Here is a 57,671-nt window from a genome sequence, read left to right on the forward strand (position 1 = left end):
TGTTCCTTGTAACTTGTCCACCATATCAGTTCATTATAAAAATCTTAGATTTTTGTCTTGACAACTGAGCCACTATAGTTGAACCGGGTATATGAAATCACACATAATGCAGAGCTATCCCATTTTCTTACAACTTATACAGATGCTTTAATAACGGATCTGTATGAGGGAAGAGCGGATCATGAAGATATGGAAAATATCATAAATCTAATCCCGAGGATGTGTGAAAATGGGTATCGTATTGATTGTAAAAAGTTTCTGGAGGCTTATTATAAAAATATATGGTGGTCAACGGAATTTGGTTGGTTGAAATTTTTGAAATCCTGTTGTTTAGACTGTTATGATGCATTTATGGAAGATCATGTGCAAGAGATCAGGCAGAAACTGCCATGGTTGGTTTTTCAGGATATAGAATATTTGTTTGATGAGCTTGACTATGATGCAAAAATAGAAAATTTAATAATGCAGGTGCCCGACCTGTTCGAAACATTTGGAATTGACTACACAAGGAAGTATGAGAGGGAGTTATATGAAGCTGCAGAGCTTCCGCTGCCTAAGAAAATGAAAAAAGCAGATATAGGTCGGAAAGATGACGAACCGTCAGAATATCAGATAGATCAGGCAAATTACGAAGAAGTGACTACCCGCGCAGAAAGCTGGCTGGTGCCGGAGACAAAGTATTTGTCGCCGAAAGAGATTAAGGCCGCGGAACGCATGGTTGGGAAAGACTATCGCAAAGGGTATCTGACCAATGATAAATTCACGAAAGATGATTTTATGATTGTAATGGAATATCTGGAACATCTATCGAAACTGCCGCCCGATAAAAAGGAATTTTATAATGGCCTGTTGGATTATATGCTTGGGGAATTGACAGTTGAAAAAAGAAGCGTGCTATGGAAGGCTGCCAGGAAACTATCTGAAAATGCAGTTATTTATTTCACAGAGCGTGAATTAGAAAGGTACTGCGGCTGTGAAGATGGTAATGAGATGCTCCGGGCACTACTGGAGTCCGGGTTAATACATAAAAGCGGTAAATGGTATCATTTCTGGAATCATGATATGCTGTGGTATTTATCTTTAAAAAGCATTCAGGAGATGAGTGAGGAGAGGAAACAATTATATTATCAGGAAGACTTGCCGGTGCTTTGGGATGAGGAAGGTACAGAAGACTGGATTTCTTTTTTGAAAGAAAATGACTGGGAGAACTTTAAGGATTATTTAGTAGTTCCAGGCTTCTCTGAATTTCTCAATACAGCAGAACTTGAAGGTCAGAAGGCTCCGGAAAAATGGCTGATAGAGGAATTAAAGTTCGAATGGCTTGTTTTTGAAGTAAATAAAAGTGAAGAGGTACATATGATATTTTATTGTCCTTTTCCCATCATGATTTTGGAGAAAGTAAATGATTCGATAATATCTGATGTATACGATTTGTTTGAAGAAATGATAGATGAACAGATCGAACATGTAAAAGAGTTTAAAATACCTGACGGAGGACATAGTAAGATTACAATTCAAAGTTTACTTCATTCCAAAAAGGGGCAAAAACTTCTGAAAGAATACGGATGTTTTGAAGCAATGGAAAAGATACTGGATACGATGAAAGCATATTTGGACTAAACATGCCACCTGGAGATAGGGACGCGTGCTTTAAAAAAGGTACATTTATCTTTGGCAAATAGTTATAATTAGAATATCCCGCGGAGAACTCTGTGATGAAAAGCATCGAGTTCCACGGGATATTTTTTTGTAAAGGACTTAAAATCAGTATTAAGTGCCCCCGGACTTTTCCGTCTAATGCTTATTGAGCGAAAGATACTCGTTTACATTGTCGATCAGCGGCTGCAGGCTGCTCTTTTTTTTCATCAGAACGGATAGATACAGCGTATCCAGCAGACACAGCGCAGGCACACGCTTGGCCAGCACTTCGTCCATTACATCGTAAGAAAAAGAAGCGGTCAATAAAAGAATATCCGAGTGCTTTGCCAGCGGCGCTCCGGGAAAATTGGTGATGGTGATGACTTTAATGCCGTGCTCCCTTGCCACCTTAGCCAGGCTGCAGATATTGCGGGTCTTACCGGAATGCGAGATACAGATGAGAGCATCTTCAGGCGTCATCTGTGACAAAGCGATCAGCTGTGAATCGAAGTCTGAGGATGCCGTGGTCTGATAGCCGATGCGCATGAACTTTTGGGCGGCCGAGGCAGCTATAAAAGCGTCCCCCCCCTCACCAAGCGCTCTTAGATAAATTGCACAAAATCTCCCCCTCTGATTTGTGAATTTGTGAGAGTTGACAAACCGCTCATGCATTGTTAATATAATGTTAAATAATATTTATAAACACTATTTAGAAATATTATTTAGGAATAAAACCAATCAATGCTGAGAAAGAAAAGGAGAGAACTATTATGGCAAAGAATTTATTTACAACAATTTACGGAAGAAACCTGGTAGGAGAGCTTAAGAATATTGTGCAGAGGCCTTATCTGGTTGTTACGATGGAAGACCTGTGGGATACATTCAAAGATGAGTTTGACGATGACTGCATTGTACATTTTGTAAAGACGCTGGAGTACGATGAGATTATGGCGAATGTCGACAGCCTTCCCAAGTTTGAATCTGTGATCGGCCTTGGCGGCGGCCAGGCTGTGGATTATGCCAAGATGGTAGCCTGGAAGAGCCACATGCCTCTGTATCAGGTACCGACATCTATCGCAACAAATGCGGTATTCGGACACCGTGCAGGCGTTCGCTTCAACAGTGTAGTAAGATATGTCGGATATGTGGAGCCGATTGCAGTTTATGTGGATTATGACGTTATCCAGAACGGCCCCAAGGCGTTGAACAGAAGTGGTGTATGCGACGTCCTCTGCTATAACAATTCCATGTTTGACTGGAAGTATGCAAACGACCAGGGCAAATGCGAAGAAAAATGGCCATATGACCAGGAGATGGTGGATGAGGTAAGGGAAGTATATCAGTCGGTTGTCGACGGACTTGATGATATCTACGCTTTAAATGAAAAGGGAATCCGCATCCTGACAGAAGGACTGAGATGGGGCGGCGGAGCTTTCCATAACAACGGCTGGAATCCAAGACCAATCGAGGGAAGCGATCACTTCTTATTCTATACATTAGAGTACATGACAAAGAAGAAATTTATTCACGGACAGCCGGTGTGCCTTGGTATTTTCGTTGGTTCGGCTATGGGCGGCAACGATCCGGACAATATTCTGGATATTATACATAGAGCAGGCGTAGAGATCCGTCCGGAGGGTATGGGAATCACATGGGACGACGTATTCGCGGCAATCAAATACGAAAAAGAATTTTTGGAGAGCCACGGATACTGGTATACCGTAGTAAATGATTTCGAAGTGACAGACGAGTTCTGCCAGATGATTAAAGACAAGGTAACCGCAAAATATGGTGAATGGAAATAACCAATTTCCGGATCGGGGGATTTTATGAGGAAGAGATTAATGAGAGCGGCCGCACTTATGCTTGCGGCAATGATGATATGTACAACAGGATGTGGTTCATCGAAGAAAGAAACGTCAGAGGGCAAAGGAGAAGGCGCCCGTAAGTTTGAAGGAACGACACTTTATATGATTGCTGAGCAGCAGACCCCGACAATTGCACTTCAGTCTCAGCTGGATGATTTTGAGGAACTGACCGGGATAAAGGTAGAACTGCAGATGGCGCCTTATGATGATGTGGTACAGAAAGAGACGCTGGCTTTTGAAAGCAAATCCGGCGCCTATGACATCGTGGCGTCAGCGTACCAGTTCCTTGGTAATATGGTAGAAAATAATTATATTCAGTCCATTGAACCTTTTATGGAAGACGAATCTCTGGCGATTATACCGGATTATAACGCGGACGATATTATCGACGCGATGTGGGATGCTTCCGGCAACTGGAAGGGAACGATGTATGGTGTTCCCGCCAACTCCTGTATCGGATTCTTTGCATACCGCAAGGATTTGTTTGAAAATGAAGAGGAACAGGCGTCCTTTAAAGAGAAATACGGCTATGACCTGGAGGTTCCGAAAGACTGGGATACGTACCGTGATACAGCAGAGTTTTTCACCCGCGCAAAAGGCGAAAAGCTGGCCGGTGAGACTCTGGACCGGGATTTCTACGGAGTATCTATGGAAGGTAAGCGCCATGGCGCCACAACCTGTGAATGGATGAATTATATGTGGTCATTTGGCGGCGGCATCTTTGATGAAGAAGGAAATATCGCTGTCAACAGTGACAAATGCGTGGAATCTCTGGAATATTTTACAGATCTGACTCAATATGCACCTCCGGGTGTCACATCCAAGACATGGGATGAGCAGACCACAGAGCTGCAGCAGAGCATTGCGGCCATGGCTATTATATTCAATGACAATGCACCGGCTCTGGAAGATCCGTCGGCATCCGCAGTTGCGGGCAAGATGGGATACGGCGCAGTTCCGGTAGGCGAGGCACAGGCTGCCCATTATGGCGGCTGGGGCTACTATATTCCGACGGATTCCAAGAATCCGGAGGCAGCCTGGGTATTTATGCAGTGGTTTAATACACCAAAGGTACAAAAAGCCATTGCTTTAGAGGGTGGTTTTATTAATCTGCAGTCAGTATATGACGACGAAGAACTCAATGAGCTTCCGTACTGGCAGGCAAGCAAGGATGCATACGAGATCAGCAGCACGCGTCCTCGTATTGCTGAGTGGAATAATATGGACAATGTCCTGATGCTGGAATTATCGAATACACTGGCGGGCAAGACAACTCCAAAAGAGGCGCTGGATCATGCGGCATCGGAATTTGAAAAAATCCTGGACGGCAAGTTACCCGTCACTTACCAGTAAGAGCAGAATAAAAGTAAGAGTGTCAGGGAGAAGGTTACTGTCCACAGCCTTCGGGCGTGTACAGTAACAGTATCTCCCGCACAGGAAGGGACGCCTATGAAACACAGGAAACAGAAAAAATTAACGAATTATACAACGCTGGCTGTCAGGTTCCATCTGCCTACGTTCATTACGCTTACTTTGATTACCCTGGTACCGCTGCTTTATACCTTGAAAATAAGTTTTTTTGACTATCAGCTGTCCAATCCGGGCAGTGAGCACACCTTTGTCGGTCTGAAGAATTATATCGCTTTGTTTCAGGATCCGGAACTGATGAATTCCATGGGCAAGACCTTTATTTTTATGTTCTTTGCCGTCGTATTGGAGGTTATCATCGGAGTGGCTCTGGCCATGGCGCTGAACAGCATTCCGGCCTGTCGTAAGCTGTTTACCTCTCTGACCCTGATTCCCATGATGGTGGCTCCGCTGGTAATCGGCCTGATGTTCAGTTTTTTTACAAATCCGCAGTTCGGGCTTTATGTATGGCTGGTAGAGAAGCTGCATCTTCCGCTTCCCACGGTGCTGACGGACAATTCATTTACCGCTATGGTGATTGTCATCATCATGGATGTCTGGGAATGGGCTCCTTACCTTGGTCTGACCTTCCTGGCAGGACTTCAGGCGATATCCGGTGAATTTTATGAGGCGGCAGATGTGGACGGGGCCGGTAAATGGCAGACATTCAGATACGTGACACTGCCCCTTATGAAGCCGGTGCTGGCTGTCAGCATTCTTCTGAGGGCTATGGAGACATTTAAGGAATTTGATAAGCCATATATCCTGACCGGAGGCGGCCCTGGCAATGCGACCGAGGTGATTGACATCTATACTTACCGTCAGGCGTTTACGGCATTCAAATTCAGCTATGCGGCGGCAATCTGCGTTGTACTGTTCATCATACTGGTTGTATGCGGGATGGTGTACCAGAGAATCGCCATGGGAGGGGAGGATTAAATGAAACAAAAAAGAGGAAGAAGAGCAGTAATTATTTATATCATTTTGATCATTTTTATTCTTATCACCCTGCTTCCTTACCTGTGGCTGGTGCTGACATCGTTTAAGACAAAGCTGGATGCATTTTCAATACCCCCGAAGATCTTTTTCACGGCCACTTTGGATAATTATTACCAGGCATTTATAGAAAGAGGGATGCTTTCAAGCCTGAAAAACAGTCTGATCGTAATGATAGCTACGGTCGTGATCGGTATGGTGATCGGACTTCCGTCCGCATTTGCATTTTCCAGATTTAAGACCAGGGGAGATAAGCTGATGCTGAACTATCTGCTGGGCACCAGATTCACACCGTTCGTAGTCCTTGCGCTGCCGCTTTATCTGATTATGAGTAAATTCGGTATGCTTGACAGTTATGTGGGAATCATTATTGCACATATATCTTTTAATCTGCCGTTTATTGTATGGATGATGAAAGGCTTCTTTGATGCGGTGCCGAAGGAGATTGACGAGGCGGCCCGGGTAGAAGGGTACTCCTGGTTCCGGGTGTTTGTCTCTATTGACATACCGCTGGCGAAAAGCGGCCTGGCGGCAACCTCGGTGTTCTGTGCCATCAACTCATGGAATGAATTCCTGATGGCCCTGATTCTGACCGGAAGAGGGACGGCGACCATGCCGGTTGCAATTCCTGGTATGATGACTCCCCAGGGAACCCTGTGGGGGCAGATCGCGGCAGTCGGCACAGTGATCACAATTCCTGTCCTCATATTTGCCATCATGGTGCAGAAACACATGGTTGCGGGGATGACAATGGGAGCGGTGAAATAAAGGAAGGAAGAAAGAGGGTGGTCTTTTGGGAAAATCAATTATCGGTATCGATTTGGGCGGAACAAATTTAAGAATCGGTGCAGTAGAAGAGAATAACGAAGTGGTATCCTTCTGCAAAATTAAAAGTGACAGAATCGCCCGTTCTGCAGATCCTATGAAAGAACTGACTGCAATTATCAAGGAATATATAGAAGAAAACCATATTACCGAAGTACAGGCCGTGTCTATAGGAGTTCCATCTTCCGTGGCAAACGATAAAAAAACGGTTATCTGTACTACTAATATACAGAATACGAAAGGGGAACCTGTTTTTATAAATAGAAATATGGCAGAAGAAATTGAATCGTTTTTACACGTGCCTGTCTATGTAAATAACGATACAAATAATATCCTTTTATATGATGTGATGACAAATCGTCTGAATCAAGATTCCGTGATTATAGGGATATATATAGGCACCGGCGTGGGAGCGGCTGTTCTGATGAACGGGCAGATGCTCGACGGAAAAGACGGTGCAGCCCTGGATCTGGGTCATATTCCTTTCTATAACGGTGATATTCCCTGCAGCTGCGGAAAGAGGGGCTGCTGTGAATGCTATGCATCCGGCTGGAGGCTTCAGGAAATCCGCAGGGAATATTTCCCGGATACAAAGATAAAGGAACTGTTTCTGAAACATGGTGAAGAGAAGCCTTTGAGAGAATTTATCCGCTCCTGTGCCCATGTGTTCGCCGTGATGGCAACGATTTTCAATCCCGAAGTTATGGTGGGCGGAGGCGGAGTCATGGAGATGCCGGGTTTCCCAAGGGCGGAATTCGAGCGTGAGGTCAACGAAGCCACAGGAAAGGATGTTATGCAGTACGGCTTCCGGTATGTTTACTCGGAGGACGTGGAGAGTAAGGGGGTAGTCGGCGCAGCTCTTTTTGCAAGGAGAAAGATGAAGATTACGATTCCCGGGGCCGTGCACCACGCTGCAGGGCATCCGCGCCAATAAAGTGATGGGGGTGTGCCGCACCCCCTCATTTATTCAAAGCACTCATTAACACGCAGCTCATGAAGGAGAACTGGAATGAAGATTTACAGAACAGACAATTATGAAGAGATGAGCAAAAAGGCGGCCAATATTCTGGCAGCCCAGATTACATGGAAGCCGGACAGCGTACTGGGGCTGGCTACGGGGTCATCACCGGTGGGAATGTATCAGTATCTGGCAGAAAAATATGAGATGGGAGATCTGGATTTCTCAGAGGTCAGAACAGCGAACCTGGATGATTATAAGGGCTTGAAAAAGATGGATCCGCTGGGCTACCGTTATTATATGGAAGAACATCTCTTCTCCAGAGTAAATATCCGTAAGGAAAATACATATATCCCTGACAGCTCAGAGGAGGACAGTGCCAGGGCCTGTGCAGATTATGATGACGTCCTGTCAGAACTGGGCCCGGCAGATATTCAGGTGCTCGGACTGGGACATGACGGGCATATCGGATTCAACGAACCGTTCGCCAGTTTTTCGGAGCATACGCAGTGCGTGGATCTGAACGAGGCTACGATACAGGCAAACAAACGGTTTTTCGAGAAAGAGGAGGAGGTTCCGCGCCAGGCATATACGATGGGTATTGGTACAATTATGAAGGCTAAGATGATTCTTCTGCTGGTCAGCGGGGCTGATAAGGCGGAGATTCTTCAAAAGGTACTAAGCGCGGAAGTTACCCCGCAGATTCCGGGAACCATCCTGAGATTCCATCCCAATGTGATTCTCATAGCAGACAAGGACGCGCTGCCTTAGAAGTCCGCAGATAAAAGAGGGATCGGACAGGGGAGGCTAAGATGAAACAGATATTATGCTATGGGGATTCCAATACCTGGGGGTATATGGGAAGCGACCTGAAACGGTATCCGTGGGACATCCGGTGGACCGGAAGAGTGCAGGAGAGACTGGGGGATAAGTGGAGGGTTATTGAGGAAGGGCTGTGCAGCCGCACCGCGGCGGTGGAAGACCGGGTACAGCCGTACCGGAGCGGACTGGAATATATTGTTCCGTGCCTTATGTCACATCATCCTCTGGAGATGATTATTGTGATGCTGGGAACCAATGATACAAAGCGCAGATATCACCTGTCTCCTGAGGAGATCGGAATGGAAATGGAAGAATTGTTAAGGCGCATCAAAGAAACGCTTTACTGGCTGGAATCCCGGCACACAAAGATCCTTCTGGCAGCGCCCGCAAGACTTAGGGAACCTGTACTGGCAAATGGAGAGATCGACGGGACATCCGCGGAAAAGTTAAAAAAGCTGCCCGCAGTATATAAAGAAATTGCAGGACAGTATGGCGCAGCGTTCATGGATGCTGGCAGATATGTACAGGATTTTCAGCCGGATGGAATTCATTTTTCTGAGGCTGGGCATCAGCAGTTTGCAGAAGCGGTTTTAAAAAGAATGAAAGCGATATGAAAGATAGAGGATTAAAAGATGATACCGCTTAAACGATGTTTAAAAATACAGGTGAACCAGCGCTGTGTTATTCATTTTACACATACTTTGCGTTATAATAGAGCTATGGCAGATTCATCGCGGAATGCGGAGCATACCGGGAATAGAGGGAGGTGCGGTTTTGAGCGGAAAACGTGACCCATATGATATTGACTTTACGTCAACGACAGCCAGGGTTCCCTGGTACGATAAAATAATCCACAGCATGTATGGGGCGTACAGCTTCCAGATATCCTGGGTGATCTTCGGATATTATCTCGTATATTTCTATACAGACGTTGTAGGTTTAAGTGCAACCGTTGCCGGCACGATCATGCTTGCAGCAAGGTTCGCGGACTGCTTTACGGACCTGTGGGTAGGCTATATGCTGGATAATGTCTGTTACCGGTGGGGCCGTTACCGTTCCTGGGCAATCTTCGGAATTGCCCCGCTGTTTCTTCTGTTTGTCGGAATTTTCACCGCACTTCCTGCAGAGAGTACCGGTCTGAAAATTGCATGGGCGGCTATATGCTATGGATGTTTCGGATCCATCGGCGCAACATTTTCCTTTATGCCTCAGATCGCACAGTTCTGTAATATGACAAGGAATCCGCGGGAGAGGGAGACGATCGCAGTGATAAAAAGCGTCTGCACCAATCTGGCACAGGTTGTTGCTGCATCGCTGTTCCTACCGCTTGTAGACCTTTTTGGCGGAAACAGCGGGGATCCGGCGCGCGGGTACTTTTGGGCTGCAGTGACCATCGGACTGTCCGTCATGCTGTTCCAGATACTGAACGTATGTATGAGCAGAAAATACGAATTGAACAAGGACGGATCCTGCCGGGAACATCTCCGCCAGGTAGAGCATGAAAATCTGTCCGCACAGCTGAAAAGCTTCGGCAGGAACCGCCCGGCGATCATTCTGCAGTGTGGGGAGATTCTTAAGCAGGTGATGCAGGCGATCAAGAACGGCATGGTCATCTACGTGTTTACATATTATCTGGGAATCAAAAGATTCTATTCCGTAGCAATGTTTGCCTTTACTGTCGCTTTGATGGCAGGCGTATTCTTTATGAAGCCGCTGATCCGGATGTTCCGGGATACGGGAAGGGCTTATCAGTTCTGCATGGCGGCCAGCGCCGGGTGCAGCATCCTGCTCTTTGTCATGTGCCGGTGATACGGGCCGGGCGTTGCAGGGAATTCTATGCAGTTCGGGCCGCTGTTCGCGGTGTTTGTCCTGAACGGTATATTCAGCGGTGCATATTATTCATTTTCCAATGTTATGATACCTGCTACAGTTGATTATGGAGAATGGAAAAACGGAAAAGGACAGGCCGGAATCATTTCCGCGATCAATGGTTTCTGCATTACAGTCGGCGCAGCGCTGGGAGCACAGATCATGGGAATCCTCCTGGACAGTTCCGGATATGTGGCAAATAAAGCGCAGACAGATTCCACATTGAACTGGCTTTTGATCCTGGCGTTTGTGATTCCGGCAGTAGTGACGGTGATTCATTTTTTACTGCAGATGTTTTACGGGCTGAATGACAAAAAACTGGATGCCTGCATGCGGGAAGTCAGGGCAAGAAATAAGAATAATGTGATTTGAAGAAAGGAGAGTTTCGATGACAACTCTTGAAAAAGATAAACAATATTTAATACAGTGTTATACAACTGACGATATCGTATTTACCAATGGAAAAGGAATGTATATGTATGATGAGGCCGGCAAAAAGTATCTGGATTTTTCCGGACAGTTTTCGGCCTGTACATTGGGCCACGGCAATGAAGAGCTAATAGAGGCTTTGAAGGAGCAGCTGGAAAAGCTGGTGTCAGTAACATCCTGTTTTGCCACCGAAGAGAGGGCGGCGCTGGCGGAAAAGATGGCAGAGATATCGCCGGAAGGCCTGGACAAAGTCATGTTCGGATGCACAGGCTCCGATGCCAATGAATTTGCCCTGAAACTGGCAAAATACTACAGGGGCGGAGGCAGAGTGATTTCCTTCAGAAGAGGGTTCCACGGTTCAACGGCGGGAGCGGCGGCAGCTACCGGCAAGTCAGAGATGATCCAGGAAAACTCCGGTATATCAGAACTGCTTCCCAGAGGCTTTGTCCATTCTGCACCGCCCTACTGCTATCACTGTGATTTTGGAAAAGAGCCGGGTACCTGCGGCCTGCAGTGCCTCAAATACCTGGAGCAGACCATGCTGCACGAGGGCGGGGACAGGATAGCCGCTGTAATCTCAGAACCGATCTTTGCTGCCGGTGGAGTGATTGTTCCCCCACCGGGATTCTGGAAGGGTGTGCGGGAACTGTGTGACAAATTTGGTGCGCTTTTGATCTTTGACGAGGTTGTTACAGGAATCGGACAGACGGGAACAATGTTTGCATGTCAGTATGAAGATGTGACCCCGGATATCCTGGTGACGGGAAAAGGGCTGACCAGCGGGTACGTGCCAGGCTCTGCAGTCCTCTGCCGCAGTGAGATCGGTGAGGCGATGAGCCAGATCAGCCTTCATGGGCACACACATTCCTGCTATCCATTGACCTGCCGCAGTGCACTGAAGAACATTGAGATTATCGAGAGGGACAATCTGGTAGAGAACAGCCGTGTAACCGGAGAATATCTCCATAAAAAGCTGCTCGGTCTCAAAGAAAAATATGATGTCATCAAAGATGTGCGCGGACGAGGGCTTCTGCAGGGCATAGAAATAGAAGGCAGCAGCCATGCGGATAAATATGTTCTGGGACAGGAGCTGTATGAGACGATGCTGCAAAGCGGCCTGATTACTGAACTGGAGAGCCGTAAGAACCTGGAGAACGTAGTAATCGTTATGCACCCCGCGTTGATTACATCCAGGGAAAATGTGGACGAAGCAGTTGAAATCATTGACAAATCTCTGCAAAGCTGTATAAAATGATTTTTAATAGCATCTTATGAATTAAAAAAGTAACGATGATTCTTAAAAAAATAGAAGCAGAGGGAGTCACACATAAAATGGCGGCAGAAAAAAAACAGGTTCTGACAGTAAAGAATATCAGAAATGTAAACACAGAAAATATATTGCAAAGTATCATACGAAACAATAATACGACAAGGAGCATCCTTGCCAAAGAGAATAATATCAGTCTGATGACTGTAAAACATGTTGTGGACGATTTAATTGCCGCCGGATTTCTTGTGGAAAAAAACTCTTCGAACGCAGATGTGGGAAGAAATCCCAAAGTGCTTGAAATGACAGAGGAATACGGGAATATTGTATGCGTGAATCTTACCTCTGAGGATGAGATCAGCTTTCTGATCTATGACATCTATCAGAATCTGCTGACAGAAAGGTGTCTGGCCTTTAGCGGACAGGACTATAAAGCAGAACTGCTGGCGGTGATAAAGAAAATAAAAGAAGAATTAGCAGGGATAGCTGCAAGAACCGTCGGCATAGCAGTGTTTGTGCCGGGTGCCTATGACAGTGAGGCGGATCAGGTGAACTATGACCTGATACCGGCATTTAAACAACTGCATATCAGGGAACTCTTCGAAAACGAGTTTGCAATCAAGAATATACAAATTCTTCACGACGTTTTTGCAGCGGCCAGATCCGAATATGACAGCCTGAACCCGGAAATGGAAAGCCAGTTTTATTTCTACTGCGGCTATGGTGTGGGCGGATTCTTTATCCACAAAAACGAGGCTGTTGAAGGAGCGGGGAATATGGCGGGAGAAGTGGGGAAAATGCTTGTATCCATGGATGGATATGGGGATAACTATGTTACTCTGGAAGAGATTGTCTCGATTTCAGCCGTGAAAAAAAGGATGAAGGAATATGGACTCGATATTTCTTTTACGGAACTGCTCGTGCTGCATCAGGAACAGGATGCGCTGGCAGTTGAGATTATGACGCCGGTACTAAAGACAATTTCCAAGGTGCTTTACAATCTGCTGTGGGTATATAATCCGACCAGGATCGTGGTAGACAGCAGCCGGGATGGATACAGCAAACTGATAACAGAACATTTTCAGACGTTTCTGGAAGATATGAAAAATGACGCAATTCCGATACATGCAGAGATCAGGGCGGCAAAGTATGACGAATATCATATGATGCGCGGATGTTTCTACATGACAAGAAATGCATGGATAGAAGAGACGGCAGATTCCATACAATAAAGAACAAAGTGGGCAAGCCCGCAGGGGCTTCCCAACCCCTCACTCATGAGGGGCTTGCACACTTTGGCGCCGCCGCGATGCCGCTTTGCGGCTATATACCTTATCGCGGCGTGTGCATCCCGCCCGGAGGGCTTTTTATATAATAGGAAAGGGCAGAGCACTTTCCTATTATATAAAAACAGACAGGGCACATATGTTTCATAGGAATATGTGCCCTGTCTGTTTTCATCAATGGATGTGTTGTTTAATCGCATCAAAGCTTTCTTTACTTATCACATGCTCGATCTTGCATGCATCGTCGGCCGCTGTATCCTGGTCTACTCCCAGGCGTACAAGCCATGCGGTCAGAAGTTCGTGTCTTTCATAGATCATTTCGGCAATTTCCCTGCCAGTTTCCGTCAGAGTAATAAACCCCTCTTTTGACACCGTGATATGCTCATTTTCCCGAAGATGCTTCATTGCAACGCTGACACTGGACTTCTTAAACCCCAGTTTTTCTGCAATATCTATAGAACGCACCGCTGGTTGTGCTTTGCTCAGGATCAGGATGGTTTCCAGATAGTTTTCAGCGGATTCATTTGTTTTCATAGGCATTTAATTTACCTCCGTATTTTTGTAAATAATCGTAACAGTTCAGGTCTGCCTAAAGTGTTACAAATAATCTTTGGATATTGGATATATGTTAACATATTTTACTGTACAGGGCAATCAGATTATAAAAACCATATATTTATTATGTGTTACTGTTCCCAGGCAGGCCTGTAAACAGTAACTTTTTTATGTTACAAATACACTAGTTAAATGAAATACCTTATGCTAAAATTAATATACAGCATTATATTTCTAATTATTCTAAGTGGCATCCGTCACATCTGAAGCAAATCTTCCTAATATTAGGAAATCAACCATGGAAATCTCAATGCTTGCAAACCCACAAGAACAGCAGCGAGGTTTCATAAGACTGGATAAGGTTTTTAAACCTCCTGCGCCAAAAACAAAGGAGGTACTATGAGTATTACCGAACAAACAAAACCAAACCGTAATTATAAGTCCAGATTATTTGGACTGGTATTCAGTGACAGGAATGAGCTGCTGAAGTTGTATAATGCGATGAACACAACAGACTATGAAGACCCGGAATTATTAGAGATCAATACCTTGGAGAATGCAATTTATTTGTCCATGCATAACGATGTATCTTTTATCATTGACTCAAGGCTTGCACTATAGTAAGAACAGAGCGGAGGCGAAAAGCGTGAGTATTTATGAATACGATGAAGAAAAACATATGCGCCAGGAAAGAGAAGCCAGCAGAGAAGAGGGAAGAATCGAAGGTAAAATAGAAGGTGCTGAAAGTGTACTTGAACTGACAAGGCTGCTTATAGAGGCTGGGAGATTTGAGGATTTAAAACGTGCGACTGCAGACAAAGAATTTTGTGAAAGTTTATTTAAAGAATTTCAAATATTCGGGGTTTAGCGACGAGCTTTAGCCTCGGCGCGGATGGGGGACGTGAATGACGAGGTGAGCCCAAAACCGTAGCAGCGGATGGAACAGAATTAGTGGTTCGTTAGATCCCATACATAAAATCTTTAAAATCAATGTAAGCAGAATGCATGATACGCATACCCAACTTCATCCGCCTCCCCCGTCTCGGGCTCCCAACCTGGGAACGTGTTTTTTACTGCCGGTCGGATGAACCAGCCAAGCGAGCTGTAAGCCGCAAGTCCTCCGGCCTGTATGGTCGGTTTAAAACGCCTTATAGCGGACGATTAGAAGCTCTTAGAGCTTCTTCGTTAAGCGGTCAGGATTTTAAACCGACCATACAGGCCGGAGGAGTTGCGGCTTACAGTTTGCTTGGCGTCCCCCATCCGCGTCTAAAGCTAGTCGCTGAATCCCGATTCATAAAAGTGCTTGACAAATACTGGAAGTTAGATTATACTAACCTTGTAAATGAAAAGTATTATCAACTATTCCAAAGAAAGAAGATGAAAAGTGATGCCATTGACAATGATGAGAGAAGGCGAGCCCAATGTTATCCGCAAAGTCGGAGGTAAGGAAGAGACCAGGAGATTTCTGGAGAACCTTGGTTTTGTTGCCGGTGGGACAGTTACGGTTGTCTCAGTAATCGGAGGAAATATGATTGTTAACGTAAAAGAATCCAGGGTTGCCATTGGCAGGGATATGGCGAATAAAATCATGGTTGGCTAAAGGGAAGGAGAAACAAGATAATGAAGACATTAAAGGAGATACCGTGCGGTGAGACGGCCAGGGTGACGAAACTGACTGGTGAAGGCCCGGTAAAGAGACGTATTATGGATATGGGAATCACAAAAGGTGTGGATGTTTTCGTGAGAAAGGTAGCGCCCCTGGGCGATCCTCTGGAGATCACAGTCAGAGGGTATGAGCTGTCTGTGCGCAAAGCAGATGCGGAGATGATTCTGGTTGAATAGATCATAGCGGACATTTCTGCATCTAATTTTTCACCTGCTGGTTAGCGGTGACTAATTCAAGGGCAGACTTGAAAGAATATAGAACACAATAAGTTGATTAGCTTGAATTGTTGTCAGGAGGAAAGGGTAAAATGGCTATTAAAATTGCTTTGGCAGGAAATCCGAACTGCGGAAAAACGACATTGTTTAACGCTCTGACCGGTTCCAATCAGTTTGTAGGGAACTGGCCGGGGGTTACGGTTGAGAAAAAAGAAGGAAAACTGAAAGGGAATAAGGATGTTATCATCATGGACCTTCCGGGTATCTACTCCCTCTCACCGTACACACTGGAGGAAGTAGTTGCAAGAAATTATCTTATCAATGAAAAGCCGGATGCGATACTGAATATTGTAGACGGAACGAATATTGAAAGAAATCTCTATCTGTCCACACAGCTCATGGAACTGGGAATACCGGTTGTTATGGCAGTAAATATGATGGATGTGGTCGAGAAGAGCGGAGACAAGATACATATTGATAAGCTGAGCAAAAAACTGGGCTGCGAAGTCGTTGAAATATCAGCGCTGAAGGGAAATGGAGTTACAAAGGCTGCAGAGAGGGCTGTGAAGATTGCAAAGAGCAGAAATGCAGCGCCTCCGGTTCACAAATTTGCACCGGAGGTAGAAGATATACTGAATCTGGTGGAGAACAAAATCGGCAGCGGCGTACCGGAGGACCAGAAGAGGTTTTTCGCGATCAAGCTTCTCGAGAAGGATGACAAGATTTCTTCCCAGATGAAGTTTGTACCCGATGTTAAGGAAGAGATCAATGCCATAGAAAAAGAGATGGATGATGATACCGAGAGCATTATTACAAATGAAAGGTATGTTTATATTTCTTCTATTATAGATGAGTGCTATACTAAGAGCAGCCGAGGAAAGATGACGGTTTCCGACAAGATCGACAGAATTGTTACAAACCGGTTTTTGGCGCTTCCGATTTTTGCGGTTGTCATGTTTATTGTCTACTATGTGTCGGTCACAACGGTGGGCACCTGGGCTACGGACTGGGCAAATGACGGATTGTTCGGCGACGGCTGGAGCCTGTTCGGGCTGGAGGTCCCCGGCATCCCGGTTCTGATTGAATCCGGACTGAATGCGATCGGCTGTGCGGCATGGCTGCAGGGACTGATCCTGAATGGTATTGTAGCCGGTGTCGGTGCGGTGCTCGGGTTTGTACCGCAGATGCTTGTACTGTTTATCTTCCTTGCTTTCCTGGAGGCATGCGGATATATGGCCAGAGTTGCATTTATCATGGATAGAATCTTCCGTAAATTTGGACTTTCCGGAAAATCTTTTATCCCAATGCTTATTGGCAGCGGTTGCGGCGTACCGGGAATTATGGCATCCCGTACGATTGAGAATGACAGAGACCGCAAGATGACGATCATGACGACAACCTTCATTCCGTGCGGTGCGAAACTGCCGATCGTGGCACTGATCGCAGGCGCTTTGTTCGGCGGAGCCTGGTGGGTGGCGCCAAGCGCTTACTTCGTAGGAATTGCTGCGATCATCTGCTCCGGGATTATTTTAAAGAAAACAAAAATGTTTGCAGGCGATCCGGCTCCGTTTGTTATGGAACTTCCGGCATATCACCTTCCAACTGTGGGAAATGTACTTCGCAGCATGTGGGAACGCGGTTGGTCCTTTATCAAAAAAGCCGGAACCATCATCCTGCTCTCCACGATCCTGGTATGGTTTACTTCCTACTTCGGATGGATCGACGGTCAGTTCAGAATGCTTGAAGATATGGAATTAGATCACAGCATCCTGGCGGCAGTTGGCAACGGAATCGCTTGGATATTCACTCCGCTTGGATGGGGAGACTGGAGATCAGCGGTTGCGGCAATCACTGGCCTGGTAGCAAAGGAAAATGTAGTCGGTACATTCGGTATCCTCTATGGCTTCGCGGAAGTGGCAGAGGAAGGAAACGAAATCTGGGGATCACTTGCAGGAAGCATGACCGCAGTTGCAGCATATTCCTTCCTTGTATTCAACCTCCTGTGTGCACCATGCTTTGCAGCAATGGGCGCGATTAAGAGAGAGATGAACAACGCAAAATGGTTCTGGTTTGCAGTAGGATATCAGACACTGCTCGCATATGTAGTTGCACTCTGTGTATATCAGATCGGAACATTTATTACGGCGGGAACCTTTGGCGTTGGAGTTGTTGCGGCAATTATTCTTGTGATTGGATTTGTTTATCTGTTAGTAAGGCCATATAAAGAGAGTAAAACGTTAAAAGTTAACACAAAGAATCTGGCAAGAGTCAAGTAACAAAGAATTCAGGAACCGATATTCAGCCGGTTCCTGTATGAAAGGAGGCAGCTTCTATGGGAACACTTCTGGCGGGAGCTATCGTAGTGGGTGCGGTTGCACTTGTAATCCGCGGCATGATACGGGATAAAAAGAACGGTAAATCAATTCAGTGCGGCGGGGACTGTAAACATTGCGGAGGTCATTGTGGAAAGTAAAGAGTTGATCATTGAGAAACTAAAAGAGAACGGATGCAGGATTACGAAGCAGCGTCTCGTGTTAATCGATATCATTCTGGAAGATGAATGTCAGAGCTGCAAGGAAATTTATTATAAAGCAGCCCAGATCGACCATAAGATCGGCATGGCAACGGTATACAGAATGGTGAACACCCTGGAAGAAATCGGGGCAATGAACCGGAAGCTGGTACTCATTCTCTGAGACAGGAGAAAAGGTACGGCTGCCTGTATGAACAGGACGCTTCTGCCTCTGCGGCATTATAAAACAATTATAGCGCTTAATGAGAGACACTCCCACTAAGCGCTTTTAAATTGGGATAAAAAGGAAATGTATGATCAAAAAGAGGTGAATATGAAAAAGATTATCAATGGTATATTTATTGCGCTGGGATTTTTTTTTGTCGGACTGGGGGTCGTGGGGATTATCCTTCCGCTTCTTCCGGCAACTCCGTTTCTGATACTGGCGGCGGTCTGCTTTGCCAGGGGTTCAGAAAAGTTTCACACATGGTTTTTGTCAACCATAATGTACCAGAAATATGTAGAGCCAGCCGTGAACAAGAAAGAGATGGAGAAGGCTGCAAAGAAAAAAGCGCTCGGTACACTGTGCCTGATCTTTACAATCAGTTTTCTGATCGTGCCTGTATGGCAGGCAAAAGCGGTGATTCTTGCGGTTGCTCTGTTCCACATCTATTATTTTACTTTTAAAATCAAGACGGCAAAGAGCGAGAACAGGGAGATCGCAGTAAATGAATAATAAGACAGATGCCGGGAAAAAGCGCAGGCAGGAGATGGAGATGCTGGATGCCATGATCTCCATTTACTGCAGGGGAAATCATCATACAAAAGAAGAACTGTGCCCCTCATGCGAAAGCCTGAGGGAATACGCACTGAAACGGACAGAAAAATGCCCGTTTATGGAGACTAAAACGTTCTGCAGCGCTTGCACAGTACACTGTTATGCACCAAAGATGCAGGAGCAGATCAGGCTGGTTATGCGGTATGCGGGACCCAGAATGCTGCTGGTACACCCGGTACTGGCGGTCCGCCATGTGATGGTTACACTGAAAGAAAAGCGAAAGGGAGCGGCACATCAATGAAAAAGTATGGTGAGGTTTTGTTTTATATTGTAACAGTGATTATGGTTCTTTCCGGATTTTTAATCCACCCCCTGGGAGGCGTGATGGCGGTGAAAATCCTACATAAGATGTCAGGACTCGTATTCTGTATCTTCCTGATCGGTCATATCACGCGTTATGGGAGAAGAATCAGAAAGGGGAAAAAAGCACATGTTTCATAAACGGTTATTAAAAGAGTTTCGGGATAATCAAAAATATGTCGCCGGCATGGTAGCCGCACAGTGGGGCATCCTGCTTGCGAATGTAATTCTTATGCTGGCAGCAGCTGATTTTATAGGTGATATGAGGACGGGCAGCCTGGAGACAGCCGGCATCTGGCGGATGCTATTGATTCTGGCAGCAGTGCTTCTGGTCAGGGGGATCATGAATTCTCTGAACAGCAGGTTCTCATTTCGGGCGTCCACGGAAGTCAAACGCCGCCTTCGGGAGAAAGTCTATGCAAAGCTGATGGAACTGGGCGGCAGGTACAGAGATACGATTGCAACCTCCGAGGCAGTCCAGATCAGTACGGAAGGCGTGGATCAGCTGGAGATCTATTTCGGGAAGTATGTACCGCAGTTCTTTTACAGCCTGCTGGCCCCGCTGACCCTGTTTGTGATCGTGGGAACCATGAACATGAAGGCAGCAGTTGTCCTGCTTCTGTGTGTGCCGCTGATTCCACTTTCCATCGTGGCAGTACAGAAATTTGCAAAGAAAATGCTGAACCGCTACTGGGGGACGTACACGGAACTGGGGGATTCTTTTTTAGAGAACCTCCAGGGGCTGACCACTCTGAAAATCTATCAGGCGGATGACAGATATGCCAGGAAAATGGATGAGGAAGCAGAAAAGTTCAGGAAGATCACTATGCGTGTGCTGATTATGCAGCTGAATTCGATCAGTGTCATGGATCTGGTCGCATACGGGGGCGCCGCAGCGGGAATCATTCTGGGTATCCTGGAATTTGGAAAAGGAAGGATCAGCCTGGAGGAGTGTTTCTTCATGATCATGATATCGGCCGAGTTTTTCCTGCCCCTGCGCCTGCTTGGATCTTTCTTTCACATAGCCATGAACGGTAACGCAGCGGCGGATAAGATCTTCCTGCTTCTGGATGCACCTGTGCCGCAGAAGGGGACGGTCTGTCGGACGGAAGGCAATGAGGTCCGCTTTCAGGATGTATCCTTTGGCTACGATGAGGAAAAGCAGGTGCTAAAGGGCGTCAGTTTTGAAGTGCCCCAGAAGGGATTCACAGCGCTGGTAGGCGAATCCGGATGCGGAAAGAGCACCATCGCATCTCTTCTGATGCAGGATCACGTGTCATATAAGGGAGACGTCACCGTCGGCGGCGTCAGCATCCGTGATCTGGCTGAGGAGACGCTTTACAGCAAGATTACCAGGATCCGTCATGACAGTTACCTGTTCAAGGGCACGGTCATGGAGAACCTGCGGATGGGCAGGGAAGACGCATCGGAGGCAGAGATGCTGGATGTGCTCAGACAGGTCAGCCTGTATGAAACTGTGATGGAAAAAGGAGGACTTTCTATGCAGCTGGATGAGAAGGCATCGAACCTGTCCGGCGGCCAGAAACAGCGCCTCGCCCTGGCACGCGCCATACTGCACGACAGCGATATCTATATCTTTGACGAAGCGACGTCCAACATTGATGCAGAAAGCGAGAACCAGATCATGAAGGTCATTCACGGGCTTGCGGGCACGAAAACAGTATTTTTGATTTCCCACAGGCTGGCAAATGTGACTGGCGCAGACCAGATTCTGATGATCAGGGAGGGCCGGATTGCGGAGCAGGGCACCCATGCGGAGCTGATGAAGATGCAGGGAGACTACGCAAGGCTTTATACAGGCCAGAAAGAACTGGAAAAATATACAGGAGAGGGGGCGGCATAATGGGACATAAAGAAGAAAAAACAAGGAGTTCATTCCAGGTGATGGCCGGGCTGATTGGTATGGTTAAACCGCTTTTGGGTCTTATGGCGCTGGCGGTCCTTATGGGATGTATAGGGAATCTTGCCGCCACATTCCTGACCGTTTTTGGGGGATATGGCCTGCTGTCCGCGGCGGGGCTTTACGATGGAAAACCATTTTATATGATCGCAGCCGTTTTGATTATATTCGCTGTATTCAGAGGGATTCTGCGCTATGCGGAGCAGTCATGCAATCATTACATCGCATTTAAACTGCTGGCTAGAATCCGCCATAAAGTTTTTGCATCCCTTAGAAAGCTGGCGCCGGCGAAACTGGACGGCAGCGGGAAGGGAAACTTGATATCGATTATTACCAGTGATATTGAACTGCTGGAGGTGTTTTATGCCCATACCATTTCACCGGCTGCCATTGCGGTGATTACATCGGTCTTTATGACCATATTCATCGGGCTTCAGCATCCTGGGGCAGGCGCGCTTGCTCTTGTGTCCTATGCGGCAGTGGGTGTGGTAATCCCCCTGTTAAACGGGAAAAAAGGAAAAGACAGCGGACAGAAGTACCGGGATTCTTTTGGTGAGCTGAACACTGCCGTGCTGGATAATCTTTACGGGCTGGAAGAGCTGCTGCAGTATGGACAGACCAAGAAGCGCATGGAGAAGATGGCGGAGCAGACAGAAGAACTGGAAAAGACCAGTAAAGGGCTGAAAAAAGATGAAAACGTGCAGCGGATTTCCACAGACACGGTGATTCTTGCCGCCGGGATTCTCATGCTGGTTCTCTGCGGTCTTCTTATCCGCGGGGGCAAAATGGAGTTTTACCAGGGTGTAACAGCGGTCATTGCTATGATGAGTTCCTTTGGCCCTACGGCGGCATTATCTGCACTGTCAAACAACCTGAATCATACACTTGCAAGCGGAAACCGCGTTCTTAATATCCTGGAGGAGAAGCCTGCTGTAGAAGATGTGATAGCCGGCGCAGCGCTGGGCGAAGGCGCCGCCTGCTGCCGTGATATCAGTTTCCGGTATCAGGAGGAGCAGGATGGCGTTCTGGAGAACTTTAACGCTGATTTTGAACCTGGTAAAATCCATGGGATATTCGGAAAAAGCGGCTGCGGGAAGTCTACCCTGCTGAAGCTGATGATGCGCTTTTACGAGACGGATCAGGGGAAGATTACCTATGGAACTGAAAACGTGAACAACATCCGGACGAATTCCCTGCGCCGCGGCATGTCCTATGTGACACAAGAAACATTTCTGTTCCATGATACGATCGAAAATAATATCAAGATTGCGGATGAGAATGCCACCAGGCAGGAAGTGGAGGAGGCGGCAAAGAAAGCGTCCATCCATGAATTTATCATGTCGCTGCCCAAAGGGTATGAAAGCAGGCTGACAGAGCTTGGAGACTGTATATCCGGCGGGGAGAAGCAGCGGATCGGGATTGCCAGGGCCTTTCTGCACAAAAGCCGGATGATACTGCTGGATGAACCTACCAGCAACATTGACAGCCTGAACGAAGGCATCATACTGAAGAGCCTGAAAAAAGAGAAAGAAGGGAAATTGATTCTGCTTGTCTCTCACAGAAAATCTACAATGGGGATTGCTGACAAAGTAGTGCAGATGTAGGAAACGATAAAATTTCCCGACAACGAAAGTCAGCCTTGCATTTCAATGAAGAGAATGACATCTAATTGAGAAAAAGTTTCCGTATATGTTATTGATTTTTTGGATAAAACCGGTTATGATATATATAAGTTAGTTTAAACTAACTAAAAATACAAAGCGTTAGAATATGAATCATAACATGGAAGAATTATGCAGAAAGTCAATAAGGAGGATTTTATGAGTATAGTAATAATTGGAGGACATGACCGTATGGTAGGTCAGTATAAAAAAATCTGTAAACAGTTCCACTGTAAAGCAAAGGTATTTACCCAGATGTCTGCGGCGCTGGGAAAACAGATTGGCAGTCCGGATCTGATCGTGCTCTTCACGAATACTGTATCCCATAAAATGGTGAAATGCGCTGTGGATGAGGCAGGAAGATGCAATGCAGATGTAATCAGATGCCACACAAGCAGTAAGAATGCACTCGAAGAAATATTAGGGGGCGTCTGTGGCAACGCATAATCACCAAGAATAGTTTATATGAAGATGGCGTTCGGATTATTGAAGTCCGGACGCTTTTACGTTGCAGTGATATTCGGCGGCCAAAGGGAGATAAGATTGTGTTTTCCATTTAGGTCTGATATAATAAATCCTGTTAATATGAACAATGTATAGAGAAAAGAGCTGAGAGAAACGCAGAAGAAGGAGGGATTACATTGCCATTTCCGATCTACCTTGGCTGGGGGCTTCTGGTGCCCGTCGTTTTATCCCTTCTTTTTGCCTGTTTATCAGAACACGCTATGAGTACTTTGGGATACAAGCAAAAGAATACGGTACTGAAGCGGATTTTGAACTATCTCCCCGCTTTTCTTTTGTTTTTCTTTTGGGGAATGGTCAATATTCCTCTGCCCTTGTTTTATATTTTGGCATATGGAGGGAAACTCTCCCGGCTGCTCCGCAACAGCCGGTATCGCTCCCAAGAACTTTTTCTGATTAATCTTACCCATTTGACAACTATGGCGCTGCATATGATTCTGGTTGGTACCATTTCACTGGCGACAGGGATACAGATGAACGAGCTTTTGCAGCAGCCCTCCTGGCGGATTGCCACAGCCGGCGTTGTATTGGCTGCGAATAGTTTGACTGCCTGGCTGATCCCGCGCTGGGGTATGATACTGGAGGTACTCCGCACGCAGTCGGAGAGCGAGGAAGTCCGGCCATTTATGATATTTCTCTGGTTCTGTAATATTTTCCTGCTGCTGGACAGCGTGCTGTGCATTGCAGATATCAGCTGGGGGCTGCTGCCGCTTTTTTTAGTCGGAAGCACGCTGCTGCTGGAGTTTTATCTGATCAGGTTCCTCAGTCATTTCTACCGGATTCTGAAGGTACATTATCTGGAGGAGGAGCACCATCATCTGATGGAAAGACTGGAAGAGCAGAATCGGACGGCTGCTGAACTCCGCAGTAAGATCGTTCTGGACTCAATGACCGGAATCTTTACACGGCGCTACGCCACGGAACGAATAGGATTTCTTCTGCAGGAGAAGGAACCGTTTTCTCTTGTATTTATAGATCTGGACCTCCTCAAACAGATTAATGACCGGGAGGGCCATCATGCAGGGGATCTCTACCTTATACGCTTTGCAAAAGAGCTTAGTTCCTGCCTGAGAAAGGCGGATGTATTTGCACGGGTAGGCGGGGATGAGTTTATTGTCATGCTGCCCGGATGTTCTCTGGAAGCAGCGGAAAAACGGATGAAATCCATACGTATACATATGGAGGAGCAATGCAGGCCCTCATTTTCTTTCAGTTACGGAATCGCTTTTGTTACAGACAATTATAACGGCAGCGTAGAACAAATCTTACACCGGGCTGATCAGGCGATGTATCTGGATAAACAAAAGAGGAACGGATCAGAGAGGAGAGAATGAGATGCTTTTGCTGATCACGGCTGCGGCTTATTACTATTTTAACTGGCAGTATTTTTCGATGGCCGGAAAGCTTCGTCAAATGCAGGAAAGACGCGTCCGGTTCGTCCTGCTCAGTTTTATCCTCAATTACCTGTTCTTCGTTGCCTGCAGTGTGTTAGAATTCCCATTAATTGTAAACTGGTTTCTGTTCGCGTTTCTTTTGTTTTTTGAAACGCTTATCTTCGGTAAAGGAGATGGAAAATGTGCGCTGTTCAGTACACTTACGGGGATTATCTATGGACTTTCGGCCAATATTTTCTGCCGAAGTATCATTGCGGTTATGTTGAATCTGCCTCTGCAGCGCTTTGATAACCATATAACGAATGCTGATAATCTGAAGGGGTTACCCGTGCTGTTGGGATTTCTATTGGCGGGCGCCATCATGCATGTATTCAGCACAGTATTTATTGAGCGGCTTCGCCTAATATTAAGCCATCCCCAGCATCATGCATTTCTGCTGGAAATGATGGCAGGACTCTTTTTTTATCTGTTCCTGAATCTGCTCCTGTACTCTACACCACTAAACGATCTGCTATTGAAGGTATGGAGCATCAAATCCTGTCTATTCAGCGTGATTGGGTTTTATATTGCCGTACGCTATACGGTCCGGATCTGTGAGCTGGACGACTATCGGGAGAAAAACTTGCATATAGAACAGGAACTGAGGGAGCAGGAGTGGGAAGCACAGTACCTGCGGCGGCAGGCGGCTATTGATTCTCTGACCGGGCTTTATAACAGGCAGTATGCGGAGGAAACCGTCAATGCAATGCTGGCAGAGGGCACCCGCTTTGCCTTATGCTTTCTGGACCTGGACGGCCTCAAAACTGTCAATGACCGACATGGACATGAGGAGGGGGACCGCTATATTCTGACAGCAGTCAGGGAGATCCGCAGTGTCTGTCGTAACAGCGACTCCCTGTTTCGCTATGGAGGCGATGAGCTTCTGCTTCTTCTTGCCGGCATGAGGGCAGAAGAGGCTGAGAAGAAGGCGGAAGCGATCAATGACAGGCTGCGAAATCTTGCAGAAGAAAGTGGATTTCCCTACCCGCTTTCTTTTAGTTATGGTATTGTTGAGAGTACGGAGATCTCCGATTGCGAGTTGCTGATCCGGGAGGCGGACCAAAAGATGTATGCGCAAAAAAGGAAAAAACGTATGGCGCGGGAGTAAAGATATTTAGATATAAAAGCAGCTTAGATATAAGACCCAAGTCTCTGTAAATGAAGTAAAATCAGGGCTGAGATCTACTATGGTGGATTTCAGCCCTGGCTTTTTTAAATACCTTGTGCTGCAGTTTTACTTCAGCCGCTTCTGTGATGGTAAAACAGGACAGTAAATAAAGAAAAATAAAAAAACAAGACAAGATAATTCAAATATTTAATATAAAAATTAAAATAATTAATATTTGTATTGAATAATCTAAACATAAGTGCTATATTATTAACAGAAAGGAAGTGGATATATGAAAAAAGTCATTAGCCAGTGCCCGGTCTGTGACGGGGAACTCAGTGTTGTGCGTTTGAAGTGTGCCAAGTGCGGGACAGTGATAGAAAATGATTTTACACTCAGCAAGTTTGACTACCTGTCGGCCGAGGAGCTGCATTTTACCGAGACATTTATCAAGTGCCGGGGAAACATCAAAGAAGTGGAAAAGGAACTGGGAATCTCTTATCCCACTGTGAGGGCGAAACTGGACGGCGTCATTCAAAGGCTTGGGTATGAGAAGGATGCGGCACAGGACGAAGAGATGCTCCTGCGGGAGGCTGTCCTTAAAGCATTGGAGCAGGGCGAGATCACCGCGGAGGAGGCGATCCGCAAGCTGAAGTAAGTAATAATAAGCAGGCAGGGGGAGCGGTAATACAAACTCTGCAGAAAGAATTCATGATAATAGACGAAAAATCGGAGGTCATTATGGACGAGAGATTAAGAATTTTAAAAATGGTGGAAGATCGTACGATAACCGCGGAGCAGGCGGCAGAGCTTATGAAAGCGATGGGAGTAGAGGCGGAGCAGACGACAGCTGTTGCGCACAGAAGCTATGACAAGAAGATGTTCCGCATCATTGTGGACAGTACTGCGGGAGATAAAGTAAACATCCAGTTCCCGGTTGGCGCAGTGAAAAAGGTGCTCAAGGCAACCGGAAAGCTTCCGCTGCCGGAACAGGAACTGCAGGGGATGGATTTATCTTCCATTATGGATGCCGTATCCGAGTGCCTGGATGAAGAGGTTGAAGGCGATTTTGTGAATGTCAGTGCGGCAGACGGTACTACAGTCAGAATCTATGTGGACAAATAGCAGGTAAGCGAGGATATGTATCATGATGGTAGTAGTCAGATCAAAAGATGTAAATCTTAGAATTCCGGTTCCCATGGGGATGGCGTCACTTGCGGTAAAAGTTATACCGGAAGCTGCTTTCCGGCAGATGCGCAGGGATGTGCCCCCGCCCTATGATGTGTTGATTACCAGACAGGTCCTTGTGATGCTGCTGGACGAATGCATGGATATACTGAAGGAAAATAAGGGACTCGAAGTAGTACATGTGGAGGCAGCAGACGGAACCTTTGTTTCTATTAAGCTGTAGGATTTTGTAGATATGAAGTGAAACAGAGACGTTTTACCGTTACTATGCATAGCCCATAGGCCGTGCATCGTAACGTTTTACCGCCCGAAGTATATGATCCTGCGGGGATTGTACACTCCGGGCGGTATTTTTCGATTGAAGATTATTATAAAAATGTCCCTGGTTAAACCACACCTTTAATATGGAAGATTTTCCAGAATTCTTAAAAATTTATTAGGATTTATGAAAGAAACGGATAGAAGAGGTGCAACTTTCCAAAAGTCTGTTATAATAGCAATAGACTGAAGAGAAAGGGAGACTGTTATGGGGAAAATATCCGGAAAAAGAAAACCGGTTGTACCACAATATGCGGTGTTCCCGCTGCTATCCTGTGTGATCCTGAACTTTATAGTTTATACCGGCACGGATTTGCTGGCGGGATCATGGAAACATTATGACTTAACGCTTCCCATAGACCGGGCGGTTCCTGTTATTCCGGGATTTGTTGCCGTCTATCTGGGGTGCTATGTGTTCTGGATTGTGAACTATATATTAATTGCACGGCAGGGGGAAGATCACTGCATCCGGTTTGTGACAGCGGATATGCTGTCCAGGCTGGTATGCGCATTTTTCTATCTCGTGCTTCCCACCACCAATGTCAGGCCGGTGCTGTCCGGCGGCGGGATCTGGGAGACGCTTCTGGGAATGGTGTACGGGGTGGATGACCCGACCAGGCTGTTCCCCTCCATCCACTGCCTTGTGAGCTGGTTCTGCTATATCGGTATCCGGGGGCAGAAGAATGTGCCGAAGGCATACCGAGCCTTTTCCTGCCTGTTTGCGCTGCTGGTCTGTGCATCCACGCAGTTTACAAAACAGCATTACATAGTAGATGTGATCGGAGGGATCCTGCTGGCTGAAGGTATGTACCGGGTGGCATTCCACACACAGCTGTACCGTTTTCCAAAACGGGTATTTGACATGCTGGACAGAAAATGTTTTCGCAGGCGGGTGACGTCTGCGGGAAAGCAGGTGGGCTGTGACGAGTAAAAAGAAAAAGATTGTAAATATCGTCTTTCTCCTGGTCGTATTTGCATTGACGATCTATAGTGTATTTAAAGGGGAGGACCTCCGGGCCGTGATTAAGGCCATCCTGCAGGTAAATCCATGGTATCTTCTTCCGGGAATACTGGGAGTGGTTGTATTTATCTGGGGAGAGTCCATCATCATCCATTATATGTTCGGAACGCTGGGGATCCGGGAGAAGAAGCGGACCTGCTTTTTGTATTCCTGCGTTGGGTTCTTTTTCAGTGCCATTACCCCGTCGGCCAGCGGCGGGCAGCCGATGCAGATATATTACATGCGGAAGAATAAAATTCCGGTTCCTGTCTCGACATTGGTGCTGATGATTGTTACAATTACATATAAGTCAGTATTAGTAGCTGTTGGATTGTTTGTCGCCTTTTTCCAAAGGGGATTTGTACATAAATACCTGGAAGGAATTCTGCCGGTATTCTACCTGGGGGTAGGGTTGAATGTGGCGTGCTGCATAGCTATGTCAATTCTGGCATTCCATCCGGCTCTGGCGAAGGGAATTATGATGCGGTGCCTGAGAATACTGGAGCGTATCCATATCATGAAGCACAAGCCGGAGAGAACTCAGAAGCTGGAGAATTCCATGGATCAGTATAACGCGACGGCAGCCTATCTGCGCAGCCATGCCAGAGTCATGGTCAATGTCCTTCTGATTACATTTTTTCAGCGATTCGCCCTGTTTTTTGTAACATGGTTTGTGTACAGGTCTTTTGGACTTCACGGGGCTCATATATATGATGTCGTTATGCTCCAGGCAGTGGTATCAGTATCGGTCGATATGCTGCCGCTTCCGGGAGGCATGGGAATCAGTGAGAATCTATTTTTGATTATCTTCAAAGGGGTATTTGCAGCGGGTCTTCTTCTGCCCGGGATGGTACTAAGCCGCGGAATTGCGTACTATGTACAACTGTTGCTCAGCGCGGGAATGACGCTGTTCGCGCATTTGACGATTGGCCAGAAGGCAGCAGATAAAATATAAACAAAGGAAAAGAGAGAAAACATGATTGGATTTTATAATTATACGGTGGTATTAACCTATACAAGCCTTGGCATATCCGTATTCGGGATGACGCAGGCGATTCACGGAAGATTTAAAACGGCTATTATCTGCCTGGCTTTATCCGGACTCTGCGATATGTTTGACGGGAAGATTGCCCGGGCAAAAAAGGACAGGACCGAGGACGAGAAAGCATTTGGGATTCAGATCGATTCCCTGTGTGATGTTGTCTGTTTTGGGGCATTTCCGGCATTGATCTGTTATCTGCTGGGCGTACGGGGGCCGATCGGTCTGGCAATTATTATCTTATATTGTATCAATTCCGTGGTCCGGCTTGCGTTTTTTAATGTAATGGAGGCTAAGAATGCCCTGGTATCGGAGGACGGGGAAAAGTTTTACCGGGGGCTTCCGATTACATCCATGGCCATTGTTCTGCCGCTGGTATTTATGATTCAGTTTTTCGTACCGGACTTTGTGTTTCGGATCTGCCTGCATCTGGCGCTTTTGGTCGTGGGCATCCTGTTTATCGTGAATTTTAAACTGAAAAAGCCGAAAAACATGACATTGGCGGTTATCGTGGGCGTTGTTGCCGCAGCGGTTGTGATTATGCTGTTCTTTACACGTTACAGAATCAGTTTTCACCCGGGCTGGCCCTGGATTGTAAGGCGGTAATGGAGAAACAAAACGCGTAGCTTAAACGAGAAGCTTACAGGAATACGGCAGAAAGGAAATCCCCGGGAAGCTGATATGGATATAACAGGCGGGGATGCAGTGATTACATATGAAATATATCGACAGAGACGGCAATATGACCGAAGAAAAGAACGGGCAGGACAGTCTGCTTGAGTGGCTTTATACCCACAGGAGCGGAAGGATGCTCGTCGGCCTGCTGGTGAGGCCGGGGATTTCAAGAGCAGGAGGATGGCTGCTGGACAGAAGATGGTCCACATGCCTGATTGATCCTTTTGTGAAAAAAAACGGTATCGATCTGTCCTGTTATGTGGATCAGAGATATAAGTCCTACAATGAATTTTTTACGCGGGAGATCAAACCGGGAGCACGTCCGCTGGAAGGCGGGGAAGGGACGCTGATCAGTCCCTGTGACGGGAAGCTGAGTGTATATCCGATTACTGTAGAAGAAGGGAAGAAGAGCAGATTCTGCATCAAAGATACCGAGTATACGGTGGAATCGCTGCTGCGCTGTGCGAGTCTGGCTAAGCGCTATGAGGGCGGCTGGGCCTGCGTGTTCCGTCTGACGGTGGATGATTATCACAGATACTGCTATGTGGATGACGGGGAGAAGTCAAAAAATTACCGCATCAGCGGCATTTATCATACAGTAAATCCAGCGGCAGGGGATGTGTATCCAATTTATAAAGAAAATACGAGGGAATATTCACTTCTAAAGAGCAGGCATTTTAAGACTGTGCTGATGATGGAGGTCGGCGCGCTGATGGTGGGACGTATTACGAACTACCATGAGGCATGTCGGGTCAAGAGAGGTGAACCTAAGGGGCGGTTCGAGTTCGGAGGGTCCACCGTGGTTCTGCTTTTTCAGAAAGATGCGGTAGAACTGGAGGAACGGCTGATTCTCAATACCCGGGCAGGATGCGAAACAATCGTAAAAATGGGTGAACGGATTGGAATGGGGGGACGCTCCGCCAAAGGAGAGACAGGATGCGTCTGTAAAAGAAGACAGGGGGGCTGGAAACGGAATACGGCAGCAAGCTGGAGTAGAGCAAAAAGGAAGGAAAACCAGGGCAGACCTGGGCACAGTACCTGAAGCCTTGATGGCTTCAGGCCCTGGGGCCAGGGAGATATGTGATTTGTGATCACATATCTCACCCTGGTTTTTCTTCCTTTTTACTCAACTCCAGCTAACTGCCGTAAAGACGCTTCCAGCCCCCCTGTCTTCTTTTACAGATGCATCCTGCCTCTCCTTTGGCGGAGCTGGGCGCTTCCGGGCGGTAGAGCAGGAAGGGCTGGAGGGGATATGGGGAGTTTTCGTAATCGTTTAGATTTGCCTGAGTTTTTACGAGTTTTCTTTGTATAAGGAAGAGAAGGGAATTTATGATAGAAAAATATTTGGTTCAGGCGTATAATGAATAGCGTTTAGCAATATTTTTTGTTTATGAGGTGGTGGGAATGGTTAAGGATCGAGCGTTTTATGTGAATTTTTTTAAGATATATAGTGCGCTGGTGCTGCAGAATGTGATTACTTTGAGCGTGAATCTGGCAGATAATCTGATGCTGGGGGCTTATAGTGAGACTTCGTTGGCCGGGGTTGCGGCGGTGAATCAGATTCAGTTTATTTATCAGCAGCTGTTGATGGCGCTGGGGGACGGGCTTGTTATTTTCTGCAGCCAGTACTGGGGAAAGAAGCAGGTGGGGCCGATGAAGAAGATTGCGGCTTCTGCCATGCATGCGGCGCTTGCTGTCGGGGTGCTGCTTTTTGTTTTGGTCAGTCTGTTTCCTTACCGGGCATTGGGGATGTTTACGACGGATCAGGCGATTATTGGTGAAGGCGTGAAGTATCTGGGGATTATTCGGTTTACATACTTGCTTTTTGCTGTTACTCAGCTGCTTTTGGCGGCTCTGCGCAGTGTGGAGGTGGTGCGGATCGCTATGTGCCTTTCTGCAGTGACATTTTTTGTGAACTGCGGGATTAATTATGTTCTTATCTACGGACGCTTCGGAGCGCCGGAGCTGGGAGCCAGAGGGGCGGCAATTGGGACTTTGATTGCCAGAATCATAGAATGTGCGGTTTTGATCGTCTTTGTAGTGAAAAAGGAGAAGAGGCTGAACCTGAAATTGCAAGATTACCTGCAGTTTGACCGGGTTCTCTGCAGGGATTACTTCAGGATTACAGCGCCCATGCTGGTGGTGCAGGGGCTTTGGGGCCTGAATACGGCTCTGCAGACCGTAATACTGGGACATATGACTGCTGCAGCGATTGCCGCTAACAGTGTGGCATCGACCCTCTTTATGATGGTCAAATCCATGGCAGTGGGCGCGGCATCCACCGCTTCTATTATTATTGGCAAGACCATCGGGATGGGAGATATCAAAGTGGTGAAACAATATTCCATCCGGCTGCAGAAATTGTTTCTGGGAATTGGGATTGTTTCCGGGATTATTCTGTTCTTTATTAGAATCCCCATCCTGAATCTGTATGAACTTTCCGCTTCCACGAAGGAGATGGCGAATACATTCCTGCTTATCCTGAGCGTGGTGATCGTGGGCATGTCTTATCAGATGCCCACGAATAACGGAATTATCCGGGGCGGCGGCAATGCAATGTTTGTTGTGAAAATGGATCTGGTCAGTATCTGGATGATTGTAATTCCGCTTTCCTTTATTATGGCATTCGTCGTAAAAGCATCCCCGGCTGTGGTTGTATGCTGTCTGAATGCCGACCAGATTTTCAAATGTGTGCCGGCTTTTCTGGAATCACATTATGGAAATTGGATACGCAAGCTTACTCGGGACGCTTAAAGAGCGTATTTTCCTGCTGCAGTGTGATCCGGATTTTTAATACATTTTGTTCCAGAACTGCATCGGCCGTTCCGCCCATCTTCTCCGTCATTTCCCTGACGATTGCAAGCCCCAGTCCGGAGGAACCCTTGCGGCGTGCCCCGTCTGCCTTATAGAACCGGTCAAATATCTGTTCCACATCCATCTGAGTATCTTCGGCGACAGGATTTTCAAAAGACAGCACGCTGCCGGCCTGCTTCACTGTAATCCCGCCGGTCCCGTGCAGAAGAGCATTTTGAATCAGATTGCGGAAAATGCGCGTCAGGCATTCTTCATCCGCCATACCCCGGACTCCTTCATCTTCGAATTCCACGACTGGTTCAACTCCCTTTTCTTCAAACTGCCGGTACATACCCACCAGGCACTCACCCAGCAGAGGAAGTATCTGTACTGGCTGGATAGAAAGTTCAAACTCACTGCTGGATAGCTTCGTGTACAGGAACAATTCCTCCAGCATATCTTTCAGCTCTTCCAGCCGGTCCTGGCTGACGGTCAGATACCGGTCTCTTTTTTCACCATCCGTGCACTCCATTCCCATCTGAAGATACCCCGCTGCACTTGTCAGCGGGGTGCGGATATCATGTGCCAGGGCGGAAATGTTCTGCTTCAGCCGTTTTTGAGCCTTGTCGTACTGCATCTCTTTCTGGCGGCTCAGTTTCATCACCAGATTCAGTCTGCGGCACAGTTCCACGAAAGCTTTATCCTTACGATTTACAAACAGTTCCATGTGGCTGCCCTGGGCCAGTTCATCCAGCTGCCGGCAGACGGACCGGATTTCCAGGCGGTAACGGATGCAGCGTATCAGCAGAATCACTGCGGCGGCACCAAAGGCCAATGTGAAGATTATCATATGAACATACCTCCTGTTACTTATCTCACAATCTGGGCAGACTTACTCCGGACGCCGGTCAAATATCTTTCTTACTTAAGGCGGTTCCTGCAATTACCATATACACAATCAGGAACACAACTCCCACGGCAAATCCCGCCAGGTCTGCAGGACTTTGGTACACCTCCGGCGCGTCCCGCAGGCTGAAGTATAACGTATATTTCAGCCAGCCATTCGCGTGAAAGAGCCCAAGGAGCGCATTCAGCAGGGTGGCGATTACTCCGCTTGCCACCAATACGGCTGCAAGAATTCCGGCTGCAATACTGCGGGTGAGCATACATACCAGGAGAACCAGCGCCAGCATTGCCATAGTCAGAACCCATGCCTGAGCCAGGAAAAACAGCACAGAACTGAATCTGGTAACAGGAATATTCCCGCCCATTAACAGATTTACTAAAAAGGTAAACAAATAAGCCGCAGCAAGATAGATAATATCTAAGATTGCGAAGGAAAGTAACTTACTCCCAACATATTTCCAGCGGTTTACATGCACGGACATAATGTTTTTAATAAATCCATTTTTATAATCAGCACACACAAATATAGTAAAATATATCGTGAGTACAAGGGCGAAAAATCCGCCGTCCATGTTGGACTGTCTGAATACCAGAAGAAGATTAATCTCCCTGAACAGGGCTTTTGCTTCCTCCACCTCTACAAAATCCATCATGCCAAGTCTGCTTGCGGCCGCCTGTCCTGTGGGTGTGAGCATCAGAAAGAGAAGAAAATAAACAAGTGCGATTGTCGCCAAAATTATGCCCAGGCAGATATAAGCAGCCTTGCCTTTTCTCATCCGGTATAGATCCATACGCAGTAAATTAAGCATTGCGGGCACCCCCTTCCATCTTATCCAGAAAGTATTCTTCCAGATTCATGTGGTGGAAGCCCGAGGAATACACCTGGACCTGATTGGTGACCAGCAGCTGGATCAGCCATGCGCTGTCCGTGAAACCGTAGATGCGCAGGGTCTGGTTATCATAAACTTCCACACCGGCATCGCTTAGATTCTCGGAAATAACGGGAAGCGCACGGTCCACATTATCCACTTCAAGCTGGAAATAATCGCGGCACTTTTCCTCCAGTTTTTCCCGGCTGATCTGTTCAATCATCCTTCCTTCACGAATGATCCCATAGTGGGATGCGATTTTACTCAGTTCGCCGAGAATATGGGAGCTTAAAAGTATCGTTTTGCCTTCCTCATTCAAGGTATTCATCAGTTCCCGCAGTTCCCGGATTCCTTCCGGGTCCAGTCCGTTGATCGGCTCGTCCAGAATCAAAAGATCGGGATTCCCAAGGAGCGCAAGGGCGACTCCCAGTCTCTGCTTCATTCCCATGGAAAAATGTTTTACCTTCTTCTTACCTGCATTGGCAAGTCCGGTTATTTCCAGTACTGAATCGATATTCTTTGGGTCGGCCAGCCCCATGCATTCCGCCTTCATCCGCACATTATCCCGTGCCGTCAGGTCGTGGTGCAGTCCGGCTTCCTCAATCAGCACGCCCATTCTTCTGCGGACCATTGGTTCATTTACATTCCTGCCGAATAGTCTGGCCTCCCCATGTGTTGGGCGCACCAGTCCGCAGAGCATTTTCAATGTGGTGGACTTACCGGAACCGTTCGGTCCTATCAGCCCATATACTGCCCCTGTCTTTACCCGCATATCCAGCTGGCTGACCGCGTCTGTGTTTCCGTATGTCTTGCAGAGCCCTTTTGTCTCTACAGCGTATTCTTCCTTCATAAGCTTAACTCCCTTTACATGTTTTTGATTATGGCATCATTATAAAACGCAAAGTTTTATAAAGTGCTCAAAAATGTTTAAGAAAGTTTAAAGCCTAATCCCCAGACCGTCTGGATATAAGAATCCGTTCCGCTGTCTTTCAGCTTGGAGCGGATATTGCTGATATGGACATTAATCGTCTTATCCTCTGCAAGATACTCCTCACCCCAGGCATATTCATAGATCATTTGCTTAGAAAACACCCGTTTCGGATTCCGCAGGAACAATTCCATGATCAAAAACTCATGGCTCGTAAGCTCGATGGGAACTCCGCCCGCCGTCATCTCATGATTCGCGGGATTCATCGTCCATTCCCGATAAGACAGAATCGTCTCATCCGTTCCTGTCTCAGGCTGCCGTCCGCGTTTGCGGAGCTGAACCTGGATCCGGACCAGCAGCTCCGGCAGTTCAAAAGGCTTGCACATATAATCATCCGCCCCCGCCTTTAGCAGCTCAATCTTACTATCCAGCCCATTTTTAGCCGAAAGCACAATCACCGGAACCCGGTCTGCAAAAACTTCGATCAGCTCCTCCCCCGGGATCCCCGGCAGCATCAGATCCAGAATAACCAGATCAAACTCCGACATAGAAAAAAGCAGCTTCCCTTCGCTCCCCGAGAAGGCCTGGGAGCAGCAAAATCCCTCTCCGTTTAGATATTCACAAATCATCTGATTAATATCAGAATCATCCTCAACAATAAGAATACGATACATACTGTTACACTCCTTAACCTGCCGGTATATTTTGAATCTGCCGGCAATATACATACACGATAATCATACCATAAAATCCCGAAGAACACCAAAAAACCTGCAGGAAAAGGATGGATGCCTCAACCAACATGTTTTCGTACGGTCTGCGCAGTAAATGTAACAGTTCAGACAGGCCTGAATTGTCACTGGATATTTGACATATTTGCCGGCAAAGTATAAAATTCTTATTAGAATGGTTCTCTGAAGATAATGGAAGGTAAGGTGGTACATATGGGAAGACCAATGAAATGCAGGCGGATATGCCAGATGCCCAAAGTGGATGAGTTCATCCCTTCAGGTGCTGGATGCGATGAAATAATAGAAATGACCGTAGATGAATACGAGACGATCCGCCTGATTGATCATCTTGGATATTCACAGGAGCAGTGTGCTCAGCAGATGAACGTAGCCAGAACTACGATCCAGGCAGTTTATGACTCAGCCCGAAAGAAACTGGCGGATGTGCTTGTGGAGGGGAAAAAGCTGAAGATTGGGGGCGGATCATATGAAGTGTGCCCGAAAGCATCCGGATGCTGCAGAAGGCAGTGCGAACATGCCAAGTGCAAAAACTCTGTGCAGGAGTGAGAAAAATATAATCAGAATACTAAAATACAAAAGTTATTGACATATGCCGGAAATAGGTGTACAATTTTGTTACAAAATCATTGGGAGGTATAGAGATGAAAGTAGCAGTTACCTATAAAGACGGAGAGATATTCCAGCATTTTGGCCATTGTGAGCAGTTTAAGATGTATGAGACAAAAGAGAACCGTATTGTTTCCTCAGAGATTGTAAGTGCGGTCGGGAGCGGACATGGAGCACTGGCAGGATTTTTGAAAGAGCACGATGTACAGACCCTGATCTGCGGAGGAATCGGCGGAGGTGCACGGATGGCCCTGGCAGAGGCAGGCATTGAATTGTACCCGGGAGCAGAGGGGAATGCAGATGCCTGTGTTGAAGCATTGCTGCAGGGTAATCTGGCGTACAATCCGGATACAATGTGCAGTCATCATCACGGCGAAGGACATGACTGCGGAAACCACAGCTGCGGAGAAGACAAACACGGGTGTGCAGGAAATCACTAAAACAGGAAAATCTTCATGGAAAAGACCAGAACTGAGCGGGATCATTTCCATGGAGATTTTTTGTTTCGGGGGGAAAGTACTTTTGAACCGAGCTATTTCCTGCTGTGTCCTACAAGTTCGTCTAAAGAAATATCGAACAGATCTGCAATTTTTACAAGTTCGTATATATCAGGAACGCGTTTGCCAATCTCATAATTGGAAAGCGTCTGCCGCTTCAAATATAACTTTTTTGCCATCTGTTCCTGGGTCATCCGGTTTTTTTTGCGCAACGTCTTTATATTATTGCCAATTGTATTATGTGACATATATGATCAATCCTTTAAACAATTTTTTGAGATAGGTTTCATAAGCTTATAAGCTATAATGTATTATATAAATAATGTATACTTATAAGTATATGATATCAGTTCTTAACTATAAATACAAGTAATGTTTTGCGGGAATAGGACGCAATGAAACTGAGGAGCCATTGCGCCAGCAGAAGATTCATCTGCTTTTGCAACGGCTCCCTATTCACCCATTCAGACTGTATTATTTACTTGCATTTTCTGCAAATTCTGTGGTAACAAGGTCTTTATAAGGCGCACGTGTATCGAGTTCGCCTGCACTTTCCAGGATATCCTGCAGCAGATCCAGGCTGCTTTCCTCGAATACAAGATTATCTTTCCATGTATCCTGATCGTAATATCTGGTTACAATTTTTGTGATCGTCTCCAAATCTGTTTCCGGGAATTGGGGTTCAATGACTGCTGCAATCTCTTCCGGTGTGTGTGACTGTACGTAATCCATGCCTTTCTGCAGAGCATTTACAAAGCCCTGGATGACGTCCGGGTTCTTTTCTATAAAGCTCTTCTTTGCACTGTAGGCCGTATAAGGCACATACCCGCTGTCTTCGCCAAGGGAAGCGACAACGTAACCCTTGTTCTCTGATTCCAGTGTGGTTGCCCCGGGTTCAAATTCAACGGTAAAGTCTCCCTGTCCCTCGGCAAAGGCAGCTGCTGTGGAACCAAAGTCAATACTCTGGTTGATCTCCAGGTCAGCGGACGGGTCGATGCCGTTCTGCTTCAGTATATACTCAAACACCATTTCCGGCATTCCGCCTTTTCTTCCGCCAAGTACGGTACTGTCCTTGATGTCATCCCATGAAAAATCAGGCATTTCTTCCCTGGCAACCAGGAAATTTCCTGCGCGTTGTGTCAGCTGTGCGAAATTGACAACGTAGTCATTGGCACCTTCGTTGTAGGTGTAGATTGAGGCCTCGGATCCCATAAAGCCGATATCGGCTTCCCCCGACAGGACAGCGGTCATGGTTTTATCAGCACCAAAACCACACACCAGATCCAGATTGATCCCTTCCTCCTCAAAATACCCTTCTTCGATAGCTACATACATTGGCGCATAGAAAATCGAATGCGCTACCTCATTCAAAGTGACATCGGTCATTTCAGTTTCGGTATTCTCTTTTTGTGTTTTTGATGTGGCTTTACCGGATGTTTCTTTTTCCTCTTTCTGTGAACCGCAGCCGGCCAGCAGCGCCATTACCATAACGGCTGCGAGCGTTGCGGCAAGTATCCGCTTTTTCATAAAATTCCTCCTGTAACAATTCGGTCTCTTATACTATATGAAAAAAAACAAAATTGGTGTATCTGATCAGAAACATCAGCAGCCGCAAATTGGTTTATATTAGCCGGAAGGATAGCAATTTTCAGCAACCTCTGCTATGATAAAAGTAACAGATGCAATAGAGGCATGATTCAAAAAAGAGGAAAACATATGAGAAGAGAAGCTGATTTAACTGCATGGGGAAAACTGTATGAAACCGCAGGGAAAATAAAGGCTCTGGAGCCCTGGAAGGATTTTTGGGACATGGATTTAATCATCGTGTGCCCAAAGGGGAAGAAAGTTCCTTACTTTTGCAGTATCATGGGACACGGCGGTGTCTGCTGCGGGATAAGCGTTTATAAAGGCGAAGAAGGACTCCGGGATTTTGATATGCTCACGATGGCTGATGTAGGGGGGATTCCTCTGGATTATGCGATGTATGAACAGAACAATCTGACCTGCTACTGGGGAGACCGGGAGGAAGTGGGGACAAAGCAGAAAAAAATAATCAAAGAACTGGGCCTGAAATTCCGCGGAAGAGGACAGTGGCTCTTTTTCCTCTCTTTTAAAAAGAGATATACCCCATATCTTCCTGATGCAGAGGAGGTTGAGGAACTGACTGGAGTCTACGAGGGTCTTTTGGCTATCCTAGAGGATTACCGGCAGAACCACATACCGGTGGATTACGAGCAGGGAGAATATCTCTGGAGCATCTACAACAAAAAAGAGAAAAGATGGAAAAGCGAGATACATGCCCTTCCCTATGAACCGGAGAGTGCGATTGGCATTATCGAACTCAGCGATGAGATATTGAAAAAAAAGCTGCAGAAGTGTCCCTCCGTGGAAGGTGAGTTACAGATGGATTTTCTCTATCTGAACAACAGCACCATAGAAAATGAATATGACCGGCCGATTAACCCGCTGCTGTTTCTCGTAGTAGACGGCGAAAGCGGAATGATCCTGAACGTGGAACTGCTGGATCCGGAAGATGAGGAAATAGATTTTATCCTGAGTTTCTTCATTGATTTCACGCAGCAATACGGCAGGATAAAGACAATAAAGGCGAGAAATCCTTTAATCTACTCTGCGCTTGCAGATATCTGCCAAAGATGCAGTATCGAACTGACGAACGGAGATATGGCTGAGATCGACGAAGCCATCCAGGATCTGAAGGATCATCTTTAAGAAAATAAGTAAGGTTCTCCCATCTTCATAGGCAGAGAGAGGAATCACTAAAATCAAGATTAACGGCAGGCAAAGAAGCTATGCGGTCTTAAAATAAAATGCTCCCATCCGGGCAGAACAGAGTGCGGTTGAATACCGTCTGTCAGCCCGGATGGGAGCATTTCTAGGATTTTTTAATAATTATCGTGATCCTCCTCAAAGGGATCATCGTATTCATCCTCATAATCTTCTTCATCGCCTCTTCTGGAGGTAATCGTCAGTACAAGGAAGATAACTGCCAGCACAGCGCCGGCAATGGCGCCATACAGAAGCCATTTATCGTTTCCGCGCATCAGGAAGGCAAAAACGGCGCTTCCGATATAGAAGATCAAAGGAAGCACAAATGCGAATATCGTGCGCTTTTTCTGCATAATCAGAAGAAGCAGTCCGGATACAAGCATGCAAAGTGCAAGCACAATATATATGGTTCCGGTGGTAGCATTACTGCCCGCCGATATATTATTCAATCCTGCCATGAAGCCTTTATATGCGAAAAATCCAAATGCCACAATGGATATAATTCCAAAGATGATGCGCAGTGTTCTGAATTTGGGCTTAGGCTCTTCCTGATTCACAGGGGTTCTTTCCGGCTGCGAAACCGCTGTTCGGGCAGCAGAAGCTGCAGCGGGTCTCTTAGCAGGCTGCCTCTCTAAATCAGAATCCGGCCTCTTTTTCTTCACCGGTTTCCGATTTGGATCTGTGGAAAGCATATCTTCATAACTCTGTTTTACTGTCTGTTCTTTTTTCGCTCTTATTTTTTCAGGAGGAATATTGCCGTATTTCTGAGAGCTGTTTCCGGACGAAGCAGTGCTGCCTGCAGCTGCAGGCCTTCTCTGCGCTGGTCTGGCTCCAGCAGGGGACTGCTTTTTCACGGGAGCAGCGGGAGAGCCGTCGGAAGCAGCAGGTCTCTTTGCGGCGCCGCCGGGTCTGCCGTCGGGAGCAGCTGGTCTCTTTGCCGGAGCAGCGGGTCTGCCGTCGGGCGAAACAGGGCTTTTTGCCGGAGCAGCTGGTCTGCCGTCCGCAGTAGCAGGTTTCTTTCCCCCTGGAGCGGGTTTGTCATCAGGAGCTGCGGGCCTCTTTGATGTAGGCACAGGCTTCCCATCGGGAGAAGCAGGTTTTTTCGCTGAGGCAGAAGGTTTTCCGTCAGGAGAAACAGGTTTTTTCGCAGGAGCAGCAGTGGCTCCGTCAGAAGAAGCGGGCCTTTTTGTCGGAGCGGCAGGTTTCCCGTCGGGCGAAACAGGCCTTTTTGCCGGTGAGACTGGTTTCCCGTCGGGAGAGGCGGGTTTTCTGACCGGAGCAGTTGTCTTCCCGTCCGGAGAAGCAGGCCTCTTTGTCTGGGAAACCGGTCCGCCGTCAGAAGATGCCCTTTTTGAAGGTGCTGCGGCTGTACCCTGAAGAGTGCCGTCTTTTTTCGGTGCAGCCGGGTTTGAATTCGGAACCGCTGCCTTTTTGGCCTGGGACGGTTTAGCGTCGGCTGTCTGTGCATTGGCCGGTCTTGCCTTTTGCGGAACTTTATTATCGGCTGCCTGGGGCGCTGCTTTTTTCACAGAAGCTTTCCCGGATTCAGATGGAACAGTTGCATTTTTTGTATGATCAGAAGCGCTGGTATTCACCGCTTTTTTTTCTCTTTGTTTGTCCAGATTCCATTGCTTTCTGCAGTCTCTGCAGATTGCGTATTCGTTAAAGATAGGTTTACCATTCTCATCAACGCCTACTTGCTTGTTCTGAAGTTCAACGTCTTTACCACATTTCGGACATCTCATTTATGCATTCCTCTCTTTCATAGGTAGATTAACAATGGTTTTATTATAGCATTTTGTCAGGGGAAGAACAAGGAAAAATGCTATATCTTGCTGTTTTATGTCGAAAACACGTTACAGGACACATGATTTGGGCTGTAACGAAAACACCGCCATTGTATGAATGGCGGTGTTTTTTCGGGAAATACTATTTAGTAATTGTTATCGTGAGGCGGTTGTTCTGAAGCATTGGCATGTGTGGATGACTTGGCCTTGATAACAGGGGGCTGATACTGGTACAGATCATTATAGGCTTCCAGTTCTGCGTCAGACATCGGGAGAGAGGGGATCAGGCCCGTACAATCCATAGTTGATGCCGCATTTGACAGATAATCATAATCATCAATGATTTTTTCATTTTCTTTATTATTTAACATGAAATTCACCTCATTGATAGTATGTACGAAAGTAAAAATTGTATTCTGGAAGAAATATGGTATACTTAGAAACGTATGGAAAAATTAATGTGAAAAGAAAAGGGGGACGAATATGAAATTTGTAGCAGATACGCACGCACATACGCTGGCCAGCGGCCATGCATACAGCACGATCCGGGAAATGGCGGCGGCAGGAGCTGCTAAGGGCCTTCAGGCGCTGGCAATAACAGAACATGCACCCGAGATGCCGGGCACCTGCAATTTCATTTATTTTCAGAATCTGGATGTTGTCCCGAGGGAAATGAATGGGATGCAGATGCTCTTTGGAGCTGAGCTGAATATCATGGATCCGGATGGAACCGTGGATCTGCCGGAAAGCATCTGCCGGGACCTGGATATTGTAATAGCAAGTATCCATCCGCCCTGCTATGGGAAGGGCCGCAGTATAGAAGAAAATACAAGGGCGTACATTGAAGTGATGAAGAAACCCTATATCAATATTATCGGACATCCGGATGACGGGCGTTTTCCCGTAGATTACGAGGCCCTGGTGAAGGCGGCCGGTGAGACTAAGACGCTGCTGGAGCTGAACAACGCATCCCTGCGCCCCCAGAGTTTCCGCCAGGGAACCCGGGAAAATACGCTCACGCTGCTGGAACTCTGTAAACAGTACGGTGTTCCGGTCACAACGGGAAGCGATGCACATGTAGATGTGGATGCCGGGAATTTTCGAAATATACTGGACATCCTGAAATACTGTGACTTCCCGGAAGATCTGATTGTAACCACGGATTTTGAAAAGCTGAAGCCTTACTTAAACCGTTACAGCTCTCAGGGAAGCCTTTAAACGGCTGTGACAGTTCAGTCAGACCAGAGCGGAGCAAAGACCTGTATGCCTGCAACCACTATGTTTTCGTACGGTCTGCGCAGTAAATGCACAGACCGGTCTTAACTTTTACCGAGTGTAATCTTAAAACTGTATTAAACGTGATAAAAAGGTAGACTTTACAAGTTTAGTGTGCTAAAATGTAACGGTAGTCATTTGACTGATAAAGGAGATCGGTAGTATGAGTAAAAAGATAAGAACAGAGGCGGTAGATTATCTGTTTAGTGCCATACTAAGTCTGGAAAACAAAGAAGAGTGTTATACATTCTTTGAGGATATCTGTACCATCAATGAATTGTTATCACTCTCACAGCGCTTTGAAGTAGCGAAGATGCTGAGAGAACAGAAGACTTATCTGGAAATTGCAGAGAGAACCGGGGCTTCCACAGCAACCATCAGCCGGGTGAATCGTTCACTGAATTATGGGAATGACGGATACGACATGGTATTTGAAAGGCTTGGAAATAACGAAAAAGAGGATGCGTAAGCATCCTTCTTTTATTTTTTAGGCTGTTTGCCTTCTGAACGGGGCAGTTCGTCGATGATCTTTTCAATCAGCAGTTTTTTGACATACACATCAAAGCTGAGACTGCAGATAAAAGAAAACAGATGCAGATAACTGCGGTCATCCTCGTCCGCGTCAGGAAATGATTCCTCGGCTTTTTCAAAAGCCGCCCTGATCTCTTCCTGCAGCGGGTTGATCTGGGCCTTTTCCATCGCACAGATCGCTTCATAAAGCTCGGTCATGTCGAGTGTCTCCCCATCAGAGAAGGCCTTGTCTGTGATCGGCTTCAGCAGCGTCTCTATATCTTTAATAGAAAGAATGTTCTTAAAATAGTAGATAAAAATCAAGACAAGCACATGCTCCTTCGTGTACTTCTTCTTGACAGGGGGAGGAAGGAGATTGTTCTTGGCGTAATTGTTGATCATGGTTTTTGTGAGAATCTTATCCTCATGATAGCGTTTTGTCGATGCAAGCTGAGCATCCATGAAAGTCGTGACCTGATCCATATATAAATCTATATTGGGGATGTCTTCCGGATGAATATAATCAATGCGGGAGATACTTTCTAAAATACTGTTCAGCATATCATTCGTATTAATTGTCATATTATCACCTCAATGACTTTATTATATAGTAATCAATACTAGATGGCAAGCATTTTTAAGAGTAAAATGAATAAATTCATTTTGCACTATTATGTTAATCCACTGCTCGGAATTCATTCTCCAAAGTTTGATACATAACGTCAACGGGGGCGGGCATGCCGGTCCAGAATTCAAAATTTAAAGCGCCCTGCCGTACCAGCATCCCGATCCCGGTTATAATTTGGGCTCCACGGGTCTGCGCTTCTTTCAGAAAGAGCGGCATGACCGGATTGAAAACTACATCGCATGCGATCATATTTTCAGTGATACTCTCGTAGTTTATATCTGGTTTCTGTTCCACATTAGGATGGAGGCCAATGGAAGTTCCCTGGATCAGAATCTGGGTCTTTGCGGGAATATCCATGCCAGGTGTCCAGGGAAGGTACTCGGAATCAGTGCCCGTCTGTGATGCAATCAGTTCTGCCAGTTCCCTGCCTCTTCCCTCATTACGGTTAATAATCAGGATCTTTTGGGCTCCGGCAAGGGCGCATTCTACTGCAATGGCACGGGCAGCCCCGCCGGCTCCAAGGATGGTGACGGTCTTGCCCTCGGGGGAAACACCCTTATCTTTGAGGGCCAGGACAAAGCCTTTCCCATCTGTATTTTCTCCGATCCAGGTTCCGTTATTATTGATCACGGTATTGACAGCGCCGATAATCCGGGCAGCCTCTGACAGCTGGTCAAGGTAGGGGATAATCGTGATCTTATGGGGCATGGTCAGATTTACCCCTCTCATATTGACTGCTTTTGCACCGAGAAAAGCCGCCTCCAGATCTTCGGCTCTGACCTGCATGGTTATGTATCGGTAATTGAGATTCAGGGCCTCATATCCGGCCTCCTCCATTACGCCGGTGGGATTTCCATCCACGGGATCCCCAAAAACTCCGGTAAGTTCAGCTCTATAATTTTTTTTCATATAATAACACGTCCTTTCTGTAAAAAATCTGAAAGTGTCAGGCATGCAGTACAGCTGCAGTTTAAAGGAAGCCCAAAGGACTGTCCTTAATATATGCCCTGGCGGGCGGGTCTGCAGCGAACCTACGGATTATAGTATAGCATTTTAAGCAGCAGTCTTCAATGGAGGAAAAGGTTCTGCGGCAGTTCTACATCAAAACATGTGGGAAAACCAAAAGGATGGATTGGAAAAGAGGGTAAAAATGAGGAGGGAATACTCTTTTTCGCGTGACAGAATACTTGTTTTGTATTATAATCTCATAGATAAGATGTAAAGCAGACAGGAGATACATATGAGTATATACGATACATTGAATGAACAGCAGAGAGAGGCGGTATACTGTACTGACGGCCCGCTTCTGATACTAGCCGGTGCGGGTTCGGGGAAAACGCGGGTCCTGACACACCGGATTGCCTATCTGATCGAGGAAAAGGGTGTAAATCCCTGGAATATACTGGCCATCACCTTTACAAACAAGGCGGCCGGCGAGATGCGTGAGAGAGTGGACAAACTGGTGGGGTTCGGCTCAGAAAGCATCTGGGTGAGCACCTTCCATTCGACGTGCGTGAGAATTTTGCGGAGATATATCGACCGGCTGGGATATGACAATAATTTTACAATCTATGACGCGGATGATCAGAAGACTTTGATGAAGGATGTCTGTAAACTAATTGATATTGATACCAAGGTTTATAAGGAAAGAAGCCTCCTTGGAGCGATCTCTTCCGCCAAGGATGAGCTGGTCACTCCGGAGGAATATGAACTCAATGCGGCGGGAGATTACGGGAAGCAGAAGATCGCAAAGGTTTACCGGGAATATGAGAAACAGCTGCGCGCCAATAATGCGCTGGACTTTGATGACCTGCTTGTGAAGACGGTACAGCTCTTCCAGACCCAGCCGGACGTACTGGAGAACTACCAGGAGCGTTTCCGCTATATCATGGTGGACGAGTATCAGGATACCAATACGGTACAGTTTAAGTTTGTAAGCCTTCTTGCGGGAAAATATAAAAACCTCTGCGTAGTCGGTGACGATGACCAGTCGATCTACAAATTCCGCGGAGCCAATATTAAAAATATTTTGAACTTTGAACAGGAATTTCAAGATGCAAGAGTAATCAAGCTGGAGCAGAATTACCGCTCCACGTCTAATATACTGAATGCTGCAAACGCAGTGATCAGCAACAACTGCGGCAGAAAGGAAAAGACGCTCTGGACAGACAACGGGGAGGGCGAAAAGATCCAGTGCCGCCAGTTTGATACGGGTTACGATGAGGCAGAGTTTATTGCGGAGGATATCCGGAAACATGTGAGAGAAGAAGGCTCCACTTACAACGATCATGCAATCCTGTATCGGACGAATGCGCAGTCGCGTCTGTTTGAGGAACGTTTTGTTTCCTCCAACATACCATATAAGATAGTCGGCGGCGTGAATTTCTACGCAAGGCGGGAGATTAAGGACCTGCTGGCTTATTTGAAAACGATTGACAACGGGCAGGATGACCTGGCTGTCAGACGTATCATCAATGTGCCGAAGCGAGGCATTGGACTGACAACCATTAACCGCGTGCAGGAATCGGCTCTGGAGCGTGAAATCGGATTCTATGAGGCTCTGCTGGGATTGGATCTGATCCCCAATATCGGGCGGAGCGCGGCAAAGCTGGAGTCATTTGTGGCGTTGATCGAATATTTTAAAACACGGGCCCGGGTGGACAGCATTTCTGACTTAATGAACGAGATCATTGAGAAGACTGGATATGTGGAAAATCTGGAAGCGGAGGATAAGGAAGATGCGCAGTCGTGTATTGAAAATATTGATGAACTTTTAAGTAAAATAGCAGCCTATGAGGAAACCTGCCTTGAACAGGACGAGAAGCCTACGCTCAGCGGCTTTCTGGAGGAGGTAGCCCTGGTGGCAGATATAGACAGCCTGGATGAGAATCAGGATTATGTGGTGCTGATGACACTGCACAGCGCCAAGGGTCTGGAATTCCCTCATGTCTATCTGGCAGGGATGGAAGATGGGCTGTTTCCGAGTTATATGACGATTACATCGGATGATATCGATGAACTGGAAGAAGAAAGAAGGCTCTGCTATGTTGGGATCACGCGCGCGGAAAAAGAACTGACAGTCAGCTGCGCCAGGAGGCGGATGATCCGCGGAGAAACGCAGTTTAATAAGATGTCCCGGTTTTTAAAAGAAATACCGCAGGAACTGTTGGAAACAGGCGCGGATTTCGGGGAAACATACGAAATGCCGGCACAAAATACATACCAGCAGGCAAAACAGCTGTTCAAGACAAAGGCATTTGCCCCGGCAAAAGTGGGGAAACAGTTTACCGTTACAAAAGAAAAAAGCCTGGATTATACCGTTGGGAACCGCGTGCGCCATATGAAATTCGGCGAAGGGCTGGTAAGAGATATTACAGAAGGCGGCCGCGATTTTGAGGTGACAGTGGATTTCGACACAGCGGGAACAAAGAAAATGTTTGCCTCATTTGCCAAGCTCAGAAAAATATAGAATTTATATAAAATTGGCATAAATAAGTAGTAATCTGAAAATGATAGTGATATAATAACCTAAAGTAAACCTGTATCGACAAGATGGGGAAAGGACGTGGAAATATGAGCAAAGTAGAGGAATTAATTGCGGAGACAAAACTGAATGAATTGCTGCGTAAAAAAGAGGACGACAAGCAGAAAAATACAGTGCTCTGGGTTCTGGCAATTGTAGGTGCCGTAGCTGCTGTAGCAGGTATTGCATATGCAGTATATCGTTTCTTTACACCGGATTATCTGGAAGACTTTGAAGAAGATTTTGACGATGATTTTGATGACTATTTCAGTGAGGAAGACCAGGTATAATCAGGTAACCGAACTAAACCATGGACAGGATGTGGCGGGAACACTGCACCCTGTCCATTTTTATGTATAGAATGATTCAGGAGAAGATGATGAAAAAAGGACAAGTATTTGAAGGCATAATAGAAAAAGTAGAATTTCCAAATAAGGGGCTGGTGTGGGTCTCGGAAGAGGAACGGTATGTCACTGTAAAAAACGGAATGCCCGGACAGAAGATACGGTTTGTAGTGAATAAGTTTAAAAAGGGGGACGCGGAAGGCAGGCTTCTGGAGGTTCTGGAAAAGTCGCCCCTGGAAACACGGGAACCGGTATGTAGTATTTTTCCGGCATGCGGGGGCTGTATGTATCAGACTATGGGGTATGAAGAACAGTTGAAAATGAAAGCCGGGCAGGTGAAAGAGCTTCTGAATGCGGTGGTGAAGGAGCCTTATGACAATGAAGGGATTAAGGCCAGCCCGAAGGAGTTCCGGTATCGGAATAAAATGGAGTTTTCCTTTGGGGATGAGTATAAGGACGGCCCGCTGTCGCTGGGGCTTCACAAGAAAGGAAGTACTTATGATGTGCTGACAGCAGGAGACTGCATGCTGGTACATGAGGACATGAACCAGATTCTGCTGTGCGTTCTGGAGTATTTTAAAGAGCGGAATGTGGAGTATTACAGGAAGATGCAGCATGTTGGGTATCTGAGGCATCTGCTTTTGAGGCGCGGGGATACGACAGGGGAGATCCTGGTGAATCTGGTGACGACGACTCAGGAAGAGCATGATTTAAGTGGGCTTGTGGAGAGGCTTTTAGAGTTGAAATTGGAAGGGGAGATTGTGGGGATTCTTCATATTCTGAATGATTCGCTTTCCGATGTGGTGCAGAGTGATGAGACGCGGATTCTCTATGGGAAAGATTATTTTTATGAGAAGATACTTGGGATGGAATTCAAGATCACCCCGTTTTCTTTCTTCCAGCCTAATTCCAGAGGGGCTGAGGTGCTTTATGAGACGGTGCGGGAGTATATCGGGGATATTCAGGATATGACGGTCTTTGATCTGTTCAGCGGGACGGGGACGATTGGGCAGGTGCTGGCTCCGGTGGCGAAACAGGTGATTGGGGTAGAGATTGTTGAGGAGGCTGTGGAGGCTGCCAGGGAGAATGCTGCCCGGAATGGGCTGGATAATTGCCGGTTTATTGCGGGGGATGTCTTTAAGGTGCTGGATGAGATTGAGGAGAAGCCGGATGTGATCGTGCTGGATCCTCCGCGGGATGGGATACATCCTAAGGCGCTGCCTAAGATATTGGATTATCAGGTGGAACGGATTGTCTATATTTCTTGTAAGGCAACTAGTTTGGTGCGGGATTTGGAGATGATCTTGGGACGGGGGTACCGGGTGGAGAAGTGTGTGGCGGTGGATCAGTTTTGTGAGACGGTGCATGTTGAGACGGTTGCGCTCTTGACCCGTAAAAAGGATGTAGAAAAAATCGACATTGAAATGACCGTGGATAAGGAAGATGTGACGGAGAAAGCCACGTATCAGAAGATTAAGGAGTATGTGAAGGAAAAGTACGGGCTGAATGTGCATACGAAGTATATTGCGGAAGTGAAGAGAAAACATGAATCGCCGAATAAGGTGGATGTGCCGAAGAGGGAATATCCGGGGTGTCCAGAAGAGAAGGCTGGAGCGATTGAAGAGGCATTACAATATTTTGGAATACTGTCAATTTTATAAAGTATTATAAGGGAGAATATTTCATGAACGCATTTGAAACATATAAAACGATTTATCGAAGTCAAAAATATAGTGAACATAAAAATAAGAGTTGTGATAGCTTGGAAGAAATTGTCAAAGAGAAGTTGGAGTATTCTGGAGATATAAAACCAGAATTTTGGAATATTTTATGTGAAGTAGTATTAACATCGCCATGTGATTTTTGGGATAGGAAGGTAGAAGAGTCTACATTAGATGGTTTGCAGAAATTATATGATGACAATGGTTGTGCAATCAAGATAAATGAAGAAATACTTGAATATTTTTATATGGGTTATAGTACTTATAGACAAATTACAGATATTATTGTTGATTTTGAAAAAACTATTGATGATACAATTACGAAAAATAGATTATATAGAATACCAATGTTTGTTAATCTAATGGAAGGATGTTTGACGAATTTTTTTAGAGTAATTGTATTAATTATAAACTATACTGTCGAGAAGGATTACAGTAATCAAAGAATGTTGAACCCGTTATGTGAAGTGTTAAGAAAAAATGGTTTCGAGGAATTACAAAATAAAATAGATGTAGATATTAGAAATGCAATTAATCACGGTGGTGTATTCTTTAGAGAGAATGGTAGGGAAATCGTATTTCATTATGTTAAGGAAGGAAAAGTTGTTGAAAAGATACTGAAAACATACGAATTTGATAAATTAATTAATGATACTTATGATGTGGCGAGTGGCATATTATTAGGGATTTCTCTTTTTTTAAATACCAATCTTGAAAGTATAGAATTAATTGTATAAAATTATATATGTCTTTTTGACTATCTTTTTATATCTTCTTAAATGTCCGCAAAGCCTTATTTTATAGGCTCTACGGGCATTTTTCTTTTGTGGTAAACCTCACATATCTAGGTCTATCTTCTTATATTTTCGCTATCAAGCGTGGTTAAAATCGTGGTAAATACTTCTTATGCGATTAGACGCTGAACCTCTGATTTTGCGGTATCTATGGACGCATGAGCATACCAGTTCATTGTGATACTGATATTTGAATGCCCCATGATATACTGTAAATCTTTCGGGTTCATGTTCTTGCTTGCCAGCCTTGTGCAGAATGTATGGCGTAGCGTATGCGGTGTGATATGTGGCAAGGGATTGTCCTTGTGGTGCTTGTTGTATTTCTTTATCATACGGACAAATAAGGCGTTGTAATCAATCGCAACTTTGGGCTTGCCTTTATGATTGACAAATAGGAAATTGCTCCGTCCGTCTATCACAAATGGTTCTGCCTTTGGGTGTTTCTTCATAACCCGTTGAAATGCCTGTATTGTTTCTCTGCTTAATGGCACTTGCCTTATTCCGCTCTTTGTCTTAGGCGTTTCAATATAATAACCCTGTTCCTTGCTCTTTAGTAACTGGTGGTCGATAACCACAACCTCATGGATAAAATCAACGTCCATGATTGTCAGTCCGCACAGTTCCGAGATACGAAGTCCTGTCTTTAACAGTATCAGCACATCATCATAATACTTGTGATACACATTGTCCGTCTTGATGAATGAGAGTAGGGCTTGTTCCTGTTCCTCTGTCAATGCGACTTTCTCTTTGGTATCATTTTCTAGGACTTCACTTAACTTGAAATCAAAAGGGTTTTTCCTTACACAATCGTCTTGTATGGCGATATAGAATGACGCTTTTAACGAGCGTTTATGGTTGTTAATGGTGTTATAGGAAAAGCCTTTGTCTTTCATGCGTAATGCCCATTCCTTAGCGTCAGAGGGTTTTATCGTATCAATGCTCCTAGCACCTAACTTGTCCTCTTTCAATAACCGCATGAGCTGTTCCCGTTGTTTCTGTGTGCTTTTCTTCACGTTTGCCCTCTGTGTGTTCTGTTTAGCGTAGAGTTGGCAAAGCGTCATTTTCTTGCCTGTGCTGTCGATACCGTCCTCAATATCCCGTCTTATCTGCTGTTCCAGTTCACGAAGTGAGGGTTTTTCCCGTTTTCCCTTTGGTGTCGGGTCTGTGGGTGTCAATCTCCAAGCATACACATATTTTGTGTTTCCAAATGCGTCCACATATTTATATAAGTATTTTCCGTCTGTTCGTTGGCTCTCTCCAGTATGCAGGATACGTTCTTTGCTATCCCGTCTTTTTTCTTTCATGGTGTCTGCTCCTTTCCTTGTTGGAAAGAGCCTTGATATGACTTGTGTTCATCATAACACATACAAGGCTCATTTGCATTAGATTGCGTCCAATTTGTCAATGACCTTTTCAAATTGTCGGCGTTTAATCTGTATGCGGTTGCCATTCATAATGAGCCAGCCAGCGTCCTTGTTTTCCTCTGCCAATCGTCTTAACTTGTTTTCTCCGATACGGAAATATTTTGACGCTTCTTCAATGGTAAGGGTGTACTTTTCCCATACAGGAATATCGTTGTTATTCATTAGATACCCCCTTTCCCTTGTTTTGTGTCATACTGGATATAGGGGATAAGGTCGGTGCGGTTTATCCTCTGTAAGTGGGCGGTTAGTTTGCTGGAAAGGGAATTACTGTATCTTGCCTTATCAAGCATAGTTCCCACTTTTTCCAGTCCACCTAATGCGTCATGTTCTTCTAAGAAGTAAAAACTTTTGACAGCGGAAATCACGCCACCCTCTGTGAGCCATTGCTGTGTTTCTTCAAGAGAATTATGTAGTTTCGGTACTTGCACTTTCAAGACTTCCACAGCCCCTAAAAAGCGTTCCCAAAACCGACACGTTTTCCATCTGCTCTTATTACTTTCATTTCTGTTTGGCACGACAAAGCGTAGGTTGTTTGCCAATAGCCCGAAAGCCAGTTCCCCAAGTTCCAGCGGTCTGTCTTTGAATGTCATGGCAAAAGCATGAGCCTTATCATCACGCAGTTGCATTTCTGTCCGTTTCCAACTGCCAACTTCATCAAGTGTCTTATTATGTTTTGAACAGACTTCCTTATCTTTATCATAAAAGCGGTAGGACAATCCCGATTTACCAGCACCGATATAAACAGTCTTTGCGGTGTCGAAATCATCAAACTTGCTTTCGTCAAAGTGGTAGCCCTCACTATTAGAAATAAATTCCTCTTTTTCGCATTTCTTCTTTATCTGCTCTATGGTAAAGAATGGCTTTTCGTTCTTATCATCAATGGCAATATCAAGTCTTGTAAAATGGAAGTTATCCAGTCCGTATCTTCGCTCACAACGTCGGAACATATCTCCAAAGGTACAATTCCTACTATCGAGAATACGGAAAATATCATCACAACCTCTGCCAGTCATAACAAGATAACAGCCTAGCCCCTGTGGGTTGTCCTCTGTCTTTCTTGCGTCCCCCGATACATAAATATCTCCAATCTGCCAGCGTGCTTGATAAGTCTTGAATTTTATCGTTGCTGGATAAACATTGAAAATGTCAGTCGGTAAACCTAAAATGTGCATGATTACATCTTCAGCGGTTGCAGTATCAAATACAATGCTGATGTAATCAATCTTAACGGATAAATTTTTGTGTGTAGTTATAGTGCATTACTCCTTTCGTACTTCCCGTTTTTTTGCGGGGTAAAAATCGTGTTTTGTCCTTTATTTATCACAGTTTCTAGGTACTATGACATGTATGCGCAGGGCGGTGTTACATGTATGCGCAGGGCGGTGTTACATATACGCCCTCTGCGAACGCCTTTAGGCGTTCCTTTTCCAAAAGGAACTGTCTGTCCGAACACGTCTGGGGGACGTGCCCCGTCCAGCCAGCCCCTTTTGGAAACCACTATTTTCGGTCTGATAGTCCATGCTTATTCATGCTATCAAAGTGAAAATGTATCTTCTCTATGCTTACTCAAGCGTGTGATTGACCTTATCGTGCTTAATCACTCTATCTGATACGATAATAACGCCATTAGAATTACTTGTCAAGAAGTTTTTGTTGACTTTTAGATGTAGATTAAGTATGATATGCTTATAAATACCAAGAAAAGCAACGAAAGGAGCGGTTATACTAAGTTATGGAGCATTACGAAAAGAAAATCAGTTTCTTAGGAGAGAACATACAGACCATAAGAAAACACAGAGGAATGAAACAACAGGAACTTGCGGATAAAATCGGTATCAATATGCAGAGCCTTTCCAAGATTGAACGAGGTGTGAATTTTCCTACCTTCGATACATTAGAAAAGATAATGGACGTGCTGGGTGTAATGCCCAATGAATTATTATCGGGAGAATGGAAGTATGTTAATCAATCCGAAAAGGAAGTCTGCCAGTTTTTAAGAATTGAAGAACGATTAAATGCAGAACTAAAACATGGACATTATGACAACTTCTTTGACAGCGAGGAAGAATGGCTGGAATATGAGTTGGAAAAGTTACGGGAATATATTACCGACTACATCAACGGGAAAAGTATTGTAGCGTCCGACCTTTATCCAATCAAAGAATTTATCCAGCATTTGAAGTTTCAAAAACTGTTAGACCGCTATGATGATTTATACAGCATGGATATGTTCGGGGAAAGCATAGAGGGACATAAATATAGGACACCTTATCAAGTCGTAAAAATGATAAACCCCAATTCAAAAGAAGATATGGAATTATTACGGGAAGTATTGAAAAATAACCATTTTGATGATGAGGACGAATAACTTTTTCCCTCTTTGTAGAAGATACAGCAAACAAAAAGCCCAGTAAAGAGTGCAAAGCACCACCAATGGTGGCAAGGCTCTTGACAGGGCTTTTTCTTTTCTGTGGAGGGTAATCAAGAGGAAGAAAAGATAAAATTTGATTTGTGGTAAATCGGATAATATCAATGAAATTGTCACGGTACAAATTTGGGCTATATAAGGAATAGTAACTGGAAGATTGTAGGGTAATCAAAAAGGCGTGTATTTTAAATCAGAGATACACGTCTTTGAAATGAATGAAATTCAATGAATTTTATTCATTGACAATCGTTCATTCACGAGATATAATTTTAGTGAAAGGAGTTGATTACATGAATATTACGAAACAAAAATCACAAAAGACTTTTGATAAGCAAGCTGCCGATTATGATACAAATATTCAGGGGGAACATGCTCGAAAACTCTATAAGCCGATTATAGAAAATTTAAAAAATAAGAATATACATTCTATATTAGATTTAGGTTGTGGAACGGGTGCGTTACTTAAAGAAATAAAAGAATTAAATATAGCAGAACAACTATTTGGAATAGATATATCTCCCAATATGCTTGAAATTGCAAAAAATAAACTAGGAAATGATGCAACACTTATCTTAGGCGACTCTGAGAGATTACCTTTTGAAGATAGTTCTTTTGACGCCATTGTATGTAATGACTCATTTCATCATTATCCACAACCAGATATTGTAGAGAAAGAAGTGTCTAGGTGTTTAAAGCAAAATGGAGTTTTCATTATCGGTGATTGTTGGCAACCAATCGGAGCAAGACAGATAATGAATTACTATATGAAACACAGCAATAGTGGAGATGTAAAGATTTATTCAAAAAAGGAAATGTTGTTATTATTATCAAAAGACTTCCACGAAATTGAATGGAAATCTTTTGGCACAAGATCTTGTTTAATTATAGCATACAATAATTAAACCGCAAGAAAGGAAAGAAAACAATGCGTATTTCAAAAGAACCAGAGGAACGTAAACAAGAAATTTTAGAAACAGCCATTAAATTATTTAGTGTAAATGGGTTTGAAAAAACTTCAATATCAGACATAGCAAAAGAAATTGGAATAGCACAAGGATTATGTTATAGATATTTCCCATCAAAAGATGTACTTTTTCAGTCTGCTATCAATGAATATTCAAATATTTTAGTCGCCAATATGACAAAAAATATAAATATAAAAAAGGATAGTTTAAAAGATATTTTGCGGAAGATGATACTTTTTGCAGAACAAGAAGATGATACATATTATCCAGTTTTTCATAATAACCAAAATAAAAATTTCCATAATTTATTAACATTGAATGTATGTGAAAAACTTTTTCCTATTGTATCTGAAATTATTGAAAGAGCAAATTACACAAATGAAATACAAGTCAATGATGTTGAAATGTATGCCAGTTTTTGCATATATGGACAACTAGGAATTATTTTAAATACCGATATATCAATTAAAGAAAAGAGTTCACGGATAAAGGCATTTTTTAGGGACTTGTTTAGGCTTTAAATCTTCCCCTGCCAAAAGGCAGGGAATATTTAAATAAATTAAATGAATAATTTTCATTCAATAGGAGGAATTAAAATGAACAAAAATATTGATTTTGTAAACGGAAACACAAAAAAATGTTTACTTGAAATGACTGTTCCTATGATAATAGCTATGTTTTTAAATATGGCATATAATCTCGTAGACAGTCTTTGGATTGGAAATTTGTTAGGTGAGCAGGCATACGCAGCGTTAACAAACTCGACACCTATTATTTTAATCTTAACTTCAATTGGTATGGGAGCAACAAACGGGTTAGCCATTCTATTATCACAGGTAATTGGTGCGAAAAATGAGCAAAAGAAAAAGAATATTATAGTTACTTCTTTTTTTGTATCTATAATTCTTTCAGTGTTTATGACAATTGTGTTGGAGATTTTTTTAGAGCCTATTTTGATAGTTTTAAATACACCGACTGAAATTTTTGATATGGCAAAAAATTACTTATCTATATATGCTTTGGGATATGTAGCAGTTTATTTGTATTTATACTTTACAGCCATTTTAAGAAGTTTTGGCAATACTATGTTTCAAGCAGTTGCAATGCTTGTGTCTACTTTATTGAATGCTATTTTAGATCCTATTTTCATTAACATAATTGGATTTCACGGAGCGGCAATCGCAACCTTAATATCACAGATTATTTGTTTGGCGTTTATGTGCATTTATATTTATCGTAAAAAATTATTTAACCTTTCACTATCTGATTTTGATACAAAAGAGATTATGCCGTTTGTAAAAAATGCTGTGCCGTCTGTCATTCAACAAAGTATTCCTGCTATTAGTACAACATTTTTAACTGCTATTGTTAGTACTTATAGTATTTCTGCTATTGCTGGCTACGGAGTTGCTGGAAAATTAGAAATGATATTATTTTATCCTGCTATGGCTCTTAATATGGTGTTGACTTCAATCGTAGGGCAATGTATTGGAGCACAACGTATCGACAGAGCAAAGAATTATCTGAAATTGGCGTTAAAATATGGTATTGTTGTTTCAAGTGTATTATCAGCAGTTGTTATTTTCTTCTCTAAACAGTTGGCAAAATTGTTTGTTTCCAACGTAGCTGTAACAAATGTTGTCAGCCATTATTTTTTAATTGTTAGTATCGGTTATGTTCTTTACACTATTACTAGTTGCTACTTAGGTACTTTAAATGGTATAGGAAAACCAACAAAAAGTATGATACTAATGATATTCTACTATATTATTATTCGTATTCCTTTTGCCTATCTATTATCTTGGCTGGCAGAAAATT

The 57,671-nt window shown here is 45.2% G+C and carries 61 protein-coding genes and 1 pseudogene (1 of these 62 running past the window's edge); 47 read left to right on the top strand and 15 right to left on the bottom strand.

The features are described 5' to 3' along the window. The first annotated feature begins 351 nt into the window (after positions 1–351). A complete protein-coding gene (locus GKG43_RS10550) occupies positions 352–1,620 on the top strand; it encodes a hypothetical protein (protein ID WP_129879083.1) in 1,269 nt (422 codons plus the stop codon). A 174-nt stretch (positions 1,621–1,794) separates the two neighbouring features. On the opposite strand, the gene GKG43_RS10555 is transcribed toward GKG43_RS10550, so the two are convergent. Beyond that, the gene (locus GKG43_RS10555; RefSeq protein ID WP_083487047.1) at positions 1,795–2,310 is read right to left on the bottom strand and encodes an SIS domain-containing protein; all 516 of its coding nucleotides are present in this window, start codon (positions 2,308–2,310) and stop codon (positions 1,795–1,797) included. A gap of 98 nt (positions 2,311–2,408) precedes the next feature. Here GKG43_RS10555 and GKG43_RS10560 point away from each other — a divergent pair, with 98 nt between their 5' ends. The 10 genes and pseudogenes from GKG43_RS10560 (at position 2,409) to GKG43_RS10610 (ending at position 13,311) form a co-directional block, all read left to right on the top strand. Then, positions 2,409–3,443 carry an iron-containing alcohol dehydrogenase gene (locus GKG43_RS10560; protein WP_055152434.1) on the top strand — a complete coding sequence of 345 codons (1,035 nt, stop codon included), beginning with the start codon at positions 2,409–2,411 and terminating at the stop codon, positions 3,441–3,443. Positions 3,444–3,467: 24 nt separating this feature from the next. Beyond that, on the top strand, positions 3,468–4,859 hold the full coding sequence (locus tag GKG43_RS10565) for a sugar ABC transporter substrate-binding protein (protein WP_242857556.1): 1,392 nt from the start codon (positions 3,468–3,470) through the stop codon (positions 4,857–4,859). A gap of 96 nt (positions 4,860–4,955) precedes the next feature. Further along, positions 4,956–5,852, top strand: coding sequence for a sugar ABC transporter permease (locus GKG43_RS10570; protein WP_055152433.1), 897 nt, complete (start codon positions 4,956–4,958; stop codon positions 5,850–5,852). Further along, positions 5,853–6,677 carry a carbohydrate ABC transporter permease gene (locus GKG43_RS10575; RefSeq protein WP_055152431.1) on the top strand — a complete coding sequence of 275 codons (825 nt, stop codon included), beginning with the start codon at positions 5,853–5,855 and terminating at the stop codon, positions 6,675–6,677. A 25-nt stretch (positions 6,678–6,702) separates the two neighbouring features. Then, positions 6,703–7,668, top strand: coding sequence for an allose kinase (alsK, locus tag GKG43_RS10580; protein ID WP_055152429.1), 966 nt, complete (start codon positions 6,703–6,705; stop codon positions 7,666–7,668). A 75-nt stretch (positions 7,669–7,743) separates the two neighbouring features. Then, the gene (gene nagB / locus GKG43_RS10585) at positions 7,744–8,463 is read left to right on the top strand and encodes a glucosamine-6-phosphate deaminase (RefSeq protein WP_055152427.1); all 720 of its coding nucleotides are present in this window, start codon (positions 7,744–7,746) and stop codon (positions 8,461–8,463) included. A 41-nt stretch (positions 8,464–8,504) separates the two neighbouring features. Then, on the top strand, positions 8,505–9,128 hold the full coding sequence (locus GKG43_RS10590; protein WP_055152425.1) for a GDSL-type esterase/lipase family protein: 624 nt from the start codon (positions 8,505–8,507) through the stop codon (positions 9,126–9,128). A 244-nt stretch (positions 9,129–9,372) separates the two neighbouring features. Continuing rightward, positions 9,373–10,755 (top strand): annotated as a pseudogene (locus GKG43_RS10595) (glycoside-pentoside-hexuronide (GPH):cation symporter). A gap of 16 nt (positions 10,756–10,771) precedes the next feature. Continuing rightward, positions 10,772–12,067 (top strand): aspartate aminotransferase family protein, encoded by a 1,296-nt coding sequence (locus tag GKG43_RS10605; RefSeq protein ID WP_055152419.1) that lies wholly within the window; start codon positions 10,772–10,774, stop codon positions 12,065–12,067. A 77-nt stretch (positions 12,068–12,144) separates the two neighbouring features. Then, complete coding sequence (locus tag GKG43_RS10610) at positions 12,145–13,311, top strand: ROK family protein (protein ID WP_055152417.1); 1,167 nt, start codon at positions 12,145–12,147, stop codon at positions 13,309–13,311. Between the two features lie 228 nt (positions 13,312–13,539). On the opposite strand, the gene GKG43_RS10615 is transcribed toward GKG43_RS10610, so the two are convergent. Further along, positions 13,540–13,899, bottom strand: coding sequence for a metal-dependent transcriptional regulator (locus GKG43_RS10615; protein ID WP_050642706.1), 360 nt, complete (start codon positions 13,897–13,899; stop codon positions 13,540–13,542). Positions 13,900–14,319: 420 nt separating this feature from the next. Here GKG43_RS10615 and GKG43_RS23695 point away from each other — a divergent pair, with 420 nt between their 5' ends. The 23 genes from GKG43_RS23695 to GKG43_RS10725 all read left to right on the top strand — a co-directional run bounded on the left by GKG43_RS23695 (position 14,320) and on the right by GKG43_RS10725 (position 33,070). Further along, positions 14,320–14,541, top strand: a complete 222-nt coding sequence (locus GKG43_RS23695) for a hypothetical protein (protein ID WP_055152415.1) — start codon at positions 14,320–14,322, stop codon at positions 14,539–14,541. Between the two features lie 25 nt (positions 14,542–14,566). Beyond that, positions 14,567–14,788 carry a hypothetical protein gene (locus GKG43_RS23700; RefSeq protein WP_055152413.1) on the top strand — a complete coding sequence of 74 codons (222 nt, stop codon included), beginning with the start codon at positions 14,567–14,569 and terminating at the stop codon, positions 14,786–14,788. A 516-nt stretch (positions 14,789–15,304) separates the two neighbouring features. Next, on the top strand, positions 15,305–15,520 hold the full coding sequence (locus tag GKG43_RS10625) for a FeoA family protein (protein WP_025655372.1): 216 nt from the start codon (positions 15,305–15,307) through the stop codon (positions 15,518–15,520). A 20-nt stretch (positions 15,521–15,540) separates the two neighbouring features. Then, the gene (locus GKG43_RS10630; RefSeq protein WP_050641300.1) at positions 15,541–15,762 is read left to right on the top strand and encodes a FeoA family protein; all 222 of its coding nucleotides are present in this window, start codon (positions 15,541–15,543) and stop codon (positions 15,760–15,762) included. 131 nt (positions 15,763–15,893) lie between these two features. Next, entirely contained in the window at positions 15,894–18,077 is a 2,184-nt protein-coding gene (feoB, locus tag GKG43_RS10635; RefSeq protein WP_129879085.1) for a ferrous iron transport protein B, read from the top strand. Between the two features lie 56 nt (positions 18,078–18,133). After that, a complete protein-coding gene (locus GKG43_RS10640; protein ID WP_035312429.1) occupies positions 18,134–18,274 on the top strand; it encodes a FeoB-associated Cys-rich membrane protein in 141 nt (46 codons plus the stop codon). Beyond that, positions 18,264–18,497 (top strand): transcriptional repressor, encoded by a 234-nt coding sequence (locus GKG43_RS10645; protein WP_082203020.1) that lies wholly within the window; start codon positions 18,264–18,266, stop codon positions 18,495–18,497. The genes GKG43_RS10640 and GKG43_RS10645 overlap by 11 nt, the downstream gene beginning before the upstream one ends. Positions 18,498–18,647: 150 nt before the next feature. Further along, the gene (locus tag GKG43_RS10650; RefSeq protein WP_050641297.1) at positions 18,648–19,049 is read left to right on the top strand and encodes a YbaN family protein; all 402 of its coding nucleotides are present in this window, start codon (positions 18,648–18,650) and stop codon (positions 19,047–19,049) included. Further along, positions 19,042–19,392, top strand: coding sequence for a nitrous oxide-stimulated promoter family protein (locus tag GKG43_RS10655; RefSeq protein WP_050641296.1), 351 nt, complete (start codon positions 19,042–19,044; stop codon positions 19,390–19,392). The genes GKG43_RS10650 and GKG43_RS10655 overlap by 8 nt, the downstream gene beginning before the upstream one ends. Next, on the top strand, positions 19,389–19,592 hold the full coding sequence (locus tag GKG43_RS10660) for a hypothetical protein (protein ID WP_050641295.1): 204 nt from the start codon (positions 19,389–19,391) through the stop codon (positions 19,590–19,592). The genes GKG43_RS10655 and GKG43_RS10660 overlap by 4 nt, the downstream gene beginning before the upstream one ends. Beyond that, the gene (locus tag GKG43_RS10665) at positions 19,582–21,315 is read left to right on the top strand and encodes an ABC transporter ATP-binding protein/permease (RefSeq protein WP_050641294.1); all 1,734 of its coding nucleotides are present in this window, start codon (positions 19,582–19,584) and stop codon (positions 21,313–21,315) included. Before GKG43_RS10660 ends, GKG43_RS10665 begins: the two co-directional genes overlap by 11 nt. After that, positions 21,315–22,976, top strand: coding sequence for a thiol reductant ABC exporter subunit CydC (gene cydC / locus GKG43_RS10670; protein ID WP_050641293.1), 1,662 nt, complete (start codon positions 21,315–21,317; stop codon positions 22,974–22,976). Before GKG43_RS10665 ends, cydC begins: the two co-directional genes overlap by 1 nt. 216 nt (positions 22,977–23,192) lie before the next feature. Continuing rightward, a complete protein-coding gene (locus tag GKG43_RS10675) occupies positions 23,193–23,480 on the top strand; it encodes a DUF2325 domain-containing protein (protein ID WP_050641292.1) in 288 nt (95 codons plus the stop codon). Between the two features lie 194 nt (positions 23,481–23,674). Continuing rightward, positions 23,675–24,889, top strand: a complete 1,215-nt coding sequence (locus tag GKG43_RS10680; protein WP_055152409.1) for a GGDEF domain-containing protein — start codon at positions 23,675–23,677, stop codon at positions 24,887–24,889. A gap of 1 nt (position 24,890) precedes the next feature. Next, positions 24,891–26,096 (top strand): GGDEF domain-containing protein, encoded by a 1,206-nt coding sequence (locus tag GKG43_RS10685; RefSeq protein ID WP_055152407.1) that lies wholly within the window; start codon positions 24,891–24,893, stop codon positions 26,094–26,096. A gap of 292 nt (positions 26,097–26,388) precedes the next feature. Next, on the top strand, positions 26,389–26,754 hold the full coding sequence (locus GKG43_RS10690) for a DUF2089 domain-containing protein (protein ID WP_050641279.1): 366 nt from the start codon (positions 26,389–26,391) through the stop codon (positions 26,752–26,754). 83 nt (positions 26,755–26,837) lie between these two features. Then, entirely contained in the window at positions 26,838–27,221 is a 384-nt protein-coding gene (locus tag GKG43_RS10695) for a hypothetical protein (RefSeq protein ID WP_050641278.1), read from the top strand. 22 nt (positions 27,222–27,243) lie between these two features. Beyond that, positions 27,244–27,507, top strand: coding sequence for a hypothetical protein (locus GKG43_RS10700; RefSeq protein ID WP_025655387.1), 264 nt, complete (start codon positions 27,244–27,246; stop codon positions 27,505–27,507). A 303-nt stretch (positions 27,508–27,810) separates the two neighbouring features. After that, on the top strand, positions 27,811–28,533 hold the full coding sequence (locus tag GKG43_RS10705) for a phosphatase PAP2 family protein (protein ID WP_055152405.1): 723 nt from the start codon (positions 27,811–27,813) through the stop codon (positions 28,531–28,533). After that, positions 28,523–29,557, top strand: a complete 1,035-nt coding sequence (locus GKG43_RS10710) for a lysylphosphatidylglycerol synthase transmembrane domain-containing protein (RefSeq protein WP_055152403.1) — start codon at positions 28,523–28,525, stop codon at positions 29,555–29,557. Before GKG43_RS10705 ends, GKG43_RS10710 begins: the two co-directional genes overlap by 11 nt. 21 nt (positions 29,558–29,578) lie before the next feature. Next, positions 29,579–30,247 carry a CDP-alcohol phosphatidyltransferase family protein gene (locus GKG43_RS10715; RefSeq protein ID WP_050641275.1) on the top strand — a complete coding sequence of 223 codons (669 nt, stop codon included), beginning with the start codon at positions 29,579–29,581 and terminating at the stop codon, positions 30,245–30,247. A gap of 109 nt (positions 30,248–30,356) precedes the next feature. Continuing rightward, a complete protein-coding gene (locus tag GKG43_RS10720; RefSeq protein WP_083487045.1) occupies positions 30,357–31,358 on the top strand; it encodes a phosphatidylserine decarboxylase in 1,002 nt (333 codons plus the stop codon). A gap of 362 nt (positions 31,359–31,720) precedes the next feature. Further along, positions 31,721–33,070, top strand: coding sequence for an MATE family efflux transporter (locus tag GKG43_RS10725; RefSeq protein ID WP_050641274.1), 1,350 nt, complete (start codon positions 31,721–31,723; stop codon positions 33,068–33,070). On the opposite strand, the gene GKG43_RS10730 is transcribed toward GKG43_RS10725, so the two are convergent. The 4 genes from GKG43_RS10730 to GKG43_RS10745 form a co-directional block, all read right to left on the bottom strand. Then, complete coding sequence (locus GKG43_RS10730) at positions 33,054–33,959, bottom strand: HAMP domain-containing sensor histidine kinase (protein WP_055152401.1); 906 nt, start codon at positions 33,957–33,959, stop codon at positions 33,054–33,056. The two genes, GKG43_RS10725 and GKG43_RS10730, sit on opposite strands and share 17 nt — an antisense overlap. Before the next feature lie 58 nt (positions 33,960–34,017). Further along, a complete protein-coding gene (locus tag GKG43_RS10735; protein ID WP_129879086.1) occupies positions 34,018–34,824 on the bottom strand; it encodes an ABC transporter permease in 807 nt (268 codons plus the stop codon). Next, complete coding sequence (locus tag GKG43_RS10740; protein WP_050641271.1) at positions 34,817–35,734, bottom strand: ABC transporter ATP-binding protein; 918 nt, start codon at positions 35,732–35,734, stop codon at positions 34,817–34,819. Before GKG43_RS10740 ends, GKG43_RS10735 begins: the two co-directional genes overlap by 8 nt. 77 nt (positions 35,735–35,811) lie before the next feature. Further along, positions 35,812–36,486, bottom strand: coding sequence for a response regulator transcription factor (locus GKG43_RS10745; RefSeq protein ID WP_055152398.1), 675 nt, complete (start codon positions 36,484–36,486; stop codon positions 35,812–35,814). Positions 36,487–36,756: 270 nt separating this feature from the next. Here GKG43_RS10745 and GKG43_RS10750 point away from each other — a divergent pair, with 270 nt between their 5' ends. Beyond that, entirely contained in the window at positions 36,757–37,110 is a 354-nt protein-coding gene (locus GKG43_RS10750) for a DUF134 domain-containing protein (RefSeq protein WP_044926621.1), read from the top strand. Between the two features lie 95 nt (positions 37,111–37,205). Further along, positions 37,206–37,610 carry a NifB/NifX family molybdenum-iron cluster-binding protein gene (locus tag GKG43_RS10755; protein ID WP_055152396.1) on the top strand — a complete coding sequence of 135 codons (405 nt, stop codon included), beginning with the start codon at positions 37,206–37,208 and terminating at the stop codon, positions 37,608–37,610. Between the two features lie 92 nt (positions 37,611–37,702). Here the strand turns inward: GKG43_RS10755 and GKG43_RS10760 are convergent, their stop codons facing one another. Continuing rightward, the gene (locus GKG43_RS10760; protein ID WP_129879087.1) at positions 37,703–37,915 is read right to left on the bottom strand and encodes a helix-turn-helix transcriptional regulator; all 213 of its coding nucleotides are present in this window, start codon (positions 37,913–37,915) and stop codon (positions 37,703–37,705) included. A gap of 226 nt (positions 37,916–38,141) precedes the next feature. After that, positions 38,142–39,194 carry an ABC transporter substrate-binding protein gene (locus GKG43_RS10765; protein ID WP_129879088.1) on the bottom strand — a complete coding sequence of 351 codons (1,053 nt, stop codon included), beginning with the start codon at positions 39,192–39,194 and terminating at the stop codon, positions 38,142–38,144. Positions 39,195–39,383: 189 nt separating this feature from the next. Here GKG43_RS10765 and GKG43_RS10770 point away from each other — a divergent pair, with 189 nt between their 5' ends. Next, on the top strand, positions 39,384–40,397 hold the full coding sequence (locus GKG43_RS10770) for a hypothetical protein (protein ID WP_050641259.1): 1,014 nt from the start codon (positions 39,384–39,386) through the stop codon (positions 40,395–40,397). Between the two features lie 173 nt (positions 40,398–40,570). Here the strand turns inward: GKG43_RS10770 and GKG43_RS10775 are convergent, their stop codons facing one another. Then, complete coding sequence (locus GKG43_RS10775; protein ID WP_129879089.1) at positions 40,571–42,199, bottom strand: hypothetical protein; 1,629 nt, start codon at positions 42,197–42,199, stop codon at positions 40,571–40,573. Positions 42,200–42,387: 188 nt separating this feature from the next. Further along, complete coding sequence (locus GKG43_RS10780) at positions 42,388–42,612, bottom strand: hypothetical protein (RefSeq protein ID WP_025655400.1); 225 nt, start codon at positions 42,610–42,612, stop codon at positions 42,388–42,390. Between the two features lie 112 nt (positions 42,613–42,724). On the opposite strand from GKG43_RS10780, the gene GKG43_RS10785 reads away from it, so the two are divergent. Both GKG43_RS10785 and GKG43_RS10790 read left to right on the top strand, forming a co-directional pair. Continuing rightward, a complete protein-coding gene (locus GKG43_RS10785; protein ID WP_129879090.1) occupies positions 42,725–43,459 on the top strand; it encodes a phosphatase in 735 nt (244 codons plus the stop codon). Between the two features lie 220 nt (positions 43,460–43,679). After that, positions 43,680–43,985 carry a YerC/YecD family TrpR-related protein gene (locus tag GKG43_RS10790; protein ID WP_025655402.1) on the top strand — a complete coding sequence of 102 codons (306 nt, stop codon included), beginning with the start codon at positions 43,680–43,682 and terminating at the stop codon, positions 43,983–43,985. Positions 43,986–43,996: 11 nt separating this feature from the next. Here the strand turns inward: GKG43_RS10790 and GKG43_RS10795 are convergent, their stop codons facing one another. Both GKG43_RS10795 and aroE read right to left on the bottom strand, forming a co-directional pair. Then, positions 43,997–44,608 carry a DUF1836 domain-containing protein gene (locus GKG43_RS10795; protein WP_055154867.1) on the bottom strand — a complete coding sequence of 204 codons (612 nt, stop codon included), beginning with the start codon at positions 44,606–44,608 and terminating at the stop codon, positions 43,997–43,999. A gap of 94 nt (positions 44,609–44,702) precedes the next feature. Beyond that, entirely contained in the window at positions 44,703–45,563 is an 861-nt protein-coding gene (aroE, locus tag GKG43_RS10800) for a shikimate dehydrogenase (protein ID WP_129879091.1), read from the bottom strand. Between the two features lie 331 nt (positions 45,564–45,894). Between aroE and pcrA the strand changes: the two genes are divergently transcribed. From pcrA to GKG43_RS10820, 4 genes are all read left to right on the top strand, one after another. Then, positions 45,895–48,123 carry a DNA helicase PcrA gene (gene pcrA, locus GKG43_RS10805; protein ID WP_025655405.1) on the top strand — a complete coding sequence of 743 codons (2,229 nt, stop codon included), beginning with the start codon at positions 45,895–45,897 and terminating at the stop codon, positions 48,121–48,123. A gap of 83 nt (positions 48,124–48,206) precedes the next feature. Beyond that, positions 48,207–48,467, top strand: coding sequence for a hypothetical protein (locus GKG43_RS10810; RefSeq protein ID WP_347554231.1), 261 nt, complete (start codon positions 48,207–48,209; stop codon positions 48,465–48,467). An 89-nt stretch (positions 48,468–48,556) separates the two neighbouring features. Then, complete coding sequence (gene rlmD / locus GKG43_RS10815) at positions 48,557–50,182, top strand: 23S rRNA (uracil(1939)-C(5))-methyltransferase RlmD (protein WP_025655410.1); 1,626 nt, start codon at positions 48,557–48,559, stop codon at positions 50,180–50,182. Between the two features lie 23 nt (positions 50,183–50,205). Continuing rightward, positions 50,206–50,979 carry a hypothetical protein gene (locus GKG43_RS10820; RefSeq protein WP_129879092.1) on the top strand — a complete coding sequence of 258 codons (774 nt, stop codon included), beginning with the start codon at positions 50,206–50,208 and terminating at the stop codon, positions 50,977–50,979. A 167-nt stretch (positions 50,980–51,146) separates the two neighbouring features. On the opposite strand, the gene GKG43_RS10830 is transcribed toward GKG43_RS10820, so the two are convergent. From GKG43_RS10830 to GKG43_RS10840, 3 genes are all read right to left on the bottom strand, one after another. Then, positions 51,147–52,340: a tyrosine-type recombinase/integrase gene (locus tag GKG43_RS10830; RefSeq protein WP_003127058.1), complete on the bottom strand. Its 1,194-nt coding sequence runs from the start codon at positions 52,338–52,340 to the stop codon at positions 51,147–51,149. A gap of 78 nt (positions 52,341–52,418) precedes the next feature. After that, positions 52,419–52,622: an excisionase gene (locus tag GKG43_RS10835; RefSeq protein ID WP_002610247.1), complete on the bottom strand. Its 204-nt coding sequence runs from the start codon at positions 52,620–52,622 to the stop codon at positions 52,419–52,421. Further along, entirely contained in the window at positions 52,622–53,683 is a 1,062-nt protein-coding gene (locus GKG43_RS10840) for a replication initiation factor domain-containing protein (protein ID WP_173816749.1), read from the bottom strand. Before GKG43_RS10840 ends, GKG43_RS10835 begins: the two co-directional genes overlap by 1 nt. A gap of 509 nt (positions 53,684–54,192) precedes the next feature. Here GKG43_RS10840 and GKG43_RS10845 point away from each other — a divergent pair. The 4 genes from GKG43_RS10845 to GKG43_RS10860 all read left to right on the top strand — a co-directional run. Next, a complete protein-coding gene (locus GKG43_RS10845) occupies positions 54,193–54,828 on the top strand; it encodes a helix-turn-helix transcriptional regulator (protein WP_005946876.1) in 636 nt (211 codons plus the stop codon). Between the two features lie 275 nt (positions 54,829–55,103). After that, positions 55,104–55,790, top strand: coding sequence for a methyltransferase domain-containing protein (locus tag GKG43_RS10850; RefSeq protein ID WP_223380606.1), 687 nt, complete (start codon positions 55,104–55,106; stop codon positions 55,788–55,790). Positions 55,791–55,813: 23 nt separating this feature from the next. Beyond that, on the top strand, positions 55,814–56,374 hold the full coding sequence (locus GKG43_RS10855) for a TetR/AcrR family transcriptional regulator (RefSeq protein ID WP_008728836.1): 561 nt from the start codon (positions 55,814–55,816) through the stop codon (positions 56,372–56,374). Between the two features lie 75 nt (positions 56,375–56,449). Continuing rightward, positions 56,450–57,671, top strand: partial view of an MATE family efflux transporter gene (locus GKG43_RS10860; RefSeq protein ID WP_008728838.1) — the 5' portion only. The gene runs 164 nt beyond the window's last position; 1,222 of the gene's 1,386 nt are visible here — the first part of the coding sequence; it begins with the start codon at positions 56,450–56,452; its stop codon lies off the right edge, out of view.

This window comes from Eubacterium sp. BIOML-A2 (assembly GCF_009680135.1).
GTDB classification, from domain to species: Bacteria; Bacillota; Clostridia; order Lachnospirales; family Lachnospiraceae; genus Faecalicatena; species Faecalicatena contortus_B.

Bases quoted from the DNA above. Each gene is read 5' to 3' on its own strand.
- GKG43_RS10550 (WP_129879083.1), top strand. From the start codon at position 352: ATGGAAGATCATGTGCAAGAGATCAGGCAGAAACTGCCATGGTTGGTT.
- GKG43_RS10555 (WP_083487047.1), bottom strand. From the start codon at position 2,310: ATGCATGAGCGGTTTGTCAACTCTCACAAATTCACAAATCAGAGGGGG.
- GKG43_RS10560 (WP_055152434.1), top strand. From the start codon at position 2,409: ATGGCAAAGAATTTATTTACAACAATTTACGGAAGAAACCTGGTAGGA.
- GKG43_RS10565 (WP_242857556.1), top strand. From the start codon at position 3,468: ATGAGGAAGAGATTAATGAGAGCGGCCGCACTTATGCTTGCGGCAATG.
- GKG43_RS10570 (WP_055152433.1), top strand. From the start codon at position 4,956: ATGAAACACAGGAAACAGAAAAAATTAACGAATTATACAACGCTGGCT.
- GKG43_RS10575 (WP_055152431.1), top strand. From the start codon at position 5,853: ATGAAACAAAAAAGAGGAAGAAGAGCAGTAATTATTTATATCATTTTG.
- nagB (WP_055152427.1), top strand. From the start codon at position 7,744: ATGAAGATTTACAGAACAGACAATTATGAAGAGATGAGCAAAAAGGCG.
- GKG43_RS10590 (WP_055152425.1), top strand. From the start codon at position 8,505: ATGAAACAGATATTATGCTATGGGGATTCCAATACCTGGGGGTATATG.
- GKG43_RS10605 (WP_055152419.1), top strand. From the start codon at position 10,772: ATGACAACTCTTGAAAAAGATAAACAATATTTAATACAGTGTTATACA.
- GKG43_RS10610 (WP_055152417.1), top strand. From the start codon at position 12,145: ATGGCGGCAGAAAAAAAACAGGTTCTGACAGTAAAGAATATCAGAAAT.
- GKG43_RS10615 (WP_050642706.1), bottom strand. From the start codon at position 13,899: ATGAAAACAAATGAATCCGCTGAAAACTATCTGGAAACCATCCTGATC.
- GKG43_RS23695 (WP_055152415.1), top strand. From the start codon at position 14,320: ATGAGTATTACCGAACAAACAAAACCAAACCGTAATTATAAGTCCAGA.
- GKG43_RS10630 (WP_050641300.1), top strand. From the start codon at position 15,541: ATGAAGACATTAAAGGAGATACCGTGCGGTGAGACGGCCAGGGTGACG.
- feoB (WP_129879085.1), top strand. From the start codon at position 15,894: ATGGCTATTAAAATTGCTTTGGCAGGAAATCCGAACTGCGGAAAAACG.
- GKG43_RS10640 (WP_035312429.1), top strand. From the start codon at position 18,134: ATGGGAACACTTCTGGCGGGAGCTATCGTAGTGGGTGCGGTTGCACTT.
- GKG43_RS10650 (WP_050641297.1), top strand. From the start codon at position 18,648: ATGAAAAAGATTATCAATGGTATATTTATTGCGCTGGGATTTTTTTTT.
- GKG43_RS10655 (WP_050641296.1), top strand. From the start codon at position 19,042: ATGAATAATAAGACAGATGCCGGGAAAAAGCGCAGGCAGGAGATGGAG.
- GKG43_RS10660 (WP_050641295.1), top strand. From the start codon at position 19,389: ATGAAAAAGTATGGTGAGGTTTTGTTTTATATTGTAACAGTGATTATG.
- GKG43_RS10665 (WP_050641294.1), top strand. From the start codon at position 19,582: ATGTTTCATAAACGGTTATTAAAAGAGTTTCGGGATAATCAAAAATAT.
- cydC (WP_050641293.1), top strand. From the start codon at position 21,315: ATGGGACATAAAGAAGAAAAAACAAGGAGTTCATTCCAGGTGATGGCC.
- GKG43_RS10675 (WP_050641292.1), top strand. From the start codon at position 23,193: ATGAGTATAGTAATAATTGGAGGACATGACCGTATGGTAGGTCAGTAT.
- GKG43_RS10685 (WP_055152407.1), top strand. From the start codon at position 24,891: ATGCTTTTGCTGATCACGGCTGCGGCTTATTACTATTTTAACTGGCAG.
- GKG43_RS10690 (WP_050641279.1), top strand. From the start codon at position 26,389: ATGAAAAAAGTCATTAGCCAGTGCCCGGTCTGTGACGGGGAACTCAGT.
- GKG43_RS10695 (WP_050641278.1), top strand. From the start codon at position 26,838: ATGGACGAGAGATTAAGAATTTTAAAAATGGTGGAAGATCGTACGATA.
- GKG43_RS10700 (WP_025655387.1), top strand. From the start codon at position 27,244: ATGATGGTAGTAGTCAGATCAAAAGATGTAAATCTTAGAATTCCGGTT.
- GKG43_RS10705 (WP_055152405.1), top strand. From the start codon at position 27,811: ATGGGGAAAATATCCGGAAAAAGAAAACCGGTTGTACCACAATATGCG.
- GKG43_RS10715 (WP_050641275.1), top strand. From the start codon at position 29,579: ATGATTGGATTTTATAATTATACGGTGGTATTAACCTATACAAGCCTT.
- GKG43_RS10720 (WP_083487045.1), top strand. From the start codon at position 30,357: ATGAAATATATCGACAGAGACGGCAATATGACCGAAGAAAAGAACGGG.
- GKG43_RS10725 (WP_050641274.1), top strand. From the start codon at position 31,721: ATGGTTAAGGATCGAGCGTTTTATGTGAATTTTTTTAAGATATATAGT.
- GKG43_RS10730 (WP_055152401.1), bottom strand. From the start codon at position 33,959: ATGATAATCTTCACATTGGCCTTTGGTGCCGCCGCAGTGATTCTGCTG.
- GKG43_RS10735 (WP_129879086.1), bottom strand. From the start codon at position 34,824: ATGCTTAATTTACTGCGTATGGATCTATACCGGATGAGAAAAGGCAAG.
- GKG43_RS10740 (WP_050641271.1), bottom strand. From the start codon at position 35,734: ATGAAGGAAGAATACGCTGTAGAGACAAAAGGGCTCTGCAAGACATAC.
- GKG43_RS10745 (WP_055152398.1), bottom strand. From the start codon at position 36,486: ATGTATCGTATTCTTATTGTTGAGGATGATTCTGATATTAATCAGATG.
- GKG43_RS10750 (WP_044926621.1), top strand. From the start codon at position 36,757: ATGGGAAGACCAATGAAATGCAGGCGGATATGCCAGATGCCCAAAGTG.
- GKG43_RS10755 (WP_055152396.1), top strand. From the start codon at position 37,206: ATGAAAGTAGCAGTTACCTATAAAGACGGAGAGATATTCCAGCATTTT.
- GKG43_RS10760 (WP_129879087.1), bottom strand. From the start codon at position 37,915: ATGTCACATAATACAATTGGCAATAATATAAAGACGTTGCGCAAAAAA.
- GKG43_RS10765 (WP_129879088.1), bottom strand. From the start codon at position 39,194: ATGAAAAAGCGGATACTTGCCGCAACGCTCGCAGCCGTTATGGTAATG.
- GKG43_RS10770 (WP_050641259.1), top strand. From the start codon at position 39,384: ATGAGAAGAGAAGCTGATTTAACTGCATGGGGAAAACTGTATGAAACC.
- GKG43_RS10775 (WP_129879089.1), bottom strand. From the start codon at position 42,199: ATGAGATGTCCGAAATGTGGTAAAGACGTTGAACTTCAGAACAAGCAA.
- GKG43_RS10780 (WP_025655400.1), bottom strand. From the start codon at position 42,612: ATGTTAAATAATAAAGAAAATGAAAAAATCATTGATGATTATGATTAT.
- GKG43_RS10785 (WP_129879090.1), top strand. From the start codon at position 42,725: ATGAAATTTGTAGCAGATACGCACGCACATACGCTGGCCAGCGGCCAT.
- GKG43_RS10790 (WP_025655402.1), top strand. From the start codon at position 43,680: ATGAGTAAAAAGATAAGAACAGAGGCGGTAGATTATCTGTTTAGTGCC.
- GKG43_RS10795 (WP_055154867.1), bottom strand. From the start codon at position 44,608: ATGACAATTAATACGAATGATATGCTGAACAGTATTTTAGAAAGTATC.
- aroE (WP_129879091.1), bottom strand. From the start codon at position 45,563: ATGAAAAAAAATTATAGAGCTGAACTTACCGGAGTTTTTGGGGATCCC.
- pcrA (WP_025655405.1), top strand. From the start codon at position 45,895: ATGAGTATATACGATACATTGAATGAACAGCAGAGAGAGGCGGTATAC.
- GKG43_RS10810 (WP_347554231.1), top strand. From the start codon at position 48,207: ATGGGGAAAGGACGTGGAAATATGAGCAAAGTAGAGGAATTAATTGCG.
- rlmD (WP_025655410.1), top strand. From the start codon at position 48,557: ATGAAAAAAGGACAAGTATTTGAAGGCATAATAGAAAAAGTAGAATTT.
- GKG43_RS10820 (WP_129879092.1), top strand. From the start codon at position 50,206: ATGAACGCATTTGAAACATATAAAACGATTTATCGAAGTCAAAAATAT.
- GKG43_RS10830 (WP_003127058.1), bottom strand. From the start codon at position 52,340: ATGAAAGAAAAAAGACGGGATAGCAAAGAACGTATCCTGCATACTGGA.
- GKG43_RS10835 (WP_002610247.1), bottom strand. From the start codon at position 52,622: ATGAATAACAACGATATTCCTGTATGGGAAAAGTACACCCTTACCATT.
- GKG43_RS10845 (WP_005946876.1), top strand. From the start codon at position 54,193: ATGGAGCATTACGAAAAGAAAATCAGTTTCTTAGGAGAGAACATACAG.
- GKG43_RS10850 (WP_223380606.1), top strand. From the start codon at position 55,104: ATGAAATTCAATGAATTTTATTCATTGACAATCGTTCATTCACGAGAT.
- GKG43_RS10855 (WP_008728836.1), top strand. From the start codon at position 55,814: ATGCGTATTTCAAAAGAACCAGAGGAACGTAAACAAGAAATTTTAGAA.